The organism is Lentzea sp. NPDC054927, assembly GCF_053610285.1.
In genome coordinates this window covers 57,672-115,342 of record NZ_JBSGXZ010000031.1, presented here as the reverse complement: position 1 = coordinate 115,342, position 57,671 = coordinate 57,672, and the positions used below count along the sequence as shown (strand labels likewise).

The window sequence follows — 57,671 nt, the reverse complement described above, 5'->3', positions numbered from 1 at the left end:
CCATGGCGCGCTGGGCCACGGTCTCGTAGATCTGCGAGTACGGCGTGCCGGCGGGGACGTCGGCGCCCAGGGACATCGAGATGATCGCGCAGCCGTTGGCGACGGCCCAGTCGATGCCCGCGAGGATGCCGCCGTCGGAGCCGGAGCCCGCGTTCGACAGGACCTTGCCGGCGAAGATCTCGGCCTCGTAGGCGACGCCGTAGCCGGGCAGGGTGGCGGGCTTGCGCGGGCCCGCCGACGTGCCGATGCAGTGCGTGCCGTGGCCGTGGCCGTCCTGCACGTCCTCGCCGGTGATGAACGACTTCACGGTGATGGTGCGGCCCGCGAAGTCCGGGTGGTTCTGCTCGAAACCGGTGTCCAGCACGGCGATCTTGACGCCCTTGCCGGTGGCGGTGCTGACGTCCGCGCCGACGGCCTGCAGGCCCCAGGTCGTCACGGACTCGTCGGCCGCGGCTTCTGGTTCGTCCTCGGCTGGTGCGGCATACGCGTGCACGACGCGTTCCGGTTCGACGATCTGCACCGGGCCGGGGCGCTCAGCGGCGCCGTTCAGCTCGCCCAGCAGGTTCGGGTCTCCGGACACCACCGCGACGCCGAGCTCCGGGAACACCTGCAGGGTGTCCGAGCCGATGTCGCCGGTGTTCGGGTTGAACCCGGCGATCGCGCCGAGCTCGGCCAGCCCCTCATCGATGGCGTCTTCCTGCAACAGCACCAGGAACCGGCCGGTGGTCTCCACTTCCGCGGGTTCGGTCATGACGATTCGTCCCTACTCTCCGTCTAGCCCTACTAGAGAGTCGTCATCCGGCGGCACTTGTTTCAGGCCATTTGCCGTCTGCGCTGAAAGAATTCACCGATTGGCTCAACGTACTTGGCCGCGATGGGCCCGAGGATCGCCATCAGCAGCACGTACGCGGTGGCCAGCGCGGCGAGCCTGTCGTCCACCTGGCCAGACGCGACGGCCAGGCCGGCGATGACGATGGAGAACTCGCCGCGCGCCACGAGTGCCACGCCCGCACGCATGCGGCCCATCTTGCCGATGCCCTGCCTGCGCGCCGCCCACCAGCCGGTGATGATCTTCGTGAGGGTGGTGACGGCGGCCAGCGCCACGGCGATTCCAAGAACGGGTGGAATCGATTTCGGGTCGGTGTTCAGTCCGAACACGACGAAGAACATCGCGGCGAACAGATCGCGCAGCGGCTCCAGCAGACGCGTCGCGTTCTCGGCGGTCGACCCGGAGATCGCGATGCCGAGCAGGAACGCCCCGACCGCGGCGGACACCTGCAGCTGCGAGGCGATGCCGGCGACGAGCAACGCCGAGCCGAGCAGCTTGAGCAGGAACACCTCGTGGTCCGGACTGTCAACAATGGCCGAGATGAACCGGCCGTACTTCAGCGCCACCACCAGAACCACGGTGATCGCGAACAACGAGATGCCGACCGACGTGAGCCCGCCGACGAAGCTCACCCCCGCCAGCACCGCCGTGAGCACCGGCAGGTAGACGGCCATCGCCAGGTCCTCGAACACCAGCACCGACAGCACGACCGGCGTCTCGCGGTTGCCCAGCCGGCCGAGGTCGCCGAGCACCTTCGCGACGATGCCGGACGACGAGATGTAGGTGACGCCCGCCATCGCCAGCGCGCCGACGGTGCCCCAGCCCAGCAGCAACGCCGCGATCGCGCCCGGCGCGGCATTCAGGACGAGGTCCAGCACGCCCGCCATCCAGGACTTCTTCAGGCCGGTCGTGAGCTCGGACGCCGAGTACTCGAGGCCCAGCAGCAACAGCAGCAGCACCACGCCGATCTCGCTGGCGATGTGCGTGAACTCCTCGATCCCGTGTAACGGCACAAAACCGCCGGAACCGAACGCGAGACCACCGATCAGGTACAGCGGGATGGGCGAGATGCCGATCCGGCGGGCGACGCGGCCGAGCAGTCCGAGGCCGAAGAACACCGCACCGAGTTGGATCATGGCCATAGTTGTATCGGGCACTGTGCTTAACCGCCGTGGAGGATCTCAGCGGCGGCGTCGAGGCCCTCCGCGGTGCCGACGACGACAGCGAGGTCACCGTTCTCGAAGATGAAGTCGGGGCCGGGCGACGGATGCGCGTTGCCCGAGCGCACGACGGCCACGATGGACGCACCGGTCCTCGTTCGCAGAGCGGTCTCACCGAGCGTGTGGCTGGAGAACGCGGTGACCGGCAGCTGACGGGTCGTGATGCCCGTGATGTCGCGGTGCTCCTCGCGCAGGTGGGCGACGAGCTGCGGCGCGCCGAGCAGGCCCGCGAGCGTGTTCGCCTCTTCCGGGGAGAGGGGTATCGAGGCGGCGCAGGAGTCGGGATCGCTCGCTTTGGAGAGGATCAGCTCGAACCGGCCGTCCCGGTAGGTGATCACACCGACGCGGCGTCCCGCGCGGATCATGAAGTCCTGGCGCGTCCCGATACCCGGCAAGGGCGTGATCTCTACGTTCACAGGGATCATGATACTGGGATGTCTCTGCCAGTACGCCCAGTGCGACGCGGGTGGGTGGTGCGCGATCGCGTGCCCGGCCCGGACGTCGACGAGTTCGCCGAACCCGGCCAGGTGATCGGAGCGCTCGCCAGAGCCCCGCACGGCACGTTGCTGGCCGTCCAGCACCCCCATCGCACGCCTGCCGCGCTGGCTGCGGGCACGGGCCTGCTCGACGCGCTGCCGCACGCCCGCGCCGAGCTCGCGGCGTTGATCCGGCGGGCGTACCGCGAGGTGACCGACGTCGTCGCGCCGTACCGGGTGGACGGACCGGACGGGACGGCGTGCGGGCTGCTGTGCCTGGTCGACCCCGACGCGATCGCGCACACCGAGGACGTCTACCCGGACGTCGTCGCCGAGCGCGGGCAGGTGCTGGCCTCGCTCGGCATCGCCACGAGCGCCGCGATGCTGATCCCGATCACGCCTCACGACGGGCTGACGTCGTTGGTGCTCGGAATCGACGACGAACCGGCGGTGTCGCTTGTGGACTCCGGCGGGCGCAGGCACTGGGTGTGGCTCGTCGGACCGGGTGCGCAGCAGGACGCGTTCCTCGAAGCGGCGGGCGCGCATCCGTTGCTCGTGGCGGACGGCAACCACCGGGTCGCCGCGGCGCGGGAGGCGGGTCTGTCCGGGTTGCTGGCGCTGATCACGTCGGGGCCGGGGTTGCGGGTCGGGCCGATCCATCGCGCGATCGTCGGTACCGGGTTGGGCGCGTCCGATCTGGTGACGGCGTGGGAACGGGTCGGGCTGACGGTGTCGTCGTTGCCGTACGTCGTCGATCCGGAACCGGGCGTGGTCGTGGTGCGCTGCGCCGACGAGGTGCTGCGGGTCGAACTTCCTGCGGGGCAACGGATCGATCACGCCGTCGTGGAGTCGTTGCTGCTGGACCAGGCGCTCGGGCTGGACCCGGAGAGCCCGTGCGTGCGGCCGGTCACCGATCCGTCCGCCGAGGCAGAAGCAGTGCTGCTCATCGCACCGGTACCGCTGAAAGAGGTGCTCGAGGGATCGAAAATGCCGCGCAAGAGCACTTATTTCACGCCGAAACCGCGCAGTGGGCTCCTGCTGGCGGACCTGACACCGTAGGTCCCTGTCCGGCGGATTCGTTCGGCCCTGTCGAACGAACAAACCCCGGAACAGACTTCGGGCACACGGTCACCCCGAGGCCCCTGGAGAACTGCGAATGCGCTACGAGCCGTCACCCTCGTTGCCGCCCCCTCATTCCAAGATCGGACTAGTGCACGTCAAGCACCTGAGGGCGATGACTGCTGCGTTGCGCGCTGTGGATTACCGCTACGGAGGCGGGGCTTGCCGCACCCAGGCGCAGGCCCTGTTGTCGTGGTGTGACAAGGCGTTCGCGCACTCGGCCAGTGCCGTGGTGCGCAGCGAGTTCCGTTGCGCCATCGCGGAACTGCACGCGCTCGCTGGCTGGACCGCCTTCGACGCCGGGCTCGGCGGGTCCGCGCATCGCCACTTCCATCTCGCCCTGAACTTCGCCCAGGACGGTGATCTGGTGGCGAACATCCGCTATCGGATGGGGCGGGTCCACCTGCACCACGGTGGACCCGCCGAAGCGCTCGGCATGTTCCGGCTGGCCGGGCTCGTCGCGAACAGTCATCACACGAACGCGATCCTGGCCGCGAACCAGGCTTGGTGCTACGCCGAACTGGGACAGCGGGTGCCCGCGCTGGCGTTGCTGGGACGTGCGCACGACGAGTTCGGGCGCGCGGATGTGGTCGATGCCGCGCCCTGGGCCGCTTTCTTCGACGTGCACGACCTCGCGGCCATCACCGGCACGGTCTACACGGCTCTCGCGCGCACGGTCGACGAGAGCTTCGCGCGGCCGGCGATCACGTCGTTGCGTCAGGCCGTGACGGGGTATGGCGACGACATGGCGCGCAGCCGGACGTTCGCCCTCATCGCGTTGTCGCTCAACCATCTCGTGGAGGGCGATGCGGACGAAGCGGCGGCGGTCGCGGGTCTGGCCGTTGCGCAGACCGGCGACATGATGTCCGCACGCACGCGCAAGAAGCTCGAACCGTTGCACGCGGAAGCGGACAGACGCAGAGCGACCACGCTGAGAGAACTCATCACGCCGTTGCTGGCAGCTCCGGAGTACGCGGCGTGATGAGCGCACAGACCCGGTGGTTTCCGGCGATCCCGGGGTCGTTGCCCGAGATCCGGGCCTTCGTGCGCACTCTCGCCGGTGAGTCCGGGCTGAACGGTGACGACGCGCGTGACGTGCTGCTGGCGGTGTCCGAGGCGGCGGACAACGCGGTGCAGCGCGCGGGTGCGTCCATCGTCGGCGTGACCTGGGAGCCGCGTGATCACGCGGTGTTGCTGACCATCGAGGACGACGGCGTGTTCGACCACGGCGGCGGTACCTCCGCCCGCCCGCTGGGGCTGCGGCTGCTGTTCGGCATCGCCGACGAGGTGCAGGTGCGGCCCGGCAAACCGACCTGGCCCGGCACGGTCGTGCGAGCGCTCGTGCGGGTCTGGTCGCGTGCGGGCGTCCCGGACCTGCCCGCGCCTCCGGGACGCCCGCGCGTGCTGCTCGTGGACGGCGACCGGTTCTCCGGCCAGTCGCTGGCCGCGTTCCTGCACGCCGAGGGCTACGACGTGACGCTCGTGACGACGGTCGGGGCCGCCGAGTCGGCGTTGGAGAGCCCGCCCGCACTGGCGATCGTGGACCTGCTGACGTCTCATGGTGAGGGGACCAGGTTCGCGGCCGTCGCGCGGACGTTCGGGGTGCCGGTCGTAGCCGTTTCGGCGATCGAGCCGGCCACGCATCTTGCCGATGCTTACTTGCCGAAACCGGCGCACCCGCTCCGCGTGCTCGCGGCGGTGCGGGACCTGTTGTCTCCAGATCCGTGAGGCACCCACGATGGATCCCGAATCAGACTTGCTGGAGGTGCGGCGCCGGGGCGCGGTGGTGACGCTCACCGGTGAGGTCGATCTGACCACCAGCGACCTGCTGCGGTCGGAATTGGCCCTGGCCTGCGCATTCGGGGACGCCGCCGGGGACGTGGTGATCGACTTCAGCGACCTGACGTTCATCGGGTCGAGCGGCCTGCACGTGCTGATCGAGACGGCGACGTCGCTGGGGCAGCGGCGGCTCGTGCTGCTCGGCGGCGGGTGGGCGGCCTACGTCGTGAACCTGCTCGGCCTCACCCTGCGGTACCCCAACATCGTGGTCGACGATTGAGACTTCCTCAAAAACGGACTGACGCGTCGGGTTTCCGTCTCAGCGGGGCGCGGAATGCGGCTGAATTGGCTTGCCACCCGTCGAGGTGGGAACGCGCTCTCACAATCGGCGGGCACGCAACGCTGTTGCGCGTCCGGGCGTACGAGGCCGTGCCGCGCTAGTGTCGGAAGTATGGCGGTACGAGCGATCAGGGGAGCCACGCAGATCGACGCGGACTCGCGCGACCTGGTGCTGGAGGCCACGGCCGAGCTGGTGCGCGAGGTCCTGGACCGCAACGCGCTGTCTCCCGACGATCTGATCAGCGTCGTTCTCACCGCCACCCCCGACCTGACGTCCGAGTTCCCCGCCTACGCCGCGCGCCAGGCTGGGCTCTCGGACGTGCCGCTGCTGTGCGCGACCGAGATCGCGGTGCCGGGATCCATGCCGCGGGTGATCCGGCTGCTGGCCCACGTCGAGACGGACCTGCCGCGCTCTTCGGTCAAGCACGTGTATCTGCGCGGTGCCGCCGCTCTCCGCACCGATCTGAATCACTGATCGTTTTCGGGAATCCCTTTTTCTGTGCGAGGCGGAATTTCTCTCAACTCGCCCGAATGGGCGTTTTGCTCCTGTCTGGTAACCGATAGGAAGGATGCGAAACCACCCGCCTGATTCGTCTCACGCATTGTTCTGGGTCACCTTGGGGAAGTCGTGACCGGCGTTGACGCGAACGGGCGGAAACCTTGGGGGCAGGGGGAACCGTGGGGGTTCGAAAGGCGCGCCGGGCGCGCCTCATTGCGCTGAGCTGTGTCGTGGTGGTGGGCGCGAGCCTGCTCCAGGCGGTGACGTTCGGGCCTGCGGCAGGAGCCGCGCCCGGAGTCACCTCGGGTGCGGGGCCGGTGGATCGGCCGGCGCCCGCGTCCGCACGGCCGGATGAGGCCGTACCGCCGGACAAGTGGCCACCGGTCGTGCCGGTTGGTCTGAAGGCCGGTGGCGCACCGGCCAAGGTGGACAAAGCCAGAATCGCGCAGGTCAGGGCGGAAGCCGACGAGGTCTTCGCCAACGTCGAGCTGCGCTCGGGTTTCGTGCTCGGCGACACCTCGCTGGTGGCCTACTTCGACGTCAAGGACGATCCACGGCCGTGGCAGTCCTGGCGCGTGAGGGTTTTCGAGGCCGGGAGCGAGACCGAGCAGGCATCGACCACGCTGCCGCGGTCCGATCTGGACGTCCGATGTGGAGCTGTTCGGCAGTTCTGCCGGTCGTTCGGCGCGGCCGACGGCTGGGTGCTGGACCGCGAGAAGGACTACTTCGTCACGATCGCCGCGGTACTGGACGAGGGCGGCGAACTCGTGTCCTCGCCCAGCTCGACCAGCAAGCCGCGCACGACGGAGCTGCCGGATCCGCTGCCGGTCGAGCAGGTGTCCGGGTGCGGCTGCGGCTCGGCGTTGAGCAGCACCGGCGCGCGCCCGGCGTTCCGCGGCGACGGCGTCAACACAGCGACCGGCGCGTACAGCCGTCTCGAACCAGACCTGGCGATGTCGTCGTTCGGCGTGCCGTTCTCGTCGAACCGCGTGTACTCGTCGAGCCTCACGATTCCGGGGCCGTTCGGACCGGGCTGGGCCTGGTCGTACAACATGCGCGTCACGCCGACCGGCCAGGGCGCGATGGTGCTCGCGGACGACGGCGCGCAGGTGCTCTTCAAGAACGCCGACGGCGGTGGTTTCCAGCGGCCGCCGGGCGTGCGGTCGACGTTGCGCAAGACCGCCGCGGGCTGGGAGCTCGTCACCCTCGCGCAGATCACCTACGAGTTCGACGGCCAGGGCAGGCTGATCTCGGTCCGCACACCGCGTGGCGTCGCGACGAAGCTCGCGTACACCGGCGAAGGCGTCGAAATCACCGACCCGTCCGGTCGCGTGGTGAAGGTGCGGGTCGAGAAGGAGCGCATCCGCTGGATCGAGCTGCCCGATCACCGCAAGACGTTCTACGACTACGACGACGCCGGGCGGCTGAAGCTCTTCAAGGACGCCCGAGGCAACAAGTGGAAGTACGGCTACGGCGCCGACGACCGGCTGACCGAGGTGCACAGCCCGCAGGACCACAAGCGGATCATCTTGGTGCGCAACGAGTACGGCGCTGACGGCCGGGTCGCGAAGCAGCTCGACGCGTTGGGCAACGCCACGTCGTTCGCCTGGAACGGTGAGTCACAGGAAGCCACCACCACTGACGCGGACGGCGTGATCGTCCGTGATGGCTACCGCGGCAACGTGCTGCTGTACACCCGTCGTGGCGCCGGTGACACAGACAACCACCGCTACGACAAGTCCTTGAACCGCGCGTTGGTCGTCAACGGCAACCACAACCAGCACGAGTCGCTGTACGACCTCAACGGCAACCCGGTCACCCGCCGTGCACCGCAGCCGATGGTGTTCGACGAGAAGACGAAGTACGACGCCCGCAACAACCCGATCGAGTTCACCGACGCGAACGGCAACGTCTGGAAGAACACCTACAACGAGTTCGACGAGCTGATCCGCAGCACGGACGCGGAGAACCACTCGATCACCTACGCCTACGACGACCGCGGCCTGCGCACCAGCCAGACCGACCAGCGCGGCAAAGTGACGAAGTACGAGTACTTCGCCGCGGGGCAGCCGAACGCGGGCCTGCTCTTCGCCGTCGTCTCGCCCGAGGGCAGGCGTTCCGAGCTCGGTTACGACAGGACCGGCCGCCGCACGACGGAAACCGACCCGCGCGGCACGGTCGCCGGCGTGAACCGCTGGCAGTTCACCACGAAGTTCACCTACGACGAGCAGGACAGAGTCGTCGAGGTCCAGGAGCCGGGCAAGGACCACTCGTGGCGCACGTTCTACGACGAGGTCGGCCGGACCCGCGCGACGATCAACCCGGAGGGCGTCGAGGTCAAGCACCGCTACCTCGACAACGGCCGCCTCGACGCGGTCGTCGACCCGCGCAAGACCAGCAGGATCACTTACACCAACGCGGGACGGCGTGCGGCGACGCGGACGGAGATGGGCGGCGAGGGCCCCGACCTGATCACGTCGTACCAGTACAACGCCAAGGGGCTGATGCAGTCGACCACGTCGCCGCGAGGCAACGTGCCGGGAGCCAACCCGGCTGACTTCACCACCACCTACCGCTACGACGCCAACGACAACCTGGTGCGCATGTCCCGGCCGTATCCGGGCGGCCAGGTCGTGCATCGCGACGTCAAGGTGGACCCGCTCGACCGCACGACGTCCACTGTGGACGAGTTCAACAAGACGTCGTCGTTCCAGCGCTCCGACACCGGACAACTCACCGCGACCAAGGACACGCTCGGCCGTGAGCTGAAGATGGGCTACGACCGCAACGGGCGGCAGACCACGCAGTCCGACGCGGGCGGCAACGCCACGAAGTACACCTACGACGAGGCCGGCAACAAGACCAGCCGCACCGACGCGTCCGGTGGCAGGACCACGTGGGAGTACAGCGACGACGGCCTGCTCGTCGCCACGACCGAGCCGCGCGGCAACGTCGCGGGCGCGGACAAGGAGAGGTTCACCACCCACCTCGAGTACGACCTGGCGGGCAACCGGACCAAGGTCGTCGACGCGCTCGACCAGGCCACCACGTCCGCGTTCGACGCGAACGACCGGCTCACCTCGGTCACCGACGCGAACAACCACACCACCCGGTACCGCTACCGGGAGGACAACCAGATCCACAGCATCCACACGGCGGACGCGAGGTACTTCCAGCACGCGCCGGACACCAACGCGACCGTCTACGACTACTACGACGACGGTCTCCTGAAGTCGGTGCGCGACCCGTACTTCCGCACGACGCGGCTCGACTACGACCGGGCCGGGCGCCCGCTGAGCACGGTGGACCCGTTGGGGCGCAAGACCGAGGCGGGCTACGACGCCGAGGACAACATCGTCACGACGCTCACCAAGTACCAGCACGAGCGCCTCACCGACGAGGAACGGGCGAAGCGCACGGTCGTCAGCACGTTCGACATCGTGAACCGGCGAGAACGCCGTGCGCTGGGCAACGCCGGCCCCGTCTACACGTGGGGATACGACGCCAAGGATCGCGTCACGTCGTATGGCGACCCGCTCGGCGTGCGTGAGGTCACCTACGACGACGAAGACCAGATCAAGCGGATCACCCGTCGTGAGGCGAACAACCGCACGGAGACGTTCAACTACGAATACGACGTCCGGGGCGAGATCACCCTTCGCGAGTACCCGGACGGCACGCGGGTCACGACGGACCACGACAAGGACGGCCGGGTCACCGAGCTGACCGCGGCGGGCGCCACGTGGAAGTTCGGCTACGACGTGGCCGGGCGGCGCACCAGCACGACGTTGCCCAGCGCCACCGGCCTGGCGGAGAACCGCGTCTACGACGACGCGGGCCGGCTGACCGGCATCGGCACCGAGCGCGTGGGCCCGGCGCGACCCGACGTCCAGGACCCGGTGTCGAACCACCAGCTCACCCTCGACCCCGTCGGCAACCCGACGAAGGTCGTCACGACGCGCGGTGGCGTGTCCGAGTCGGTGGCCTACGCCTACGACGACGTCGATCGCCTGACCTCGGCGTGCTACGCGGCGGCCGACTGCGGCAAGCACTCCGCCGCGGCGGGCCGGATCGACTACGAGTACGACCTGGTCGGCAACCGCACCAAGCAGAAGCGGTCCGGCACGGCGGGCGACGATCTGACGCTCTACCACTACGACTCGGCGAACCAGCTGACCAAGAAGATCTTCGATCCGCGTGGTGGCGGCGCGACGATCACCGACTACGACTACGACATCAACGGCAACCAGACCAAGGCGGGCAAGGAGAAGTTCAGCTACCACCTCGACAACACGCTCGCCACGGCCACGAACGCCGGCGGTGCCACGACGTCGTTCACCTACGACGCCACAGGGCTGCGGATCGCCGGTACCTCGGGCGAGACGACCAAGCGCTGGGCGTGGGACGTCAACGGCACCCTGCCGCAGCTCGCGGTGGACACCACCACCAACGCCGCCGGTGCTGTGCTGGAGAAGCGCGGCTTCGCCCACGGCCCGGACGACGAGCCGCTGGCGTTGCTCGACCCGGCCGCCGGCGTGCACCCCTACACGCACGACTGGCTCGGCGGCACGGCGAACATGCTGTCGCCGGACGGAAAACCACTGGCGGGTTACGACTACGACCCGTTCGGCAACGCGCGCCAGGGCCCGACCCTGACGCCGGGCGAGCCGCAGGGACCGGCCAACCCGTTGCGCTTCACCGGTCAGTACCAGGACTCCAGCGCCGGCGAGGGCAACTACTACCTGCGGGCCCGCACCTACAACCCCGACACCGGGCGGTTCACCTCGACCGACCCGATGCCGCAGCCAGGTCCCGCGATCTCCTCCTACGCCTACGCGGAGAACAACCCGGTGGCGTTCAGCGACCCGACCGGCGCCGTGGTCGACGCGGGCGGCGGCGGTGGCGGCACGACGCTGGAGAACGGCGCCACCGAACCGACCGGGCCGAGCCCCGAGGACGTCGCCAAGGCGCAGCAGCTGCAGAGCAAGAGCCTGCTCGACGTGATCCTGGAGGCGGGCGGCCAGATCCTGATGGAGTTCCTGGGGATCAACGACCTCATGAACTGCCTCAAGGGCGACCTGGGCGCCTGCGTCTCACTGGTCGTGGGCGCGCTGCCGTGGGGCAAGATCTTCAAGGCCCCGAAGATCGTCGGGGCGATCTTCAAGGCGGGCAAGGCCGTCGTGTCCTTCTTCCAGGAGCTGAAGTGGGCGCGCGCCATCATCCAGGGCGCGGAGAAGGCGGCCGAGGCGGCGAAGGCCGCGGCGGCGGCAGCGGCGAAGGCCGCGGCGGAGAAGGCGGCCAAACTCCGTGCGGCCGCTGAGGAAGCAGCGCGCAAGGCCGCCGCTCAGGCAGCCGAACGTGCCAAAGCCGCCGCGGCCAAGGCGAAAGCGGCGACCAAGAAGAAACCCGAGACCTGTCCGGTCGGCGCCAAGCACAGCTTCCCCGCCGGCACACGGGTGCTGCTCGCCGACGGCACGTCGAAGCCGATCGAGGAGGTCCAGTCCGGCGACACCGTGGTGGCGGGCGAGCCCGTCTCCGGCAAGTCCGTGGACCAGCAGGTGTACTTCACCATCCGCACGGACCACGACAAGTCCTATGTGGATGTGACGGTGCGCGGCACCGACGGTGGGACGTCCACGATCACGGCCACGGACAACCACCCGTTCTGGTCGGTGACCGCCGGGCGCTGGGTGGACGCGGGCGAGCTTCGTCCGGACGACCTCCTGCAGACAGCCGCCGGAACGTTCGTGCAGATCTCCGCCGTGCGCGCCTACACAGGCTCGCAACGCACGTTCGACCTGACCATCAACGGCACCAACACCTACTACGCGCTGGCCGGCTCGACCCCGCTGCTGGTCCACAACTGCGGCACCGGCGGTAGCGGAGGCAGCGGTACCAGCACGACACCGCAGGTCGGTTCCGGCAAGGCCTACTCGGTGGCCTACGAGATGGACCTGCCGAAGTCCGCCTACCCCGGCAAGTCGCGCGGGCACCACTTCAAGGAGGCGAACCGCGACCTGCTCGCGGCGATGGACGGGGACGCGGACTTCTCGCAGATGATGGAAGACATGATTCCGGGCATCCGAGGAGCGATCGTCGGTCCGCGGGGCGGCATCAAGCGCAGGTCGCCCACGTCGCTGGGGTGGACGTGGCACCACCACGCCGATGTGGGCAAGATGCAGCTGGTGCCCGTCGCGCAGCACGAGGCGGGTGGACTGTTCCACGGTCTCTTCCACCCTGGAGGCAAAGGTGGCTTCAAGATCTGGGGCTGACCCGGCCACGCTGGGCGAGCTCGTCGCGGCCATCGACGACGTGCCCAGGGACCAGACGATCTACGTGCCCGCCGAGGTACCCGAGGAGGACGTCGGCCCGGCCACACCGGTGACGCTGGTGCCCGACCCCGAGGAAGCGGGGGAGGACGAGGACGAACCGGACCCTCCACCGGGCACGCGATACCTGCTGGAAGTGTGGCTGGCGAAGGAGGTTCTGGAGGTGTGGTCGTCCTGGCGGGGCGGTAGGCGGCCCAGCCTGGACGAGGCGTGCGGGGCGGTCGCCCACTACGCGGGCCACGACGCCTATCAGCCGGTCGACTGAGGGAGGGGCGCCGGCTTCGGCGCCCCTTCTTCCCGTTGGCTGAAGTACTGCTGCAGGCGTTGGTGACGGAACTCGTACGCAGCTCCCACCTGGCGCAGGACGCCGCGCTGGTGTGCGTCGTCGAGGAAGTGCATGAGGCGCCAGGGAAGTTTGCGGAACACGGCGAACCAGAAGCGCGCGATGCCGAACTTGACCCAGGCGCCTGTGAACTGCCACCAACACACGAGCACGGCCGCCAACCAGATCATGAAGCCGGCGATCTCGAGGGTCAGAGGTTCCTCCGTACTCACGAGCGTCAAGCCCACGGCGCAGTACACAGCGATCGTGGAGAGCACATAGGTCAAGGTGGCTTTGCGGTCACCGGCCAATGCAGTGGGAGTGTCCACCGGAGCGTCGACAGCGATCGTCGTCGCGAGTGAGTAAACGGATACGCCGATACCGCCCAGCAGGCCAACGACCAATAGACTGGTCAACGGCATTTCGGGCAACACGAACGTACCTACCAGGAACATCAGCAGGAGACCGATGGTCATCTGGGTGGCGAACAGGCGGGTGACGCGCTGCCACGTGAGCACCAAGTTCTTGGGCGGCGGAACGAACACCTTTTCGGTGTGTGGTATCGCCATCACCAGCACAGTCGACGCCCAGCCTGCCAGCGCTCCCAGCAAAGACATGACGACCGCGGCTGCCAGGAGCATCACCAGTGCTGGCATGCCCCAGATCGCAGTGGAACGGATGTCCGCCGTCTCCGACCGCGCGTTGAGGACGGCGAGGCCGAAAACGGATGCTGCGCTGATCAATGCGAAACGGGTCGCAGATGTGATCACGTGGGCCGCGGGCAGCAACAGGAACAGCCTCCACCACGCGAGGTTCCCCGCGACCGGATTCACGGCCAGCCTGCGGGCCAGGAAGGCGAACCGCCGCCGCGCTTTCGCCGCGTCCGGCACCGGATAGAGCGCCGGAAGGTATGAGTCGAGCAGTTGGTGTTCGACGGCGGTGGACGTCGTGTGCGCGAGAAGGTCCGCAGGATCGGTCAACGGTGACCTGTATGCGGTCCTGGCCAGGTAGATGGCCAGTGGAGTGGACAGTGCTCGTGCCAGCACGCCTGCCGGTTCCCGAAGCAGGGCAGTCACGACCGGTTGCCAACGTTGTTCGTTCTCCTGTGTACCGGCTTCGAGGTACCGTGCCGCTTCGGCCGCGTCGACCGGCTTCAGCTCGACCACCGCCGCACGGCCGACGGGGACCCCGGTCTCCCGGATGATCTCCTCGTAGTCGTCGGCCCGGCACGTCAGGACCATCGGCTTGTTGCGGCCGACCACGTTCGCGATCTCCCGCACCGCCTCGACCTTCGAGGCGACCTCGTCCAACGCGTCCAGCACGGGCAGGACCATCCCGCGCTCGATCAGGTCCCGCGCGACTTCCGGCCCGTGCGCGCCGCGCTTGCGGAACGCCGGGTGGTCGACCGAGATCCGTTGTGTCATCCAGGTTTCCAGGTCCTGGGCTTTCGGATCCCACGAGGCGAGGGACAGCAGCACCGGCGCGGCATCGCCGGTCTGTCGTCGATCGAGCAGCCGGAGCGTCAGGAGGGCGGCCGCGCTCGTCTTGCCGGAGCCGGGTTCACCCAGCAGCACGAGTTGATGGCCGGGCAGCTTCCACAGGGCGTCCGCCAGTTCGTCGACGCCTCCGCGCAGCTTGAGCCGCTTGGGTCTGGCCGCCATCGCGTCCGCCCCGACTACCTCCGCCGCACTCGGTGCGACCGGACGTTCGGTGGAGGCCCAGCGGACGTCCAGCGGTTCCTGGCGGGTGAGGCCGCGTGCGCCGGCTTCGCGTTCCCACTGCCTGGTGACGAGCCGGGCCAGATCTTCCAAGGCCTGGCCGGGATCGCCGGTGGTCGTCGTGGTGGCGTTGTTGCGGAGGCCGAGCAAACCGACGAACAAGCCTGCGAGCCCGATCAGCGCACCGAAGACACTGCCGAGCTTGTCGCCCATCTCCAGCGCGTCGTCGGAGTTGGCCAGCCAGATCAAGAAGCCGATCACCGCCATGCCGAATCCGGCGATGACGAGCCTCCACCTGCCTAAGTGCACCGGCACATGATTCCCGATGGCTGGTGCTGTCGAGCGCAGGCGGCGCTGATAGCCGCGATGTGTCGGCGAACATCAGCGCTGAGCTGGGGCGAGGTCATCCCCGCCGCCGGTGCGGGCGTTCGCACCAGGCACAATGTGGGCCGTGGGCGTCTCGGAGGGAGCTGCGGTGGGCCAGGGTCAGTTGCGCGGTGTGGTGGCACTCGACGGTCCGTCGGGCACCGGCAAGTCCACCGTCGCCAAGCGTCTCGCGATGGCGCTGGACGCGCGCTACCTCGACACCGGCTCGATGTACCGGGCGATCACCGTCGCGGTGCTGCGGGCGGGCGTCGACCCTGCCGACGAGGTCAAGGTCGCCGAGGTCGCGGACAACGCGGTGCTGCTGGTCGGCACCGATCCCGGCAGGCCGGGCATCACGCTGGACGGTGACGACGTGTCGGCGGAGATCCGCGGGCCCGAGGTGACGCTGGCGGTGTCGCCCGTGTCGGCGGCCAGGCACGTGCGCGAGCTGCTCGTCGCGCAGCAGCGGGCGATCATCGCGGACGCGGTCGACAACGTGGGCGGCATCGTGGTCGAGGGGCGTGACATCGGCACCGTCGTGTCGCCGGACGCTCCGTTGAAGGTCTACCTGACGGCGTCTGCGGACGCACGGGCCGCACGCAGGACCAAACAGGACAACGCCGCCGGACGTGTGTCCACTGTGGACGCTGTGCTCAAGGACGTGCAGCGGCGCGACAACTACGACTCCAGCCGCGCGGTCTCGCCGCTCAAGGCGGCGGACGACGCGGTCGAGCTGGACAACACCGACCTCGATCTCGCGGGCACCATCGACGCGTTGCTGGACCTGGTGCAACGGCGAGGGCTGAGGGTGACCGGGTGACAGTTCCTCCTGCGAGCCTGCCGTGGCTGACCGACATCGGCAGGTGGATCGCTCGCGGGCCGTACGCGTGGCAGTTCCGGATTCGGGTCCACGGCCGTGACCGCGTACCCTTGAGCGGCGGCGTGGTCGTCGTCGCCAACCACAGCTCGATGGCGGATGGGCCGATCCTGTTCGGCGCACTGCCTCGGCGCGTGACGTTCCTGATCAAGCAGGAGATGTTCAAGGGCGTCGTGGGCACCCTGCTTCTCAAGATCGGGCAGATCCCCGTCAAACGGGGAGAAGCCGATCGCACCGCGTTGACCAGCGCGTTGTCCGTGCTGAAGGCGGGTGGCGTGATCGGGGTCTTTCCCGAGGGCACTCGTGGCGAGGGCGACGTGGCGAGCGCGCAGAACGGTGCGGCGTGGCTGGCCAAGACGTCCGGCGCGATGGTGCTGCCGGTCGCCTGCCGCGGGACTTTTCAGGCCAAGGGCTGGCGGCCCGAGGTCGACGTGCTGATCGGTGAGCCGTTCCACCTCCCGGAAGGGAAGGGGCGAGCGGCCCTGGGCGTTGCCACCGAGCAGGTGCGTGATCGCCTGGCGACACTGGTCGCCGAACTTGATGGACTTCGCAAGAGCAAGAGTGAGGGAAGACGATGACGGACCTGGACGGCACCTGGGAGGACGAGGCCGACTGGTCAGCCTTCGGCGACCTCGACGGCTCTGACGGCGAGGACGCGCCGCCGCCGCAGCCGGTGCTCGCGGTGGTGGGACGGCCGAACGTCGGCAAGTCCACGCTGGTCAACCGCATCATCGGCCGGCGAGAGGCCGTGGTGCAGGACGTGCCGGGCGTGACGCGTGACCGAGTGGCGTACGACGCGCTGTGGAACGGCCGCAAGTTCACCGTGGTCGACACGGGCGGCTGGGAGCCGGACGCGCAGGGCCTGCAGGCCTCCGTGGCCGCGCAGGCGGAGCTCGCGATGGCGACCGCGGACGTGATCCTGGTGGTCGTGGACGGGTCGGTGGGCGCGACGACGACCGAGGAGGCCGTCGCGAAGATCCTGCGCCGCTCCAAGAAGCCGGTGATCCTGTGCGCGTCCAAGGTGGACGACGAGCGCCTGATGGCCGACATCGCGTCGCTGTGGTCGCTGGGCCTGGGCGAGCCGTACCCGGTGTCCGGTCTGCACGGCCGCGGCTCCGGTGACCTGCTCGACGTCATCCTGCAGAAGCTGCCCGAGACCCCGCGCGACGACTTCCGGGGAGGTGCCGGTGGCCCGCGTCGCGTGGCGCTCGTCGGCAAGCCGAACGTGGGCAAGTCGTCGCTGCTCAACCGCCTGACCGGCGAGAACCGCTCGGTCGTCGACTCGGTCGCCGGCACCACCGTCGACCCGGTCGACTCGCTGGTTGAGCTGGACGGCGAGATCTGGCGCTTCGTCGACACGGCCGGCCTGCGCAAGCGGGTGAAGTTCGAAAGCGGCGCCGAGTACTACGCCTCGCTGCGCACGAAGTCGGCGATCGAGACCGCCGAGGTCGCGATCGTGCTGCTGGACGCGCACGAGCCGTTGTCCGAACAGGACCTCCGCGTGCTCACGATGGTGGTCGAGTCGGGCCGCGCGTGCGTGCTGGCGTTCAACAAGTGGGACCTCGTCGACGAGGACCGCCGCAACGAGATGGTCCGCGAGCTCGAACGCGGCCTCGTGCGCGTGCCCTGGGCCGACAAGGTCAACATCTCCGCCCTGACCGGCCGCTCCGTGCACAAGCTCGCGCCGTCGCTGCGGACCGCGCTGAACTCGTGGGACACGCGCGTCCCGACTGGCCGCCTGAACCAGTGGCTGTCGGACCTGATCTCCGCGACCCCGCCGCCGGTGCGTGGTGGCAAGCAGCCCAAGGTGCTGTTCGCGACCCAGGCCTCGACCCGCCCGCCGACGTTCGTGCTGTTCACGACCGGCTTCCTCGAGGCGAGCTACCGCCGGTTCATCGAGCGCAAGCTGCGTGAGGAGTTCGGCTTCGAGGGCAGCCCGGTCCGCATCTCCGTGCGCGTGCGCGAGAAGAAGAAGGCCGGCGTCGGCAAGAAGTAGTTTCTCCGGGTGACGGCCCGGCCGATCTGGTTGCCCTTTGGCATGGGGTGCGGTTGGTTGGGTCAGTGGCCGTACGAGTGGTGCTAGCCGACGACGAGGCCCTGCTGCGGCGGGGCCTGAAAGTCCTCCTGGAGGCCGACGGACGAGTCGAGGTGGTCGGCGAGGCCGCCGACGGCGCCGAACTCGTCGAGATGGTCCTGGCCCACCTGCCCGACGTGGTCCTGGTCGACGTGCAGATGCCCGGCGTGGACGGCCTGGAGGCGGTGCGCAGGCTGAGAACCTGGGCCACGCCACCGGCCATCGCCGTGCTGACCACGTTCGACCTGGACGACTACGTGGCGACAGCCCTGGACCTGGGCGCCCAGGGCTTCCTGCTGAAGGACGCCGAACCCGAGACCCTGGTCAGAGCCGTGGTGGACCTGGCAGCCGGCGGCGCCGTCCTGGACCCGCGCATCACCGCCCGCCTGCTGCCGCGGCTGCGAGGCTTCCGCGCGAACCGCCAACTCGACTCCCTCTCGGCCCGCGAACGCCAGGTGCTGGAACTGGTCGCCGGCGGCCGTTCGAACCACTCGATCGCCGACGAACTCTGCCTGTCCGAGGCGACGGTGAAGAGCTACGTCTCCACCGTCCTGACCAAGCTGGGCGTGGAAAACCGGGTGCAGGCGGCTCTGGTCGCCCACCAGGTCGGTGTGTGGTGAAACCGCTCATCCGCGAAATCCTCACCGTGGGCATCACCACGGGCGTAGTCCTGCTGACTCAAGACCGCCCGTTCCCCTGGTCCCTGTGGACCGCGATAGGCGCGTCCCTGCTGTTGCCCTTACGCCTGCGCTGGCCGTGGCTCGCCACGTTGTTATGCGTCCCGGCAGTAGCCGGCGGCCTGGGCTGGGCCCCGGCCCTGGTAGCCCAATACCGCCTGGGCCGCAAGGAAAAGTCCATCCCGGTCCAGCTCTTCTGGGTAGTGCTCATGACCGTGGCCGCGATCGCCCCGGTGCTGTTGACCGAGGACATCCCCCTGGGCCCCCTGCTCCTGGCCACCGCCTTCGCCTTCGGCCTGGCCGCCGCCCCCACAGCCCTCGGCGCACTGGTCACCACCCGCAAAGACCTCACCCAGTCGCTGTACGAAACCCGCCGCGCCCGAGCCGCCGAACTGGAAGCCCAGGAAACCTCGGCCCGAGCCGCCGAACGAGCCCGAATAGCCCGCGAAATCCACGACGCCGTAGGCCACCACGCCACCCTGATAGCCGTGGAATCCGCAGCCCTGGCCGCCACCGCCTCAGACCCCGCCGTACGCGAGTCGGCCCAACGCCTACGCGCCCTGGCAAAGGAATCCCTGTCAGAAATGCGGGCGGCCCTGGGCCTCCTGAACTCCGACACCTCCTACCCGTCGCTGCAGGAACTGGTGGACCGAGCCCGAGTGGCCGGCGTGTCCGCAACCCTCTCCGAAACAGGCGACGCGGCCCTCTCACCCGCCGTCTCCAGAGCACTGTTCCGAGTGGTCCAAGAAGCCCTGACCAACGTGACAAAACACGCCCCAGGCGCCTCCGTCGTGGTCACCGTGGACCGAGGCACACCAGTGCGCGTCTCAGTGGTGAACGGCCCAGGCGAACTGCCGTCCCTGGGCGACCGAGGCGGCGCGGGCCTGCACGGCCTGTCCGAACGCGTCCGCCTGGCAGGCGGCACCCTGACCACCTCCTACCGAGCGGACGGCGGCTTCAGCGTGTCCGCCGTCCTACCGCCCGGTAAGTCGAAGGTTGACGGACAAGACTCGACTTTCGGCGGTGGCGCCCGCGACCCGGCCAACGCATAGTTCTTGCTGTCGGTCGAGGATCGGGGGATCGGTCGGACCGAGGGACGCGGGGACCCGCACGTCGGGTCCCCGCCGTATTTCCGGGGGCCTCCGCGGGTTTCCGCAGCTAGGGCCCTGTCCGAGGGGCCGTTTTTGATCTCTGTTCAGGGTGTTGTAGGATTCTCCCTGCACGCCGGGAAACCGGGAGTGTGGCCGGGACGTGGCGCAGTTTGGTAGCGCACTTGACTGGGGGTCAAGGGGTCGCAGGTTCAAATCCTGTCGTCCCGACGGTCGGAGAAGCCGCTCTGCTTGGGTATTTGCCCAGGTAGAGCGGCTTCTTTCGTTCCCAGTCCCCCCTGTGGCTGCCTGCGAACCCGCACTGCCTGGGGACCACCTGGGGACCAGCTGCACGCGGTAGGACATGTGGCAGGGCTGTCTTGATGTGCTAACGCAGTACGCCGGGACAGCGAAGGGGTTCTAAGGGGTGCGGCTTGTAGACCAACTGGCCGCACCAGGCCGGCAGCCAGGCACACTTTCGGGGCTGCTTCCGCAACTTCTTGGCGGAAGTTGCGCTGAGAGGCTACGCTTGCCTCACTCTATGCACTAGGGGACATTATGCTGTTGACATTTCGAGTGAGCAACTTCCGCTCAATTAGGGATGAGCAGGAAGTGTCGCTAATGCGAAGTCGTCGGATAGCTGCCCACAGTAAGAATGATGCTAAATCTGGCGATCCCGTTAGCACTGTAGTTGGACTTTATGGGGGCAATGCTTCCGGTAAATCCAATATTCTTAATGCACTGATCTTCATGAAGCGCATGGTATTGGATTCCCATTCCCAATTGAAGCCCGATGGGGGTACATACCACGACCCATTTATCCTGGATCAGGAGCATGGAAGCATGTCATCCCGATTCGAAGTGGAGCTGATGCTGAATGGCACTCGGTTTCAGTATGGCTTCGAGCTGGATGGAAAGATTATTAACAGTGAGTGGCTATATGCGTTCCCTCATGTTCGTCGCCAGACCTGGTTTGAACGTGACGCGAGCCTGGCGGAAGGCGGTTGGTATTTCGGACGAGAGTTCAAAGGGCGAAACCGAGTAATTGCTGAGCTTACGCGACCAAACTCTCTTTTCCTGTCCACGGCAGTCGCGTCAAAGCACGAGACTCTTGCTCCGGTGTACTCCTGGTTCAGTCATCAGCTTGGGTTGGCTGATCCCCACAACCTCAGCAGGCGCATGCGCTTCACTTTCGATCAGATTGAGCAGCATCCAGAATCCGTACCTCAGATTAAGCGGCTTTTGAAATCCGCTGATCTAGGAATTTGTGATGTGGAAGTTCAGCGGCGAGAAGTTTCGCCTGAATACCGTGATACTTTCGTTCGTCTCACGGACGCAGTCCGGAAAGAAGTCGGCCAGGATCACGCGCCGCCCGTGCTGTCCGATGAAGAGATCGACCACGTGCTTCGCGACATGACTTCTACAATCGAGCTTAAGCATGCATGCGCCGGTGACTCGCCACCCATTGGGCTTCCTATGGAAGAAGAATCGCTTGGGACTCAGTCGCTGCTAGGCCTAAGCGGACCAATCATGCACGCCTTGCGGCGGGGTGTGACGCTGCTTGTAGATGAGATAGACACTAGCCTTCATCCGCATTTGGTTGCGGAGATTGTGAAGCTTTTTAAATCTCCTGAGCATAATCACAACCATGCTCAGCTGATCTTCACAAGCCATGACACCTCATTGCTTGGCAACCTCGTTAATGATGAGCCAATCCTAGAGCGAGACCAAGTATGGTTGGTGCAAAAGGACAGGTCAGGCGCATCTGAGGTGTACCCGTTGACCGACTTCACTCCTCGGCGGATGGAAAACCTGGAACGGGGCTATCTCCAGGGTAGGTACGGAGCTGTTCCATTCATCAAGTCCAATGACCTGGTTGATGCCTTCATGAAAGCTGCGGAGAATCTGACCCGGAAGAAAGAAGACGCCGGTATATGACGCGAAGGAAGCCGCTTTCGGAGGAGCGTTCACTTTCTCGTAAGCGTCCACAATTTGAGCCTCGTACACGGTTTCTTGTCCTATGTGAGGGGCGGGTCACTGAACCTGAATACTTCGAGTTTGTTCGAAATGAGCTGCGCGAACGAACAATAGTCATCAAGATCACCAAGAACAAGGGTGATCCCTTGGAGATAATTAGTGTTGCGGCGGACATGAGAAAGGATGCACTTGTAAGGGCGAAACGCGCGAAGGACTATAACCTAAAGTATGATCAGGTATGGGCTGTACTGGATGTTGATGACCATCATAGGCTGCCTGCTGCGATAGACTTGGCCAAGAAAGAGCATATTAATCTAGCGATCAGCAACCCTTCTTTTGAGCTGTGGGCACTATTGCATCATCAGGACCAAAGCGCCCACATCGAGAATGACAGCCTGCGAGCGAAGCTGCGTCGCCACATGCCAGAGTACGATAAATCGCTCGACTGCGAGTCGCTTAAAGGTAAGTATTCTCTTGCCAAAAATCGTGCCGAGGCTCTTGAGCGGCAGCATGAACGTAACGATAAGTCGGCTGGATGCAACCCAAGCACAGCAGTATGGAGATTGGTGGACGAAATACTTACTGCTGCCTCCAAGGGTGGTCCCTCCGTTCGGATCTCCCCCATCGACCTGTAGTCGAGATCTGCTTGACCATGTTGGCGCGGACAACCACGCTTAGTTTCTTGCGACTTGCGGGTCGCGATCGACTGAGGGCCAGGTGCCAGCAAGATAGCGATTGAGCAACCCGCCAGCGTCCGCTATCAGCCTCAGATCCGTGTGAATATAGCGTTGTGTGGTTGCTAGGTTCGCGTGGCCGGCGATAATTCGCAGGATGTGCACTGGTACACCGGCGTCTGCCATCCATGTGATGCCAGTATGCCGGAGGTCGTGCCGAACAAGGTGTGCCAATCCGCATGCGACCACGACCTCATCCCAATGAGTGGCATCCCGTAGCACCGCCGTGGTGACGCGACCGGCACGAGGACCAGTGAACAACCGTGCCATCGGGTCGTCAGGCGTCAGCTCGAACCGGCGATCGACCACTGGGCGGATCTCCTCAATCAGCGGGACCCAACGCGCCCGGTTGCCTTTCGTGCCCTTGTCGATCAGCCCACCGGGTCCTGGAGTGGTCTGTCGGCACACTCGCCACATCCACGTCTTGCGGTTGATGTCGCACCGGCGGACGCCGGAGACCTCTCCGATTCGCGCGGCCGTGGACGCCATGAACTTTACGAGGTCACCCCAGCCCTTGTACTTGTCGGCCGAGCGCTCTACCAATGCGTCGGAGAGACGTTCGAGCGCCGCCCAGTCGGGCAGTGCCAGCGAGCGCGGATCGTCCAGTTCGTCCTGTGCTTGGGTGTACTCGGCTTGCCAGCCCGTGACGCGTGCTGGGTTCGTGTCGAGGATGCCGTCTCGGACAGCTTGCTCCGCGATCCTGACGAGGATGCCGATGGTGTTCTTCACCGTCGACATGCCATAGCCGTCAGCGATCCAGCCGTGTACCGCGCGATCTGACACACCAGGCGTCCACATGGACAGTGGAAGGTGACCGAGATCGGGCACGACACGCTTGCGCCATCCCGCCAGGTATGGGTCGAGCGTCTTCTTCTCCAGGCCACGCAACGCGAGCGACATCACGGACTCGCCATACGCCTCGATCGGCAGGGTGGCGGTCAGTGGTGTCACGCCCCGGTCGGCGAGTCGGCGCAGGGAAGTGAGCCATGCATTGGCTTCATCCTCTGTCCCGAAAGACTCCGATTTGGACGGACGCGTCTTCGTGGCTGGATCCGACCAGCGAACCCTTGCACGGTAAGGACTTGCTCGATTCGGACGATGCTCGATGTCGGTTGACAGCTTGATTCCGATTGGCGCAGCGAGGCGAGCCATCAGGCAACCTTTCCTGGGTCGACGCGCTTGCTGGCCAGCCAGCTCTCAACGTCACGCGAGTGGTACTTGGTGTTGCGGTCGGACAGGGGCACGAAGGCCGGACCTTTCGGAGGCCGTGCAGTCCGCCAGCGGCGCAGGGTCGAGGCGTCCACACCGATGATCTCGGCAACCTCATCAGTCGTGTACCACCTGCCGTCCAACAGGCTTTCGCTCATCACGCTGCTACCTCCTGTTCGTACTTGCGTTGGCGTTGCTCCTTGCGCCCCTCAGCGATCGCGAGGGCAAGCGTGCGTTCCGCGTCGGTGCTGTAGCCGGAGCCGGTGTAGGCCCAGTCGTTGATCACCGTGACCGTGTCGGGGTCGTAGCCGAGTCGGTCGAGGACTTCGAGCGTTCGGAAGGCGTGCCGTTCTTCGCGGATGGCTTTGAAGGTGGTGCTGTAGCGCTGGGACTTGCTGAGGAAGTGGCCGCGGAATCCGAGCATGTGTGCCCAGCGGCGGAGGTTGAGCGCCTCGTAGGCGTCCAGGCCTCCGAGGTCCCAGGCGGTTTGGATCATGCGGCGGTGGTGCTCGGACACCTTCAGGTGACGGATGTGCAGCTCGGAGAGGATGCGGCGGTCAGCTGCTTCGCTCTTGCCGGTGCCCTTGGTGGCGTACTTGGCGACGTAGCCGGCCAACCGGGCTTCGCTGATCTCGCCGTCTTCCTCGACCTCTGCCGCGTTGCTGGGGCGGATGGTGCGGCAGTCGACCTGATCGCCCCAGCGCAGGACGAGGACTTCGCCGTCCGGGCGGGCGACTTCCAGGCTGACCGAGCGTGCGGCGGCTTGGATTGCCACCTCGAGGAGCTCTGGCGTTGACCAGCGCGGACTCGGATCACTTGGTCCGTCGGGGCCGTCGACGCGGATGACGCCGTGGAAGTGCACGAGGCCACGCCGCTGGTATTCGGCGACTTTGGCGTAGGACAGGCGGGCGTGGTTCTTGAAGTCGTTGGCGCGCAGGCCGACTGCCTTCATCAGTGCGCGCTTGAGGTTGCGGATGAACCTGCTCCACAGCTCGCCGGCGTTGGCCTGCCACAGGATCGAGCCGACGTAGTCGTAGGTGTCGGTGTCGACCGGGGTGCCGATGCGCGGGTCGTCGGGGTGGTGCCAGGACCCACACGCGCACGGGATGGTCTTCCCGCGGCTGCTCTGCCGGGCGCTGTGCACCTTGCCGAATGACGGGGCGGTGAGGGTGGCGAAGCTGCGCGGCTTCTCCGTGACCGTGGTCGGGATGCCTTTGCTGCCACCGGCGAGGCCTGCGTGCATGAGGTGGTAGGCGTCGGCGGCGTAGCGGTCGGAGCAGGCCGGGCAGACGCTCTGACGGCGGTTGCCGCACGGGACCATGATGTCCCCGCCCTTGTGTTCCAGGACCTTGCCGGCGTGGTCGTGGAGCTGCCAGGCGCCGAACATGCGGATCGGTTGGGCGCACCCTCCGATCGCGGTGACCTTGTCGCGCCAGTCGCGGTAGTCGACCGAGCGCAGCTTGCGGACGATGCGGTCTTCCAGGCTGATGGTCGGGTCAGCAGGCAGCACGAGGACGTCTCCTCTCGTCAGGCAGCGGCGGTGAGGGCGGGGAGCTGGGTGCGCAGGGTGGCGCCGATGTGGTGGGTGTAGGCGGGCGGGACGGCTTCACGCAGGCCATCGCGGTTGGCCCAGCTCATGCCCATGTCTTCGCGCACGTAAGGGACGTTCGAGAAGTTGCCGACCGCGTGGTAGTAGTCGCCGGTCCGGAGTGGACGGCCCATCTTGACCACGGGGCGATCGTGCGGGGTGTGCGCGAGGTGCGGCAGCGTGAAGCCGTTGCCGGTCTCGAAGAGGCGGTGCCGGTAGGTGCGCAGCCCGAACGTGGTGCCGCACAGCGTGACCGGGTTGTGCAGGGGTGCGCCTTCGACGTTCTCGATCACGTAGGGCAAGCCCAGCTCGATCAGCAGATCGCGGGTGGGCTCGATCAGGTCGGGGTGCACGCGGCCCTGGATGCGCTGCGCGTTGGTGAACTTCTGGCAGGGCGGGGACGCGCTGACGGCGGCGAACTCGCGGCGGATCCAGTCCATGTTGGCGCGCAGGAACGTCAGCGCGTCGGCTTGGTGGAAGGCGTTGCCGCAGTAGCGGGGTTGCGGGTCGAGGTCGACACCGGTCACGTCGAACCCGGCGAGCTGGTAGCCACGGGTCGCGCCGCCCTGGCAGCAGTACAGGTCGAGCAGCTTCGGTGCCGGGCGGCCGGGCAGGTGGACCAGGTCGTCGTGGTGGACGTGCACCACGCGGGCGGGATTGTTGACCGGGTCGAACAGCGTGAGCTGCTGGGCCGGGTTCTTGATCAGGTGCACGTTCACGGGCGGGGCTCCTTTCTTGTGGTGCGACGAGAAGCGGGGCACGACCGGGAGGTGGCCGTGCCCCGCTCATGCGGGCAGCAGAGAGGTTGTGCTGCCGGGGTCAGGTGAAGGCGTATCCGTTGCGCTGCTGGACTTCAGCGGCGATCTGAGCGGCCATCTCGGGTGCAACCCGGACAACCTCACGAACGTCGTCGCCGGTCAGCTCGCGTCCCTCGCGGGCGAGTTCGGCGGCTTTGGCCTTGACCTGGTTGAGGATCGGTTCGGGCAGCCGCACGCGGATTCCCATGGCCGGCGCCACTGTTGTGCCTGGTGGCGTGCGCGGCGCGGGATCCTCGACAGCCGCCGGGGCCGGGGCAGAGGCAGGCCGCGGGGACGTGCGGTGAGCCGCGTCGCGGTAGGCGCGGGTGATCGCTTCGTTGAACTTGTGCTGGATCACCGGCATGACCTCAGCGACGCCGAACACCACGACCGGCACGATGACGTGGATGGCGAGGTTGCCGGCGTCGAACGGCTCGTTCCCGGTGAGCCACGGGGCTAGTGCCGGCCAGACGTTCATCACGAGCGTGGAGGACAGCAACACCTTCTTGAGGCGTCCGACCCACGCGTCGGTGATCGTGAGGCCGCGCGAGAGGATCTCCGCCTCGAACATCAACAGCATGATCAGGATTCCGGCGAGCATCGGCTCGGCCAGCCAGGCCGCCCACCACAGTGGATCGGTGCGTTCGCGGTGTCCGGCAAGGAAGTCCTGGACACCGGCAGCGGTGAACGCGAGGCCGAGTGTGAGGAAGAACCACATGCCGCGCGTGATCACCCGCCGTTGGGACTCGACGCGGACCGCGACCATGTCGGGGTCGTCCACCAAGCCCCGCAGGTGGGTGGATTCGGCCTTGCGGCGGCGCAGGTCGACGACTCGTTTCGTGACCCCGGCCGCCTCGTTGATCTCGTCAGAGTCGTTGGCCTGCAACACTGTCACCTCCCTGAGTTGATGTACTCGTGTAGTAGACGGCCAGTTGATTGGAAGATCAGCAGTCCGGTGTCAATCTGCTCGCCGGACTCTTTGCGCAGACGAACTCCGTCGCCGAAACCGAGGAACTGCCGCTCGATCAGCGTCAGCGTGGCCAGCGCGCGGTCAACGCCGACTGGGCGCGCGGGCGTGAACTCGTCATCCCGGACCCAGGCGAAGTCAAACGCGTCGTTCAGATCGACGAACAACGCTCGCTTCGCCACGAGGTCCAGCAGGTACTCCAGATCGGGCAGTACCCAGGCGGGCGGGAAGATGACCTCCGGCATCACGGTCACTTCCCCTGGTTCAGCTTGTAGTGCAGCTCGCGGCCGGAGGGCGTGAGGTCGAGGCATTCGGCACTGAATATCTGGCCGTCCTCGTTCGTCAGCGACGCCACAGCACCCCACACGAGGTAGCCCCGTTCCTGCATAATCCAGGTCGCCTCGGACAGGTCGCCGCCGATCGGGCGAGCGGGCTCGCTGTCCTCAAGCACCCACCCGTACTCCATCTCGTTGGCGCGGTCGGTGTAGAGCCGCCCCTCCACGACCTTGCGCAGGACGTACTCCACGTCGTCGCGCATCCAGGCCGGCGGGAACTCTTTGAACCAGGGCGGGGGCCATTCGACTTCAGGCATCACTTGGTCCTTCCTTCTCGGTGTTCGCAGGACAGGCGCCGCCAGTGCTCGGACTGGTCGGCGTGGACGAGGAACAGCTGGTGCGCGATCTCGGCCGCGTCGACCGCGTGTGCGTCGGGCAGTTCGCCGTTGTCGTCGGCGAAGCGGCGGATGATGGCGTCGTAGTCGTCGACCAGCCGCAGGAGTTCGGACTGGGTGGCGAGGTCGTAGGCGGCGGTCATCGTGGTGTCCTGGTCCGCAGAACCGATGACCGCCTCAGCAGGCCGAGTCCGCCAGGGGTGAGCACCAGGAGCGCGACAGCCTTGTTGATCACACCGTGTCGCATGTGTTCGACGTAGGCGGGCTTCGCGTACCGTTGTGCTACAAGGCTTTCCACGACTGTCGCGTCTGCTTCCGAGGCGTGGCGGCAGCGGCCTTCACCGTCGAGGTAGACGACGCGGTCAGTAGCCGACATGAGGCCGAAGCGTCCGTTGTGGACCTGGTCAAGGACTTCGACCACCGCGTCAGCCTTGCCGCCGAAACCTACCTTCGGAGCCGTCCGGGGTGCCGGGACGATGTCCGCGGCTTGCGGTGTTTCGCCGAACAGGTCGAGCTGATCGGGGTTACTGCGTCGGGCCATCACCACTCACCTCCCGCAGTTCCGTGTAGAAGGCGCGGCCGGTGGTGGAGCTGATGAACAGCGTCAGCACCATGTCGCGGGGCGGCCAGCCGTCCACGTTCAGCCAGCGGCCCCGGCCCGGCAGCAGCACCCGAGCACCGAGCAGGGCGGTCACGGCGTCCTGGTCGGTGGTGTCGACCGTGATGCCGTTGCGGGCGCCGGTGAGCCGGTACGCGCGGTCGAGGGTGAGCGAGAACCCGAGCGTGTTGTCGTCGACCTCGGCCAGCAGCCGCAGCAGCGTGGCGGGGTCGAGGTCGCGGCAGCGGGTCAGCCAGGAGGCCGGCGAGCCGAGACCGGCGGGGCGAGGCAACGTCGTCATTGTCATCACTCCCGCGCGTCGATCCACGTCTTGCGGCCCTCGATCCAGGGATGCCGCTCTTGTGCCTCACGGCGGTACAAGTTGCCCAGGGTCCGCTTCAGCCCCCACAGGCCCAGCAGGGCGCCAAGCGCGGCGAGGATGAACCCGCCGTTGAACCCGCCCCACAGATAGAGCACGAACAGCACGGCCGCGCCGGCGACGGCCCATTTCACGATCTGCCAGGACGCCCACAGGGCGAATCCGATCCTCCACATGTCAGGCCACCGCCTTCAGGCCGCCGGTGCGGCCGGTCGTCACGAACTTGGTCAACTCGTCGATCTCCGCGTCGTCCACGTAGGCGGCGCGCACACGCATGGGCAGCCGCGACTTGGGGCGCAGCACGTACCCGATTCCCGCCGTGGCGGGGTCGTTCGGGATCTCGTCAGCGAGCGCACCGCGCAGCCGGGCACCGTCACCCAGGACCATGTCCGCGTGCCCTGCCGTGGTGACCCGCAGGCAGATCCGCACGGTGAACAGGTCACGGATCGGCACGGTGTCCTTGGTGGGCTCCTGGACGTAGCCGAGCATCGTGTGCCCGGTCGCGCGGCCCTGAGTGCCCACAATGGACAGCAGCTTCCGCAGCTCCTTCGCGACCGCGTAGTCACCGAACGAGAGCAGCGCGCCCAACTCGTCCATCATCAGAAGGTTGAGCGGCGTCTCCACGCTGGGCGTGAACTTCCGCTTTCCCTGCGCCGCCAAGGACTCTTCAGTCTCTTGCAGGTCTTCCACGAACGCTCGGACGACCTCCACACAGTCGTCGAGGTCTGCGGCGTAGGCGTGTGAGATGCCCTCGGCCTTGGTCAGCTCCATCCGCTTGGGATCGAGCGTGTGCAGCCGCACCAGGCCGTCCCGGATCATCGGCGCCAGCGACCGCAGCGGACCCCACGCGAGCGAGCCCTTGCCCGAACCGGTCGCGCCGGCCACCAGCCAGTGATTACCGATCAGCGGCTCGCACCAGTCCCCGCCGAACTCGGTCTCCCCGAGGAACAGCGACGACAGGTCCACGGAGTCGCTGTCCCACAACATCGCCGGGGCCTCGATCACCTCGGTGAAGGACTCACGACGCTGCACGATCAACGCGAGGATCTGCGGCTTGATCCGCTCGACCCCGACCCGTTCAGCGTTGAGCGCCACCGCGAGCGCGTCGGTCTTGTCCTCCCACTGCGCCAGGGTCTGACCGGGCACCATGCGCACGTAGACCGTGTCCACAGTGGGCGACGACGACCACACCCTGGTCACCCGCGGGACCTGCTGCTCACCGGTCTTGCGTTGCGCCGGAGCCAGATCACACGAGGTGGTCACGTCCTTCCAGCGGCCACCGGAGTAGCGGGAGAACCAGCGGCGCCGCAACGACCGCAGGTACGGGGCGGCGAACCGGTCGAAACTGTCCGGGTGCGCCCGGTACCAGGCCAGCAGAGCCGCCGTGGTGCCGCCCACCGCGATACCGGTCGGGGCCGGTCCGAACTGGAGCGCCGAACCCGCCAGCGCCAGCGGCACGTTCGCCTCGACCGGGTTGCGTACGGCCCACTTGATCGCCCGTGTCTCGAAGCCTGCCTTGCGATTGGAGTAGCTCTGCATGATCAACCCCTTTGTGCGTGATCGGGAGTGGCGAACCAGCCCCGACAAATCACGCGGATTCATCGGGGCCGATCACGCCGTGGGAATGCCGCCACTACGGACGGACTTTCGGGGCCACATCGGTTACCGCCACCAACAGATTTCCGGTGGCCAACCGCGCCCTCTCGTACAACCTCTTAAACTTGCCGGAGTTCGTCGGAATACCGTTGAGCGCCTCTCGCAACTGCGTCATCGCGGCACTCAGTTCTTCGGTCGTGTTGTCCACCTGAATGCTCATGTCAGACCATCCAGTCCCGCGACACCAGGTCGCCCTCGTGCTTCTTGGCCTCCTGACGGACCGAGTCCAGCGCGCCGAACGCCTTGCCGTGCATGGCCTTCAGCTCGTCCTGCGTCGGCAGCGTGAACCCGGTGTGCGCGATCGTGTCGTCGACCTTGTCGATCACCTTCATGATCGAGTCGAAGGCCACCTCGACCTGGTCCATCGCACCGACGAACTCGCCGTACTTGCGAATCGCCCGCGTGTTGCGGATGTTGGCGATAATTCCGGCCATTCGTTCACCCCTCCTTTTGTCGAACCACGAAGACCCCCGGAAAATCGGCTTGCCGGGCCGGGGGTCAACGTCATCCCCGGTGCACATGGCACCGGAAAAAGGCATGGGTGTATCCACTATGGAATTCTCAAAGACCAAAAGGATTCCCCCGCTGTACGACAACATCGCCTGCCGACGCGGAGTCACGAAGGAGGTTCGACGGTCACAGGGGCCAAGCCGAGCGCGACGCGCTGAGCGCCACCGATGGCGCAGATCAGGCGATCTTGGTCAAACCCATTGCGCGGTAAGCGATGCCGGACACGGTCTCGTTCCGGCCGTTCTTGAACGAGTAGAACGAGGCGCGCGGGTCGACCAGGTCCACGATGTCGCCCTCGTCAAACCCATCGCCGGGGTCGGTCGCGAGGGTCACCTTGATCTCCTCGCCCTTCTCGCCCTTGGCCTTCATGAACACGGTCGCGGTGAACTGCTGCGCACCGGTGTCCCGGTCCGTAACGATCTCGGTGTGACCGTCGACCTCACGCGTCTTGACGGTCGGCAGCTCGGTCAGCATCAGGCGCCGGTCGCTGAGGATGATCGGCATGTTCTTCACGGTTCCTCCATGTGTAGGGGGTCTAAACTCTCTGGCCGTAAAACCTCTTCGGAGTTGAGGGGGCCTAAACACAAGTTACGCCTGTCGGCAATAGCTGTCAAGGGGGTCTAAACTATGTACATGACGACGCCGGGACCGGACGAGTTCGACGCCGTGCGCACGGACCCTGACCCGATCAGGCGAGGCCAGCGGGCGGGCGAGCTGATCACGCTCTACCAGCAGCGCGCCACGGAGCTTGCACGACTGCGCCGGGCGGCGATCGAAGAAGCGCGGGATCGCTTCGACATGAGCTACACGGACATCGCGGCGAAACTCGGCATCACCAAGGGGCGAGTTACCCAGATCCGCAACACCGCACCTGGACCGGAGCGCGCGTTCTTCGGAGTAGGCCCGATCTCCATCGCTCTACCTGGTCGGATCATCCGTGAGCGAGACGACCTCGTCATTGCAGGCCCCGATGACGCGACAGGAGCTCATCTCACAGCCGAGCTGGAGAAGCTCGCCTTTGTGATCAACGAACGCGTCGTGCTGGACCCTCGCGAAGAGTGGGAACCGGCCGGCGACTCCGTAGTCATCTGTGGCCCCTCATCCGCACACGTCGGCCACCAGCTCATGTCCGCCGACCCCGTCTTGCGGATGGCGATTGGCGACAACGTGCAGTGGTACATCACTGATGAACTCACGGGCGAACGGTTCCTGTCTCCCATGGACGAGCCGGAGCCTCGCAGGGCCGATCACGCCTACATAGCGCGGCGGAAGCTGGGTAACCACGTTGTCGTGCACATCGCCGGTCTTCACGCAGCAGGTTCCGTAGGCGCCGCTCACTACATCACGCGCAACCTGCCAGAGCTGTTCGCCAAGTTCGGCGACAGCGAGTTCAGCATGGCCGTCACAACTGAGTTCGACGGACTCGTACCGACCCACATCGAGGTTCTTGTGCCTCCGAGGAAGTGGGCGTGATGCCGTTCCGCGGAGCGTCGCTGCCGGCGGGCCGTGGTCGAGGACAAGACCGTTGGCATGTCTCAGGCAACGCAGCGATCGTGCTGGACGGGGCGTCAAGCTTCACGTCGACTACGGCGGACGCCTCCGAGTACGTCGATCACCTGCTCCACGACATCTCGACCCGTGTCAGCTCGCCGGCGGATCTTTCCACCGTGTTGAGCGAGGCCATTCGATCGACATCCGAGCGACTTGACGTCCAACCTGGCAACGGCCCGTCCTCCACCGTCCTGCTCGTTCGCGAGCGCGATGCGCGCCTGGAGTTCCTTGCGCTTGGCGACAGCACGGCCATCGTGAAGACCAACGACGGCGTTGTTCACCGCATTAGCGACGATCGGCTCTCCCGTACAGCGGTCGACCTTCGGCGCCAGTACCGAGCGCGACTCGAAGCCGGTTCCGGATACGACCATGCGCATCGCGCGTTGCTTGGGGAACTCCAGCGCTACGAGCGCCAGTTCAGGAACACGGCCGAGGGCTACTGGATCGCAGAGGCTCAGCCCGAAGCCTCGCATGAGGCGGTTCGGCGCACGTTCGAAGTCGGTGACGTGGATTGGGCCGTTCTCGCGACCGACGGCGCGCAACGCCTGATTGACCACTTGGGACTGTCATGGGGGGACGTCGCTCAAATGGACAGTTCCGAGCTTTCCGCGTTGCTCCAACGACTTCACGACTGGGAACAGTTCGAGGACCCCACGGCCAAGTTCCTTCCGCGTGCCAAGCAGCACGACGACAAGGTGGTAGTCACCTGGCGCTCCAAGCCCTAGGTGTCACTTGCGCCCGTGTCCAAAGTTTCTTCTCTTCATCAAGGCGGCCCCTGCGGGGCCGCTTAGGTCGCCGCTCTATCCCCGTTCGGCAGGGGCTTCACGGCCTCATTCCTTTGTCGCTCGGGTAAGCGGGCGGGGCCCGGCCTCCGGCCACCCACCCGCACCCGGCGACGGAGGCAGGCCTACCCGACCGAACGGGACAGCGACCTAAGCGGCCCCGCAGCCACCGCAGAGCAGAGGAGAGAGCGCCGGCTGAGGAAGCGCAAGCAGCCGTCGGAAGGCTCTCCCGACACCCCTGGTCCCGGCCATCGTTTAACACCCAGAGAGCTGTGTCGAGAGCGCTTCGCGTCCCTACGGGATGGCCTAAAGGCCACTCTCGACACAGCTCTCTGGGAGCTAAGCGCAGCAGGGACGAGGGGGACGGGGGAGGAGTGGGCGGCTTCGAAGGTTTCCTTCGTCGGTACAGAGTGACGTTCGGTCCCTGATTGGCGATGTAACGCTACGACCAGGCGCTGAGGCACCAACGCGGGAGGGGAAGCACGCGCACGAAGGGCTAGCTGCCATGACAGCGAACTGCCAGTTACTTCAATTTGCCGCGAAGGACATCGCGTGAGGTTTAAGTCTATCCCGCCATGGGCTTGGTTCGTCTTTTCATTGGGCAGCATTCTGATTGGTGTAGGAGGTTTTCTTCCATCCGACTCTTACGGCCAAGCAGTAGCACTGCAAATCGGAAGTGTCGCAATGCTGCTGGTTCCGGTCGTTGTGGCAGAAAGAGGAATTCTTTCCGCGTTCGCCGAACGTGTTGAAGATTCGTTGGCGATCCAAGAGTCGATCATTGAAGAGTCTGCCTCGCAGGCCGTTGACGGCAGTCCCGAACCTGTCGAAGAGACAGAGCCTGCGCCAGAGAAAAAGCCGACCGGGAGCCGTCATCCAATTAAGGTCATTGCGGCAATTGAAAAGCGAATGCTGGACGACGGCTGGGAACAGCGAAAACGCGGTAGTCATTCGGTTTGGGAAAAGGATGGTCAGCGCATCGTTGTTCCTCTCACTCCAATGGATCCCGTCCGGGTCGCCAGAAATATTGAACGAATGCTACGCATGGCCAAGAATTCTTAAACCCATCCTAATGTCCCCGGTGGCGCTGCCACTCCTGAGCGCCATGGTCGGCGGTGCCTGAGCTGGGCGAACGGGCGGTAGGAGACCTGCTCGTTGCTGGCAGTGTGGGGACCAGCTGGGGACCACGCGCTCTGCGGCCGCTGTCACGACCTGCACGAACTTGAACAGCCCGCATCGTGTCAGACCACGCATGACGTGCAGAAACTCTTAACCACATGATCTGGGGGTCAAGGGGTCGCAGGTTCAAATCCTGTCGTCCCGACGGTCTGAAATTGCCCGCCGGATCTGGGAAGAAAACCCAGGTCAGGCGGGCTTTTTCATGCGACCAAGATGATCACTGCATGATCGTTGGCGGCATGATCAACAGGCCCCGAGAAGGAGCCAATCAGGAGCCAGTGGCTCCTTCTTTTTGACCAACGGCAAGTGGGGTCGTCCACGAACGGGTGAACTTGCCGAACGGTGCAGAACATGCGTCAACGGGTGCAAACCTGACGTCGTCGCCATCGAACTGGCCTGTCGACGTGCTGCCGCTGACAGGCAGCGGCTATGGGTGCCTCGAAGCTCCAAACTGCGCTGGTCTGACCGGAACCGCAGCAACCGTCTCGCAAGGCAACCTATCCAGGCTGAGGTGTCTGATCGGTGGCCGCGCTTCACCTGCAAGCGCTGCACGCCGTCGCCTACATCGGCCTATTCGTCAGCGGGCCGGCTACTAAGTCGTCGAGTGATCAAGCGCAGTGGTCGCTTTGTCCCTGCGTGCGCAGGTGGAATCCCCGGACCACGTCCAGCCGATCTCGCGCGGTGGCTACCACACCGCCGCCAACCTCCAGACCGTGCACTGGGAGTGCAACATGGTCGAAGGGGCGTATTGAGGTGGTTGAATCGGACTGCTGGTCGGTGGCACCGGTTCACGCGTCCAGCACGCGTTTTGTCGGCCCCTCGGCGTAGTGTCGCCGCATCGCCAGATCGAGTGGCGGATCAGGCCGTACGCAGGAGGTCGGGTTGCGGTCGTTGACCGATCAGTTGCTGCACGGCGATCAGGACATCCCGTGCCCGGAGTGCGGTTTCGAGGTCTGGATTCGCCTCTCCGAGGTTGTTGCGGAGTGCGCCGTTCTGTGTCCGCTGTGCCGCACGCGCTTGTGGCTGCGTGACAGCCGCGGCCAGATGTCGAACCTGGGCGCGGAAGTCGAGTCACAGCTCGATCAGGTGCTGAAGGAGTTGTTCTGATGAGGGCGCAAGAGGATCTTCGGATAGCCGTTCGGGAACGGTTTCGGCGACTGATGACCGCGCACCACCAGGACTTCGGTCACCAGATCGAACTCACTGCGGGCTGGATCGGCAAGCAGCCTGCGCTGGTCGCGATTCTCGCTGCTGCGGAACGGATCGAACCTGAGTTGGACTACGACGGCTGGCTCAACGAGCTGACGAACCGCCGCATGAGTTGGCCCGCTCGCACAGAGGAAGGAAAAGCCACCCTCGTCTGGAGACTGATGAAGTACCTGGCCACAGACGAGATCAGCGTCCAGGACTGGCGGACGATCTTGATCACCTTCGCCGATCGGCTGGGTGAAGCGCCGCGTGAGATGACCGAGCGACTGCTGGCCCCGGTCTTCGACTTCCTCACCGAGCGACTCGGCACGGACAGCAACATCCTGCACGTTCTCAACCGCTACGTTCGCAAGGTTGAATGGTTCGACCGGGACACGCTTCACGCGAAGTACCTCGACCAGACGCGGCGCGGCGAGGAGATCTACGACCGGCACCTGCGGGAGTTCCTGTTCTCCGAAGGCATCAACATGCCGTTTGCTCAAGCCAAGTCTGCTTCGGGACTCTCGGATGTCCTGACAGGTCTGGACACGGAAGACCCACTCGTCTGCGAGCTCAAACTGTTCGACGCGGACAGCCACGGCAAGCGCGTCATCGCGGCAGGCCTCAACCAGGTGACCCACTACGCGGACGACTACAACAAGACCGTCGCCTACCTCGTGATCGTCAACCTGTCCGGTCGTGCGCTGGAGCTGCCCACGGACGGCGACGCGCAGGTCTGGCCTCGCCATGTCGAACTGGGCGGTGTGCGGACCTACCTCATCCCGGTTCGGGCGCTGCCGCCGGACGCATCGGCCAGCAAGCTGGGCAAAGCAACTCCGGTGAGCGTGAGCCGAGACGAACTCGTCAACCCCGACGCGGCGTAGAGAACGAACTCGCGGCGGCCTGAAGGGCAGGTCACACTTCCGGGCCGTGCTTTGCGCGCCCTTTGAAATGCTCGCCACCGTGTACACGGCCAACTGTTATTCCATGCGATTTGTCAGCATTCGCGTCGACGTACTTCTCAGACCCTCGTCTCGACCGTTAGCCCAGGGCTTACGATCATCGGCATGATCCGAGCGCTGGTCGTGGGAACTGCGGAGTTCGTGGCGCGTGAAACGACGAGGGAATGGGATTCCGGGTCGCTCGTCGGCTTCTCGCCGTTGCCTTCCGTGCTTCCGGCTGTCCGGTCGCTCGCGCGGTCGCTGGCGCGATTCGCCGACGTGGAGCTCGTTGGTGGTTCACCTGTCGAGAATCCTGACCTGAACACGTTGAACGAGCATTGGCGGGCTTTGCGGACAAGCGGTGCTGAGGCGGCGATCGTCTTCTTCACCGGTCACGGTGTCGCGCGAGGCACGTCGCTGTACCTCCCCGTGCCGGAAACCGACCCGGCCAGACTTCCGGACACGGCGATATCGGTGGTGCGCTGGCTTGAAGAGGTCGAGAACACGGACAACGCGGTTCCGACCCTCTTCGTGTTCGACGTCTGCGAGTCAGGCACGGCGGCCCTCCACCAGGGCATCCAGGCGATCTTCAGCCGCGACCGGAAGGCGTGGGTCATCGCATCCTGTGCACCAGACGAAAAGGCGTTCGGCGCAAGGTTCACCACGGCGTTCGCCGTGGTGCTCGATCAGCTCCGCGCGGGCAGGCTGAACGGCTGGCCCCGCTCGAGCCACGTGCCGTTGTCGGTGATGGCGCGGAAGGTCAGCGAGGAGATGGAACGCCACCTCGGCGAGAACATCTTGCCGCAGACCGTTTTCCGCACGCCCGAATACGTGGCGGAACAGCAACATCCGTTCTTCTCCGACCCCAACTTCACCGAGGACGGTCGTGCGCGGATGTTCCAGGGCATGGACGCCGGGCTTCGCGAAATGACCGACGCGGTGCTCGCGCGAGCACCAGGACTGGACCCGGTCCACTTCTTCACAAGGGTCACCGGCACTCCACCAGGAAAGCCGTACACCGGTGCATGCTTCTTCACCGGGCGGGTCGCGGAGTTGCGGAGCATCGCGGAATGGATGCGCGACGGACCTTCGCTGCTGACCGTCACAGGGAGCCCCGGCACCGGGAAGTCCGCACTCCTCGGAGTGGTGACATGCCTTTGTCATCCGCAGATGCGCGATCTCAGTGCTGTCGTGCGGTCTCGCGTTCCACGTGAAGTCCGGCCGACAACGGGATCCGCTGCCTTCGCGGCGGTCCACGCGCGGTTCCGCGATCCGATCGAGGTGCTCGAGCTGCTGGCCGCCCAACTGGGGCTGGAGCCGGACAAGGACGGGTGGACCGCGGAAAGGTTCGCTGAGCGGCTCGCCGGACTCGACGAACCTGCTGTGCTCGTCATCGACGCGATCGACGAGTCGTTGGACAGTCGCGGGCTCGTCGACGACGTGATCCTCCCGCTGCTCGCCGCGAGGTCCGATTCAGACCAGCCTGTGTGCTGGCTCGCAGTGGGCGTCAGGCCGTGGTGGGATCAGCTGCCAGGACTGCGCTTCGCGGCGTCGCGCGGGCGGTTGATCGACCTCGACACGTCCACGTCCGCACCGCTGCTCGCGGAGGAACTCGCCACCTATCTCGACGACCTCCTGGGAGGAACACCCGGTTTCGACGTGGCCACCGCCGAAGCCATCGGCACACGGCTGGCAAAGGCTGAGGGGCGTTTCCTCCTGGCCTCGCTGTTCGCCGACCACCTCGCCCGGAATCCAACCCTGACCTCGGCCGAGGCCGTCGGCCTGCTGCCCGTCGATCTTCCCGGGATGTTCCGTCTGCAGCTCGATTCCACCTCGAATCCCTTGCTGCCGGCGATCCTGGCTGTTGTGGCGCAGGCCAAAGGACAAGGCATGCCACTGGACCTGATCCAGCGGTGCCTTCCTGCTCAAGAGCCCGCGGCCACGCTCGACGAAGTGCGAGCGGCGCTCGGCGAAGCCGGTTTCTACCTTCGCATGGACAACGATCTCGAGGACGGACTGCTCTTCCGCTTCTACCACCAGAGCCTCGTCGATCACTTCCTCGCTGAGATGGACGGCCAATCGCTGCTGGCCGGCCTTCTCGCGGCGGTTCCGGCGGTCGGCGAGCTCCGGGCCTGGGGTGAGGCTCACGCCTACCTTCGTCGTCATGTGCTGGATCACGCGCTCGACACCGGCGGTCCTTCGGTGGACGCGCTGATCCTGGACGCGGGTCTTCTCGTCCACGCCGAACCGCGCAGCGTCATCAGGACCCTGAACGCCGCGGTGTCGACCTACGGTCAGCGGCAGGCTTTGATCTACGCGTCCTCCTACAGCACGACCATCAGGCTTCCGCCAGCACAGCGCAAGCAGGTGCTTGCCCTAGACGCCGTTCGTCAAGGGCGTCGAGATCTCGCGCAAGCTTTCTGGAACGTGCGCACCGATGGTGAGAACCCACCACTCCGATTCGTCTGGGCCACGGGCCCTGGGCGCGTCCCCAACCTGCTCATCACCATCGGTCCCGCAACCGTCGAACACGCGTCGGCTCTGGCGGTCGGTCACAGCAACGACACGCCAGTCGTGCTCATCGGTGGTTCTTGCGGTGTCGTGGACGTCCACGACACCGTGCACGGCACCGTGCTGTTCAGTCTCGATGGTCACGGCGAGCCGATCGTGGCGATCGAGACTGTCGATCTCGACGACATCACGCTCGCGGTGACCGGCAGCGCGAGCAAAGTGTGCGCGTGGAACCTGGCCGACGGCTCGCGGTACAGCGAGCACGTTGACGCCGGCCTCGGTCTGACGGCGTTGCAGATCGAGCGCAACGACGAAGACGGCGTCCTCATGGCGTACCTCGCCACGGATTCAGGGGAGCTGCGGTACGTCGACCTCGACACAGGCGAGAAATTGCACACCCAGTCCGGCCTAGGGCCTGATGTCCGCGCGATGCGCCTCCGCGTCGAGGAGGGCGAGCTGCACGTGCAGTTCACCTACGCCTCCGCGTTCACCGAGGAGGCTGCGGTGACCGCCGTGGGGCTTGGCGTCCTGAATGGGAACAACGTCGAGATCGTGGGAGACCAACGGGGCTGCGTCAGGGTGTGGGAAAGCGACGGGCAAGAGAGGCTGTTGCACGAACTTTCGGGCTACGATCGAGGGTACGTGATGAAGTTCGATCGCTGGCCTTCGGAACACGGGCGCGATGAAACCGTCAGAGTGATAAGTGAAGAGAAAGGTGCGATCTCCGCAGTTGCGCTTGGTCACTTGCGGGGCCTTCCCGTCGCTGTCACATTTCAGGAAGAAGATGGTGTCCGCATCTGGGACATCGGCTACAGATCGATTATCAACCCCGCAGGCGTGGGGACGGAAGAGGCCTTGCGTTTGACGCGTCTGGGTGAGCGAGCAGTTGTCGCCGTAGAGATCGGCGCTTACGACCGCCCGAAACTCGACCCGAAGAGTCATAGTTTCGAGATGGTCCGCATCGAACCATATTCAATGTTGTGGGCGCGAGTGGACGGCGAGCAAATCGGGGCGATCGAGGCGCACATGACGGAATTGGTGGCTAACACCACGAGCGTCACAACTCCTGTAAGGCTCAAGGGTGACGACACGAGCGACGACGGCCTGGATTGGACGGCCCCAGTGGTGATGTCCAACGGCAAGTCGATCCAAGTAGCCTCTGAGCAGTCCGGGCTCATCCGTGTTCGGGATGCGGCGTCGGGGGAGTACATCGGCGGCCCGCTGTTCCTGCCAAGTGCCTACCCGCGGCCGACGCAGTTGGCTGCGGACGTGGAGGGTTTGGCGGTCTACTGGGCGCACGAGATTGCCGCGCTCGAATGGGAGTGGGATGTCGTCGCCGAAAAATCCATCCCATCACCCGAAGTGACGCATGTAGTCGCTTGGTTCCCCGGTGTGCTTTTCGCCAATGCTCCAGAGCTGGAAGCGTGGGACATTCATTCCATGGCCGACTGGGCGGACGGCAGGCCTGATCCGAGCTATTCGATCGGAGCTCCGATCGATGTGGAACCTGAAGTCCTCAAGCGCCTGGTTACTAGATTCCTTGATGGTCACAATTTGGATTTTCTGTCCCTGGAAAGAAGTGAGTATGGAGTCTCGTTGATTGAGGAAAACGCTACCGAGCACGAATTCCCGATCTTCTTCGTGACCACGATCGAGAAACCGGAGGTGGTGTGATGAAACCCGTGCTGGCCGTGCACGGTATCGGCAACCTAAAGGACGGCAAAGAGCCTGAAACGGCTGCCGTCGAGCTCGCCGCGCCCTGGCAGGCACGTCTTGAGGAGGGGGTACTTTCCGCAGGCCTCAAGATCGATCCGCCGCCCGTTGTGGTCGCGTACTATGCACACCTGTTGACGGACTCCGAGAGCCAAGGATCTCCGCAAGGAAACCTGGACCGCCTGACGGCGTCCGAGGAAGCGGTTGTCCGAGAGTGGTTGCTGTCGGCCGGAGTTCCGGCTCCCGATGACCAACAGGGGTGGATCACCGCACCGTTGCGCCAGTGGATCCACTGGCTGGCACAACGGCGGGGCACCACGTTCGACGTGCTGGCCAGGATCGCGGTGGCGATGGCTCGCGAAGTGACCTGCTACCTGACCAGGCCGGAACGGCGCCGCCTTGCACGGGAGGCGGTCGCCTCCGCGATCGAGCGACACCAACCCGCGGTGGTCGTTGCCCACTCGCTGGGCTCGGTCGTCACGTTCGAGGCGCTGCACGCCTATCCGGAGACACAGGTCGACCTGCTCGTGACCGTCGGGTCGCCCCTCGGTCTGCCAGTGGCGATATTCGACGCGTTGGAGCCGGAGCCGAAGAATGGTAAAGGGGCTCGCCCTCCCGGCGTCAGGAGGTGGGTCAACCTGGCCGACCCCGGCGATGTCGTCGCCGTTCCTCAACGACTCGGTGACCGCTTCCCAGTTGACCTTCATGACACGTGCGTCATCGGCAAAATCGACTTCCATACCCTGGGTGCGTACCTCGCTCACCCGCTGACTGCGGCCACCATTGCGCAAGATCGCTGTGCCTCCTGAGTAGAACAAGAAGCCAGCTCCGCCGTCACGGACTGGAGTAGATGCTGGCAGTTCCGAGCGTGTCCGGCTGCGGAGTCGGACCGCCCTGCCCGCGTGGCGGGTGGGTCCCGTGCTAAGGAGAACCCAGGCGGTAGACCGAGTGGCGCGGGCGACGTGTTCTAGGCCCTCGCAACTGCTGGGAATCAGCGTTCATGGGGCGTTGCAGCTGCGCCGGCTCCGGCCGTCCGGCGCCGGACGGCCAGTTTGTCAGACCCCCCGAGTAGCGTGCTGGGCGTCGGGACCTCAGGGCTGACGTGGGAGCTGAATGACGAAGAAGATCGATGCCAGCCAGCAGATCGGTGATGGAGGCATCGCGCTCATCCACGTGCTGGTGAACGCGATGGGGTTCGTGTGGCACGAGCGCAAGACTGACGCCGGTATCGACGGGGAGATCGAGTTGCGTGATCCCTCGACCGGTGAGGTGGCGAACAAGGTTCTCCTTGTCCAGAGCAAGGCCACCAATCGCAAGTTTCCCGGCGAGAACGACCGCAAGTTCCACTTCGTGTGCACGCAGTCTGATGTGGACTACTGGATGGCTGCCGAGGAGCCTGTGCTACTGGTGTGCTCGCATCCGGGTACCGGGGAGGCGTGGTGGGCACACGTTCAGGCTAGCTTTAAAGATCCTGCTCGCCGCGCCGCGCGCAGGGTGGAGTTCGACAAGCGTACTCAGCGGTTCGACGAGAGCGCTGGACACCGCCTTCTTCACGTCGCAGATCCGCACGGCCGTGTGCACGTGCCGGTGGCTGTCCGTCGTCAGGAGCTTCTCACGTCGAACCTGCTTGCGGTCGACATCCCGAAACTGCTCTACAGCGCACCGACGAAGCTTCGTGACGTCCGAGAGGTAGTTGCGCGGCAGATCGAGTCGGGCTCCCCGGACGTGCGGCGTGATTTCGTCCTGCGGGAGAAGCGGATCTTCACCTGGTCGCCCTTGGAGGAGACGGCGCTCCAGTCAGCGGTGAGTGGTCCGACCGACGTCCACAGCACCACTGAGTGGGAAAGCGACCGACAGCGGCAGCGGTGGCTCGTGCAACTGCTGAACGAGGCGCTTCGGCGTGACGTGGCCGTGGACTGCGCCTGGCACCGCAGCCGCAAGATCGTCTACTTCAAGGCGAACCCCGACCTGTCGCCGCGGGTCATGCGCAGCACGACGGGTCGCGTCCGCGCGTTGGTTACGCCGACCGCAAGGAGGGATTCGCCGACGGAGATCGGCTTTCTCAAGCACGCCGCGCTCGACTGGAGGTTCCTTCTCGTCGGGCAGCAGTGGTTCTGCGCGTTGAATCCCACCTTTCACTACACGCGTGACGGCCAGCATGAGTCCGCATACATGTCTGATCTCCTTGCGGGGATCAAGAGGCTTGACCGCAATCTCGCCGTGCTTGGACATACCGTGATGTGGGCGAGTTACCTCAAGGGGGATGAGGGTGTCTTCGAACCCAGGGAAACGATCATCACCTACGGGGACCTCGCCACGTTGACCACGGACAGCGGCATCGATGACGACCTCTGGCTTGAGGGCTTGGGCGAGCGGGGGGAAGGCGTCGAGTCCGGTGGCGATACTGCCGAGTTTGCTGTGGAGGACGTTGACGAGCTGACGCTGTTCGAGGTGGAGCCGTGAAGGTAGTCGTTCTGAAGGAACCCATGCTGGAGTTCGGGGGCAAGTCCCGGCACGTCAATCCGCGACACGGCATCGCCGATTACGGCCCGGCAGACGTCCAGAATCCGGCGGTGCGGGTGATCCGCGTCGGGATCGTCGGCACATCGTCCGCGATCGACGGGTTGCGCCGTTGCATCGACCGGTACCGCGAGCCCATCGAGGCAAAGCCGGGCAAGTTGGGGCACCTGCACGTTCCATTCCCCGGTTTCGATCCTGACGTCGGGTTCCGTGCTGAGCTGGCGTGGGACGCCAGGTTGGAGCGACCGATCCGTGAACGCGACCTGAAGGCGCTCGCGGGGCTCCACCCGCAGGCCGCGGTGAAAGCTGCCGTGGACCTCTATGCGGCCGAATTGGACGTGCTCAACGAAGAAGCCGGCTGTGATGTCGTGTTGATCGCCCGTCCTGACGACCTCGCTGAACGGGTCGAACCAAAATCTGACGCAGTAGGCACAGAAAGCAGCAAAGGACAGCCTGCACGCGCTGACGACTTCAGGGCTCTGCTCAAGGCCGTTGCGATGCGCTACAACTGGCCGATCCAGATCATCCGGCGCAGCACCTGGGACGCGAACTTTAAACCTCCGCCCGGCGAACGCCTGAGCCTCCAGGACGAGGCGACACGTGCATGGAACCTCTTCACTGCCATCTACTACAAGGCGGGTGGCGTTCCGTGGAGACTCGCCCGCGAGTCGAGCGATCTTGACAGCTGCTATGTCGGCGTGACCTTCTATCGCAGCACTGATCAGTCCTCACTGGAAACCAGCGTGGCGCAGGTGTTCAACCAGCGCGGCGACGGCGTGATCGTCCGCGGCGCTCAGGCAGCAATTTCCCAGCACGACAAGCAGCCACACCTCATGCAGTACGACGCCGAACGGCTGCTTCGGGAAGCACTCAAGCGGTACCGCGCTGAGCACAAGCGTCCACCAGCACGCGTGGTGTTGCACAAGACCTCATCGTTTACCGCAGACGAGGTGGAAGGTTTTAGGGCGGCGGCTGATGAGGCTCAGCTTGAGGTGTTGGAGCTGCTTTGGCTGCCTGCCAAGGAGTCCGTCAAGCTCTTCCGCTCCGCCTACTACCCTCCGCTGCGCGGCACGCTGTTCAGCTTGGACCAAGACCACCACGTGCTCTACACAGGTGGGAGCGTGCCGTTCTACCGCACGTATCCCGGCATGTACGTGCCCTCACCTATCTCGTTCCGCATGGTCGACACCGAGTCCAGCCCCGAACAACTCGCTGAAGAACTCCTCGCGCTGACCAAGATGAACTGGAACCAGACGCAGCTGGACGGCCGGATGCCCATCACCCTCAGGACCGCAGACCGCGTTGGGCAGATTCTGCGGCATCTAGGTCCTAAGGACCGCCCTCAGGGCAGATACGCGTACTACATGTGAGCTCGTGTGGACACGTTTCACCACCGTGCGGGTGTCTCCGACGGACGTTACGCGGCTAGGGCGAACAGGCGGTTCTCGTCGGTGAAGACGAGGCCGTTCGGGAACTGCGCGGCCAGCGAGTCTTCCCAGCGTTTCTGGAGGCACCGCAGGATCTTGGCTTCGATCTCGGGTGCGACGTGGTCGTAGACCTCGCGGATCTTGTCGGAGACCTTGTGACCGAGGCGGAGCGCACGGGCAACTTCGGGGATCCCGTCTCCGATGAGCCAGGTGTTCTGGCTGTGGCGTAGTCCGTGGAACACCAAGCCGGGTTTGACGGGCTGGACGCGGATGAGCGGGGTGGTGATGTGCAGGTTGCCGTCGGCGGCCGGGCGCATGGCGCGGCGGGCGAAGTTGGAGCGGCGTAGTAGCTGGTGTTGCGCCGTAACGAAGATGTGCGGGTGGTCGTGCAGTCCGAGCAGGTACCGCCACATGTCGATGAGGAATGGTGGCAACGGGACAATGCGCGCGGAAGCGGCGGTCTTGGGCGGGCCGAGGGAGAGCTTGCCGCCGACTTCGTGCAGGGCGCCGAAGTCCGGGTCGATGACGAAGAAGCCGTCGTCGAGATGGATGTTGGTGCGCTGGAGTCCGGTGAGCTCACCCCAGCGTGCTCCGGTGTAGGCGGCGGTGATGATGAGGATTGCCGCCCACTCGCCGACCAGCGTGGCTGCCTGGAGCGCAATGCGTAGAACTTCCAGTGGCGATGCCCAGATCGCTTCTGGTTTGCGGTGATGGCGTCGGCGGCCTCGGCGTCGTACCCGGATGGGGCTGACCGGGATGATGCCTTCGTCGGCGGCGTCGGCGAGCATCATGGTCAGGATCTTCATGATGGTCTTGATCGTGTTGTGCGCCAGGCCTTTCTCGCGGAGCTTGACGGCCCAGGTGTGCACGGCGATGTTGCTGATGCTCTCGAACGGCACGGTGCCCCAGCGCGGCGTGATGTGGTTGCGAGTGAGGCTTTCATACTGGGCCATGGTTGAGTCGGCCACGTCGATCGATCCGAACCACGGTTCGATCCAGCCGCCGAACGGCTCCTGGGCGGCCGCAGGGTTGGTGCGACGGTTGTCGAGAAGGGCCTCGCGGTTCATACGCGCGGCTTCCGCGTTCGCTGCTTCCTCCGTCGTGAAGCCTGACAGCGAACCAAGCGTTCCGTCGTCGCGCTCGTAGCGCACGCGCCACAAGTTGGCGCCTGAACGTTCTGCGTACGCCATGAAGGAAACCCTTTGCTGTGCATGGTGTTGCTGACAGTCCTATGGAGGCATTGCTTGCACGAGGGGATCAAGCTGGTGGTGAAGTCTTGCCGGATTGGGTAGTTCGCGGACCGGTGCGCACGTCTTGCTTGCTTTCCTCGGCGATCTGATCGATGTCCTCGCGGGAGAAGCGGAGGTGCTTTCCCAGGAATCTGCAGGGGATTGCGCGAGCGGTGGCGCGTCGGCGCAACCACGACGCGCGAACCTGAAGTAACTGCGCGGCTTGGTCGGCGGTGAAGAGCAACTGCTCTTGTGCGCTTGCCTCGTCGCCTGGCGATGACGGCGCCTCTTCTGGCAGCGCAGACACCACAGCTAGGTCGCGCGGTTCGGGCAGTTGAACCGCGGGTGCCCGTGAGAGTTGGAGACGGCCGGGGGTGCGTGGACGCCGTGCGTTGTTACTCATGGTGTGGTCCTCGGTTGTCCGTGAGGCTGCGACAACGTCAAGCAGCTGGCCGGCATCGGTGGCGCGTTACCACGACGTGTTCGGCTCGCGCTCACGCGGCCGGCTTTCCGAGACACGCGTGCTCGGTGAGAAGCGCGGTGAAGTCGTTGAGCAGTAGCGAGATCGCGAGGGTGGCTTGCTGAGGGATCACACCGTTTCCCAGAGCGCGCAGTTGAGCTGTGCGGGGGAGTTGGACCTCGGTGACCCATCCCGGCGGTAGGCCCATGAGGTGTTCGACGAAGGCTGGAGCGAGCACGGGGCGGCCGTGCTGCCCTGCTTGCATGGGGTAGGGCGTCGGTCTGCCGAGCAGCTGTTCCCATCGACGCACGGCCGGGGCGTAGTCACCCCAATCAACGCTCGCACCTACGCGGCGTTCTCCGTCTCGCCCTGTGACAGCAACCGGATGATCGCCGAGGGCAACATGAGGTCGCCCTTGGATCCCCGCTGTGCTGGACAGCCTTTCGTCCCGTCGGTCGCACGAGGCGTCGGCAGGAACACCAACTGGTTCGTAGAAGTGTTGTGGGACGACGCGTTCTGGACCGTTCGGCACTCGTCGCCCAGCGACGGGCCGCCCTTCTGGTTCTTGTGAGCACAGGCCTTCGCATCCGACGCCGTCGGTGTAGGCAGCACCTTGATGACGCTGTTCACCGCGTCGTGCAGGCTGACCTGGTGACCCAGTTGCCGACGGCGCACCGGGTCGGCCGCCCCGCGGTTGTCGCCGTCGCGCGCTTGCGGCGTCGGCAGCATGCGCGGCGGCGCCAGTGCGAGGCCAGGCGAGCAGGAACACGCGTTCGCGTCGGTGCGGGGCGCCGATGTCGCAGGCGCGGACGCTACGCCAGAGCGCGTCATACCCCGCTTCGGCCAGGTCGCCGAGTACACGGTGGAGTCCTCCGTTGCGCCAGCGAAGCGCGGCGACGTTCTCCACGATGAGCAGCGCGGGTCGTAGTACGCGAAGGCCCGCCACGATGTCTGTCCACAAGCCACTGCGTTCGCCCTTCTCAATGCCGACGCGCTTTCCGGCGGCGGAGATGTCCTGGCACGGGAACCCGGCGACGAGCACATTGATCGGGTCGACTTGCGTCCACTCGATGGCGCGCAGGTCGCCGAGGTTCGGCACCTCTGGCATGCGCGCCGCGAGGATCCGCGCGACGTGTGGATCCGGATCCGCGCACCACGCGATTCGGCCGCCACCGAGCGCGGCGAGCACGCCGAGGTCGAGTCCGCCGTAGCCCGTGCAGAGCGATCCGAGCACGGGGCCGGCGTTCATGCCGCCCGGCTCCGCGGTTGTTTGCCGCCGAGAAGTTCGTCGGCGGCGCGGCGCCTTGCTCCGCGCGTGAGTGCGGTGCGGAACACGAGGACGTCTTCGTGCGCGATCAGGTGCAGCGGCAGTCCGGCCTCGCGCTGTTTGCGGATGAAGTCGCGCTGGAAGAAGCTGCCGCGCGCCACGAGCTCGTTCTCGGCGGCGCGGGCGAGGAGTGCGACGTTGCGTTCGACGGGGATCAGGCCGGCGGTGCGGGCGCAGGTGAGGATCTGCGAGGGCAGGTCGATGAGTTCGGAGTGTTCGCGCCAGGGGCGGATGGTGATGGCGATGTGTCCGCCGGGGCGCAGGAAGGTGCGTAGCGCGGCGAGGATGCGGGTGAAGCCGGTGAGCAGGCGGTGGTGGCCGATGTTGGCGAGGTTGCCGCGGTCGAGCGTGTTGCCGTAGAGGTGGTGGTACTTCTGCACACCCTCTCCCGGCGCGACCGCGACCTGCCCGTGTGTCGACGGGCCGTAGGGCGGGGACGTGACGACGAGCGCGGCCTGTCCCACGTACTTCTCCGGCAGCAGCGTGATGAGCTGGCGCGCGTCGCCGTGGACTACCTCGGCGTCGGAGTCGTGGCCGTGTTCGCGCGCGAGGTTGAGGTTCGCTCGAGCGACGTCGACCCAGTGAGGTTCGTACTCGACGCCGACGGCGCGGCGGCCCAGGCGCACGGCTTCGACGAGAGTGGTGCCGATGCCGCACATCGGGTCCAGGATCAGGTCGCCCGGCTCCGTGTAGTGGGTGACCGCGTGCCGCACCACCTCGGGCAGCATCTTCGCGGGATGCGCGGTCGACTCGGGGACGTACTTGTTCTTGCGCTGCGAAGCCGGTGAGGCCTGCGCGGTCGTCCACACGGACACAGAGACTTCCTGCGGCGAGACGCTGGAGGTACCAGGCGGCCGAGTGTCGGTCGTCGTGTCGTCCACAGCTTTGTCCACAAGGGTGACGGTGGAGGCGCTCTTCGTGGGCTTGCTCATCGGAGGTCTCCGCTCTTGTCGGTGGTGTCCAGCTGGGCGCGCTGGCGGTTGTGCGGCTGGGCGAAGACCAGGACGTCGGAGTGGATGCGCAGGTGTGGTTCAGGCAGGCCGCGCACCTGGGCACGGTGTCGTCCTCGGGCCGCCTCGTCACTGGACGAACCGTTTGTGAGGTGCTCGTCGGTGAGCCGGAAGCACCCGTCGTGCACCGGCACGTGCACGGCGACTACGTGCTGGAGGTAGAGCAGGTCCGCGTTCTGCGCGGACGCCACGGCTTGGCCTGTTGGGTCGTGCAGTTCGCCGGTCGTCCAGTCGCAGTGCGTGAGAACGACGAGGATGCCGCCGGAGCGCAGCAACTGCGCCGCGGTCAGCGCGACGAGGTCGCTGGCGCCGCCGCCGAAGTGGCTCGGGTGCACGCTGGCGATGACCAGGTCTGCCTGTTCGAGCGGGTCCACGACATGCGACGCGGCTTCGTTCGCTTCCGCGTCGGCACGGACACGGCCGAGACGCGCCTCGCGACCAAGGCGCTCGACAGCGTGCCGGGCGTCGTCCAACTCAGGATCTGCATCGGCGTCGGGTGAGCGTCGAACGACGCCGTCGTGGTCGACTACGCCCAGGCTTGTGCGCGTTGGCCACGGCAACAGCACGACCCGATCGCCCGCAGAGCTGAACGACGACACGATCTTCTCGACGAGTTCGGCTGGCCAGGTGGCGTCGACGTCGATCCCGGTCGGCCCAGCGGTCCACACGGTTGCCGGCGTCGGAGTCGAGGCGGAGCCGCGTGCCTGCGTGCGACTGGTCCCAGGAGCAGGTTTCGCCGGGCTGACGTGGCTGATGTTCGGGGCGGTCGGCCACGGTCGACGGTCCTCGTTCCGGCGGCCTCGAGGTCCTGCTGAGCTTGGGCGAGTGCGATCGGCATGAGCGCGGCGAGCGCGGTTGCCGGGAGTGTCGGAGTCGGTCACGGGTTGTCCCTCCGCAGACTGGGGGCGCCGCGATTGCGAGGCGCTGATGACACCCCTGAACTCCGAAATAAAGTGGCCGCGGGGACAGGGCACTACGAAGTGCTGATGCGGCATTCGCAAATTTCCTGGAGTAATTCCGGCGATCGTGCGACGACGTCTTACCAAGGTGTCACCGGGCTATTACCGCGCAGGTGGTCGGCGGTCGCAGTCGATGATCTGCGCTGGCAGGAGGCCCGGTCTGAGGGCCTGATTGATCGCTGGTAAGCGAGCGGTAGTAGTTCGGTGCCTTCGCGGTAAGAGGCTGGTGCCACCCGTTGTGGCGTCCTGAGCGAGTCAATCTTCCGACTCGTTTCAGGGGTAATCCCATGACTTCGCATCGCAGGACTGCGCGCTCTGGTTTCGGGCGCGATGGCATGCCTTTGGACGCCGCGCGATCGGCGTTCGAGTGGTTGGTCACCGGCCCGCATCCGGTGTCACTCGACGGCCGCGTGTTCCCCGGTCTCCCGCCTCAGCAGGTTCCTCTCGACGAGGTGCGCAACCGGCTGCTGCGCCGCGGCTGTTCGCAGAAACTGCGGGACGCGGTGTGGGCTCATTTGGTCCTGCGTGCTCGCACCGACGGTGCCACCTGGACTGTCGGCTGCGTCGGGGTGGCACTGCCGGCGCTGATCGCCACCGCGTCGACGTTGTCCGCGAAGTTCGCCGACGACCCCAGCGACATCCACGCCGCAGTGCTCGCCGGATTCGTCGCCGAGCTCGCCGTGGTGGATCTGCGCAAGCCCCGCATCATGCTGCGGCTGCGCTGGGCGGCGTACCGCGCCGGGCACGCCGCGGTACGCGAAGCTCTCGACGCGCCGGTGCCGTCCGGACACGGGTTCCGCTCAACCCTTCCGCCGCCTCCGTGGGGTCATCCCGACTTCGTCCTCGCCCGCGCTGTCGCAGAGGGCGCGATCACCTCCGCCGAGGCAGAACTGATCGGCTCGACGCGTTTGGAAGGCATCGCTCTCGCGGACGCCGCGACTGAACGCGGCTTGTCCTACGAGGCGGCGAAGAAGGCGCGGCAACGCGCCGAACTACGACTCGTCGCTTACCTGCGCGACGGCGCGAGCACGGCTGCGGACAACGGCAGCGAAGCGGACGTGGCCGACTACGTCGCCGACTCGGTCGTCATCACCGACGCTGCCGCAAGGTCGGTCAGGGCGGGGGCATCGGACGCGAAAGTCCACAGCGGAGTGTCCCCGCGACGGCGAATTCGCGGAGTTCAGGGGTGCGGGAGGAAAGCAGCTCCCGCGCACACCTCGTCCGAGCTGTCTGAGTGCACTTCGGACTCAACTCCGGGAGTGTCGCGATGCGCCTGACACGAATCCCCGTTCGCTCTCGTTCCAACGAAAACGACACCACACGTCGGAGCGCTGTCGTTCGGCGGCGGGGTCCGCTGATCGCCGGGCTGCTCCTGGTGGCGTTGCTGGCCTCGGCAACAACGGCGGCCGCCGACACCTCGGTGCTGGCGATCGCCGAGAGCGTCGACCAAGTTCTGAACAACATCCGCAACTGGTTGATGGGCATCCTCGCCGGGCTCGCGACGGTGGCGGCGACCATCGGCGGAGTCCGGCGCGTCTTCGGTGGCGGCGATCCCAGCGAGCAGGAGAAGTCCAAGGAGGCCTTCAAAGCCGCCGGTTGGGGCTACGCATTGGCTGCGCTCGCGCCGCTGCTCGTCGCCGTGCTCAAGGGCATCGTGGGGGCGTAGGCCATGTCCACGACGAGTCTCTTGCGCGGTCCGACGTGGCGTCGAACCGTCGTAGTTCTGCTGGCCACATTCCTCACTCTGGTTGGTCGCGGCGTTGCAGCAGCCGAGCCACCGACACCGCCTCCTCCGCCTAGCCCATCGGGTGGCGAGTGCGGCATCACCGATATCGGCGCATGTGTGGCCGACGGCATCAACAGCTTTTTCTGGGCGTTGGTGGTCGGTGCGCTCAACTCGTTGCTGAAGCTGGTGGGCGAGACGCTGCTGGCCACGCCGACGCTGGAGCAGCTGCCGCGAGTGGGCGAGCTGTGGGAGTCCTCGCGCGGCATCGCCGTCGCGTCGTACGCCCTGCTGGTCATGGTGGCCGGGATCGTGCTGATGGCCTACGAGACGCTGCAGACGCGCACGACGATCCGGCAGGTCGCGCCGCGCATCGCGGTGGGATTCCTCGCGGCGAACCTGTCGCTGTTGCTGGCGGGCAAGGCCATCGAGTTCGCCAACGCGCTGTCCACCGGCCTGCTCGGCATGGGACTAGATCCCAGCAGCACGGCGAAAACCCTCAGCATCTTGCTGACGCAGACGGTGATGAGCTCGATCACCAGCGCCGGTCTCTTCGGGACGCTGATCTCGCTCGGCCTCGTCGTGCTGCTCATCTCGTTGGTGGGTACCTACGTGATGCGGGTGGCGGTGACGGTCATCCTGTTGGCCGGGGCTCCGCTGTTCCTCATCTGCCACGGGCTTGAGCAGACTGACGGCATCGCGCGCTGGTGGTGGCGGGCCTTCTTCGGGGTGCTGGGAATCCAAGTCGGACAGTCGCTGGCCCTCATCGCGGCGTTGCGTGTGTTCTTCGCCGAAGGCGGCTTCACGATCTTCGGCCCCACACCGAGCGGTCTCATCAACCTGATCGTCACCGGCGCACTGCTGTGGGTGCTGGTCAAGATTCCGGGTTGGGTCATGCACCACATCCAGATCGGTGGTGGCGGGCGTACGTTCCTCGGCTCGCTGATCCGCGGCTTCCTGATGTACAAGACCTTCGGCCTCCTGAAGGGCGCGACCGCAACCGCCGCGACCGCCGCCCACAGCGGACACGGCCGCCGTGGCGGCGGGCAGAGCGGTCCCACCGACCCGTACGCGAACACGCGCACCACGGGCGACGGCCAGTACATGCTGCCCTTGGGCGGGCTGCGCAAGGTGAAGGCAAAGCCCAAACACGATGCCGCCGAACCGACAACCGCGGTGCGGCCCAAGGGACAGCTGACGTTGCCGTTCGAGCACGGATGGCCGGAGAACCGGCCCGTCCTCGGCCGCGACGGGCAGTACCGCCTCCCGCTGAATGTCAAGCGAGCACCGCGACCGACCGGTGCCACGGCAAGTTCCACGCCAAGGACGGCACCCCGGTCCGGTCGGCAGCTCGAGCTGCCGTTCGACCCCTACAAGGGCAACCGGCCGTCGCGCGACGGCCAGTACTCACTGCCCTTGGACGACGTCGCCAGGACAACGCCGCCCAAGCCCGCGTCACCCGCGCCGACACCAGACGACCGCCTCGCGTGGCGCAGCAAACGACAGCTCCGGCTACCGCTGGACCTGCCGAAACCGCCCCGCCCGAAACCTGGAGGTGCTCGGCCATGACCGCACCTGTTCGCATCCCGGCCGATGTCGACATGCACGACCGTGTGCTCGGCCCGCTGACCGCGCGCCAGCTGGCTGTCCTCGCCGGTGCAGCAGCAGTGCTCTACCTGATCTGGATGGGCACGAGCGCGTTCCTGCCGTTGCCGCTCTTCCTCACCTTCGCGGTTCCGTTCGCCGTCGCCTCGGCGACCATCGCCTTGGGCAAGCGCGACGGCGTGCCGATGGACAAGCTGCTGCTCGCCGCGCTCCGCCAACGCCTCGCGCCACGGCATCGCGTCACCGCGCCCGACGGCGTGCTGCCGGCACCGGCCTGGCTCGGCGACGGGGACGAGGCCGTGTCTCCGTCGTCGCTTCAGTTGCCCGCGGAAGGTGTCACCGAGGCCGGCGTGGTTGATCTCGGCGTCGACGGCCTCGCCGTTGTCGCGGTGGCCTCCACCGTGAACTTCGCGCTGCGAACACCGAACGAACAGGACGCACTGGTCGCGTCGTTCGGCCGGTACCTGCACTCGCTGACCGCCCCGGTTCAGGTGCTGGTGCGCACCGACCGCCTCGATCTCTCCGCTCAAATCGCCGAGCTGCGCGACCGCGCTGGAGGTCTCCCTCATCCCGCGCTGGAAGCCGCAGCGTTCGAGCACGCCAACTACCTCGCGCAGCTCGGCGCGCAAACCGAGCTGCTGCGCCGGCAGGTGTTGCTCGTGGTCCGCGAGCCGATCGCGACCGCCGCACCGCCGGATGGACTCGGCGGACCGAGCGTGCTCAGCACGCTCGCGGGCAAGCGCCGCAAACGGGGAGCGCGACGAACGACAACCGGGGAGCGACGAGCAGCCGAAGCACGCTTGGTGCGTCGCCTCGGCGAAGCGATCGAACTCCTCGCTCCAGCCGGGATCGCGGTGACACCACTGGACGCCAGCCAGGCCACCGCGGTACTCGCCTCGGCCTGCAATCCCGACAGCTTGCTGCCGCCGTCCGCAGGGCTCGCCGCAGCAGACGAAGTCATCACCACCTCCAATTCGGACATTGACTACGGCTTGCTCGACAGCAGCAGGGACAGCGACTGGGACTACGACGACGAGTTCGACGACGTGCGGGGACAGTCGTGATGGGCGCCCGCGCGGTACGTCACCAGCCGTCAGCTACGGCGTTCACCCCGGACGCCCTGTCGGTCGCGCCGAGGCATCTCGAAGTCGGCGGGGAGTGGGTCGCCAGCTTCGCCGTGGTCGGGTTCCCACGCGAGGTGCACGCGGGGTGGCTCACGCCGTTGCTCACCTATCCCGGCCGACTGGACGTGTCGCTGCACGTCGAACCGATCGACGCCGCCACCGCCGCGTCCCGGTTGAAGAAGCAGCTGGCGCGGTTGGAGTCCGGACGTAGGCACACCGCCGAGCACGGCCGGTTGTCCGACCCGCACGTCGAAGCCGCGACGGAAGACGCTTACGACTTGTCGTCGCGGGTGGCGCGGGGTGAGGGGAAGTTGTTCCGGGTCGGGCTGTACCTGACGATCCATGCCGCGTCGGAGAAGTCCTTGGCCGACGAGGTCGCGGCGGTGCGGTCGTTGTGCGCGAGTTTGTTGCTGGACGCGAAGCACACGACGTACCGGAGCCTGCAGGGCTGGGTCTCCACGCTGCCGTTGGGCCTGGACCTGATCGGTCTGCGTCGCACCTTCGACACGACGGCGTTGGCCGCGGCGTTCCCGTTCACCAGTCCGGACCTGCCGGCGCCTGATCCCGCGAGCGCTGCGGCACCGGCGGGAGTGCTGTACGGCTACAACATCGGCTCGCAAGGGCTTGTGCACTGGGACCAGTTCGGCGCTGGGATGCATAACCACAACTCGGTCGTGCTCGGCCGCAGCGGCGCCGGCAAGTCCTACTTGGTCAAGCTCGAGCTGTTGCGCAGCCTGTATCGCGGCGTCGAGATCGCCGTCATCGACCCGGAGGACGAGTACGCACGGCTCGCAGCGGCGGTCGGTGGAACCTACGTCCACCTCGGTGCCGCCGGTGTGCGGCTGAACCCGTTCGACCTTCCCATCCAGACCCGCGCGGACGGCCGCCGCACCGCACCGAAGGACGCCCTCGTCCGCCGATCGCTGTTCCTGCACACCGTCATATCCGTGCTCTTCGGCGCAGAGCTGAAGGCCACCGAGCGCGCTGCGCTGGACCAGGCGATCGCGGCGACCTACGAGAACGCGGGCATCACGGCCGACACCCGAACCTGGACCCGGCCGTCACCAAGGCTCGTCTCGTTGCGCGACGAGCTCGCGCATGCTGGTGAGACCGGGGACAAGGCTGCGGCGGAGCTCGCGGCGAGGTTGCACCCATTCGTCGACGGTTCGTTCAAGCAGCTGTTCGACGGGCCCAGCAGCGTCAGTCCCGAAGGCCACCTCACCGTGTTCAGCCTCCGGGACCTTCCCGAAGAGCTGAAGGCGATCGGCACGCTGCTGGTCCTCGACGCCCTGTGGCGGCGGGTGTCCAATCCCGCGATCCGCAGGCAGCGCCTCGTCGTCGTGGACGAGGCATGGCTGCTGATGCGCGAGCGTTCCGGCGCGGAGTTCCTGCTCCGCATGGCCAAGGCGTCGCGCCGACACTGGGCCGGGCTCAAGATCATCACTCAGGACGAGGGCGATCTGCTCAGCACCCAGCTCGGACTGGCGGTGGTCGCCAACGCCGCCACACAGATCCTGCTGCGGCAAGCACCGCAAGCAATCAACGAAGTCACGCGCGCCTTCAACCTGTCCGCCGGCGAACGCGCCTTTCTCCTGTCGGCTGATCGCGGCCAAGGTCTGCTGTCCGCTGGAACGCAACGGGTCGCGTTCCAGAGCATCGCCTCCCCGACCGAGCACTACCTCGTCACCAGCAGCCCCGCCGAACTGGCCGCCTACGCCGACACGACCGACGCGGACGACTCAACCGGGTTCGTCGATCTCGGATTCGGTGACGAGTCATGATCGGGGACTACCTGGTCGATCCCGCCGGCACGGTGCGCGCGATCTTCAACCGGGTGCTCGGCCTCGCGCTGGAGTGGGGACCACTTGCTGCCCCGCTGCTCCTTGCCGCCGTCCTCGCGTTCATCGCCGGGCGCAAGTGGTGGGCTCGTCGCCGTCACGACCTGCTGGTCGCCGACGCGCGCGAAATCACCGTGGTCGTGCCGCCAGTCGTTGATCCCGCAGGCGGAACAGCGCTGTGGTCGAACCTCGTCGGCCTGCTGCGTCCGGGCTGGCGCCGGATGTTCAGCGGACAGCCGCACCTGGCGTTCGAGTACCTGTTCTCGGAAACCGGTGTTGCGATCCGGCTATGGGTGCCGGGCGTCATCCCGCCCGGCTTGGTGGAGCGCGCGGTCGAAGCCGCGTGGCCGGGCGCGCACACCCGCGTGACCCCGGCAAGTCCGCCGCTTCCCACTCCCGGTGACGGCCAGCGTCGGCTGGTGGTTGGTGGTGAACTTCGGCTCGCCCGGCCCGAAGCGCTGCCGATCCGCGACGCCTTCGACGCCGATCCACTTCGAGCGCTCCTCGGCGCACCGGTCGGGCTAGGGCGGTACGAGTACGCGTGCGTGCAGATCCTGGCTCGCCCTGTCACTGGACGCCGGGTTCAGCGGGCTCGCCGTGCGGCAGGCCGAGTCCACAGCGGAGGGTCGACCCGTCTCGTCGGTCGGCTGCTGGACTTCATCACTCCTGGTGCCACAACGAAGTCACGTCGTACGACCGGCCGCATAGCCGCGGGAGCGTTGCACAGCAACCCGCAGACTTCGCTGGAGTTCAGCGCCCAGAACCGCGCCATCGTCACCAAGCAGCGAGGTTCGCAGTTCGAGACCGCCGTCCGGTACGCCGTGGCCACCTTGCTGCCCGTCGACACCGGCGACGCTCAGCTCCGCGAGGCTCGTGACATCGCACGTGGCCGGGCACACGCACTCGCGGCCTCGTTCGCTTCCTACACCGAGCACAACCACTACACCCGCCGCCGCCTCCGGCGCCCCGGCGACGTGGTCAACTCTCGTCGCCTCGGCACGGGAGACCTGTTGTCGGTGCCGGAGCTTGCTGCGATCGGACACTTGCCGACCGACGCGAGCATCGCCGGCATCCAGCGCGCCGGAGCTCGCGCGGTCGCACCACCGCCGGGCGTAGCCGTGCCAGGTCCCGATGCTGTGCCTCTCGGCGTCACCGACGCGGGCCACGAACGTGCTGTCGCGCTTCGGGTCCCGGACGGCCGCCACCACGTGCACGTCATGGGCGCCACGGGCTCCGGCAAGTCCACCCTGCTGGGCAACATGATCCTCGCTGACGCCGAAGCCGGTCGGGGAATCGTGCTGATCGACCCCAAGGGCGACCTCGTCACCGACGTCCTGTCCCGCTTGCCCCGCGCGGTCGCCGACCGCGTGGTGATCTTCGACGCGGACAGCAAGACCCGGCCGCCGTGCCTGAACCCGCTCGACGGTGGCGAAACCGACCTTGCCGTCGACAACCTCGTGTCGATCTTCCGCCGGGTCTACTCGGCGTTCTGGGGGCCGCGTACCGACGACGTCATGCGCGCGGCCTGCCTGACGCTGCGCACCCAGGAAGGCGTCGCCACGCTGGCTGACTTGCCGAAGCTGCTCGCAGACGAAGCGTTCCGCAGCCGCGTGACGGCAGGCGTCACCGATCCCGTGCTGCGAGGTTTCTGGTCCTGGTACGAGGAACTCACCGATTCGCAGCGCAGCCAGGTGATCAGCCCGCTGATGAACAAGCTGCGCGCCTTCCTGCTGCGGCCGTTCGTGCGCGACGCCATCGCGGGCGGCCAGTCCACCGTGGACATGGGCGAG

General features: G+C 66.4%; 55 protein-coding genes, 1 tRNA gene and 1 pseudogene (2 of these 57 cut by a window edge). 31 read left to right on the top strand and 26 right to left on the bottom strand.

Translation table 11 applies throughout. The features are described from left to right. The 3 genes from ACWGE0_RS31870 to ACWGE0_RS31860 form a co-directional block, all read right to left on the bottom strand. A protein-coding gene (locus ACWGE0_RS31870) for a S8 family serine peptidase (RefSeq protein WP_452264612.1) crosses the window boundary here: on the bottom strand, positions 1-751 show its 5' portion. 404 nt of this gene lie to the left of the window's left edge; 751 of the gene's 1,155 nt are visible here — the first part of the coding sequence; the start codon lies at positions 749-751; its stop codon lies off the left edge, out of view. A 62-nt stretch (positions 752-813) separates the two neighbouring features. Further along, positions 814-1,971, bottom strand: coding sequence for a cation:proton antiporter (locus ACWGE0_RS31865; protein ID WP_452264611.1), 1,158 nt, complete (start codon positions 1,969-1,971; stop codon positions 814-816). Positions 1,972-1,991: 20 nt separating this feature from the next. Beyond that, positions 1,992-2,465, bottom strand: coding sequence for a cation:proton antiporter regulatory subunit (locus ACWGE0_RS31860; protein WP_452264610.1), 474 nt, complete (start codon positions 2,463-2,465; stop codon positions 1,992-1,994). Between the two features lie 18 nt (positions 2,466-2,483). Here ACWGE0_RS31860 and ACWGE0_RS31855 point away from each other — a divergent pair, with 18 nt between their 5' ends. The 7 genes from ACWGE0_RS31855 to ACWGE0_RS31825 all read left to right on the top strand — a co-directional run bounded on the left by ACWGE0_RS31855 (position 2,484) and on the right by ACWGE0_RS31825 (position 12,855). Then, positions 2,484-3,584 carry a DUF1015 family protein gene (locus ACWGE0_RS31855; protein WP_452264609.1) on the top strand — a complete coding sequence of 367 codons (1,101 nt, stop codon included), beginning with the start codon at positions 2,484-2,486 and terminating at the stop codon, positions 3,582-3,584. A 175-nt stretch (positions 3,585-3,759) separates the two neighbouring features. Beyond that, positions 3,760-4,626 carry a hypothetical protein gene (locus ACWGE0_RS31850; protein ID WP_452264608.1) on the top strand — a complete coding sequence of 289 codons (867 nt, stop codon included), beginning with the start codon at positions 3,760-3,762 and terminating at the stop codon, positions 4,624-4,626. Next, positions 4,626-5,372 (top strand): ATP-binding protein, encoded by a 747-nt coding sequence (locus ACWGE0_RS31845; RefSeq protein WP_452264607.1) that lies wholly within the window; start codon positions 4,626-4,628, stop codon positions 5,370-5,372. Before ACWGE0_RS31850 ends, ACWGE0_RS31845 begins: the two co-directional genes overlap by 1 nt. A 10-nt stretch (positions 5,373-5,382) precedes the next feature. Continuing rightward, a complete protein-coding gene (locus ACWGE0_RS31840) occupies positions 5,383-5,703 on the top strand; it encodes an STAS domain-containing protein (RefSeq protein WP_452264606.1) in 321 nt (106 codons plus the stop codon). Positions 5,704-5,874: 171 nt separating this feature from the next. Then, positions 5,875-6,237 (top strand): chorismate mutase, encoded by a 363-nt coding sequence (gene aroH, locus ACWGE0_RS31835; protein ID WP_452264605.1) that lies wholly within the window; start codon positions 5,875-5,877, stop codon positions 6,235-6,237. Between the two features lie 203 nt (positions 6,238-6,440). Continuing rightward, positions 6,441-12,533, top strand: coding sequence for an RHS repeat-associated core domain-containing protein (locus ACWGE0_RS31830; RefSeq protein WP_452264604.1), 6,093 nt, complete (start codon positions 6,441-6,443; stop codon positions 12,531-12,533). Then, on the top strand, positions 12,511-12,855 hold the full coding sequence (locus ACWGE0_RS31825) for a hypothetical protein (protein WP_452264603.1): 345 nt from the start codon (positions 12,511-12,513) through the stop codon (positions 12,853-12,855). The genes ACWGE0_RS31830 and ACWGE0_RS31825 overlap by 23 nt, the downstream gene beginning before the upstream one ends. On the opposite strand, the gene ACWGE0_RS31820 is transcribed toward ACWGE0_RS31825, so the two are convergent. Beyond that, positions 12,840-14,939, bottom strand: a complete 2,100-nt coding sequence (locus ACWGE0_RS31820; protein ID WP_452264602.1) for a hypothetical protein — start codon at positions 14,937-14,939, stop codon at positions 12,840-12,842. The genes ACWGE0_RS31825 and ACWGE0_RS31820 overlap by 16 nt on opposite strands. Positions 14,940-15,129: 190 nt before the next feature. Here ACWGE0_RS31820 and cmk point away from each other — a divergent pair, with 190 nt between their 5' ends. From cmk to ACWGE0_RS31780, 8 genes are all read left to right on the top strand, one after another. Continuing rightward, on the top strand, positions 15,130-15,816 hold the full coding sequence (gene cmk, locus ACWGE0_RS31815) for a (d)CMP kinase (protein ID WP_452264617.1): 687 nt from the start codon (positions 15,130-15,132) through the stop codon (positions 15,814-15,816). Then, positions 15,813-16,451 carry a lysophospholipid acyltransferase family protein gene (locus ACWGE0_RS31810; RefSeq protein ID WP_452264601.1) on the top strand — a complete coding sequence of 213 codons (639 nt, stop codon included), beginning with the start codon at positions 15,813-15,815 and terminating at the stop codon, positions 16,449-16,451. Before cmk ends, ACWGE0_RS31810 begins: the two co-directional genes overlap by 4 nt. Continuing rightward, positions 16,448-17,869, top strand: coding sequence for a ribosome biogenesis GTPase Der (gene der / locus ACWGE0_RS31805; protein WP_452264600.1), 1,422 nt, complete (start codon positions 16,448-16,450; stop codon positions 17,867-17,869). Before ACWGE0_RS31810 ends, der begins: the two co-directional genes overlap by 4 nt. 65 nt (positions 17,870-17,934) lie before the next feature. After that, positions 17,935-18,567, top strand: coding sequence for a response regulator (locus ACWGE0_RS31800; RefSeq protein WP_452264599.1), 633 nt, complete (start codon positions 17,935-17,937; stop codon positions 18,565-18,567). Continuing rightward, complete coding sequence (locus tag ACWGE0_RS31795) at positions 18,561-19,676, top strand: sensor histidine kinase (RefSeq protein ID WP_452264598.1); 1,116 nt, start codon at positions 18,561-18,563, stop codon at positions 19,674-19,676. The genes ACWGE0_RS31800 and ACWGE0_RS31795 overlap by 7 nt, the downstream gene beginning before the upstream one ends. Positions 19,677-19,869: 193 nt before the next feature. After that, positions 19,870-19,943 (top strand) — tRNA-Pro (locus ACWGE0_RS31790). Positions 19,944-20,288: 345 nt separating this feature from the next. Further along, complete coding sequence (locus ACWGE0_RS31785) at positions 20,289-21,650, top strand: AAA family ATPase (RefSeq protein ID WP_452264597.1); 1,362 nt, start codon at positions 20,289-20,291, stop codon at positions 21,648-21,650. Further along, positions 21,647-22,324, top strand: a complete 678-nt coding sequence (locus ACWGE0_RS31780; RefSeq protein ID WP_452264596.1) for an RloB family protein — start codon at positions 21,647-21,649, stop codon at positions 22,322-22,324. The genes ACWGE0_RS31785 and ACWGE0_RS31780 overlap by 4 nt, the downstream gene beginning before the upstream one ends. A 39-nt stretch (positions 22,325-22,363) precedes the next feature. Here the strand turns inward: ACWGE0_RS31780 and ACWGE0_RS31775 are convergent, their stop codons facing one another. From ACWGE0_RS31775 to ACWGE0_RS31705, 15 genes are all read right to left on the bottom strand, one after another. Then, entirely contained in the window at positions 22,364-23,575 is a 1,212-nt protein-coding gene (locus ACWGE0_RS31775; RefSeq protein WP_452264595.1) for a tyrosine-type recombinase/integrase, read from the bottom strand. Beyond that, the gene (locus tag ACWGE0_RS31770) at positions 23,575-23,790 is read right to left on the bottom strand and encodes a helix-turn-helix transcriptional regulator (RefSeq protein ID WP_452264594.1); all 216 of its coding nucleotides are present in this window, start codon (positions 23,788-23,790) and stop codon (positions 23,575-23,577) included. The genes ACWGE0_RS31775 and ACWGE0_RS31770 overlap by 1 nt, the downstream gene beginning before the upstream one ends. After that, positions 23,790-25,142, bottom strand: a complete 1,353-nt coding sequence (locus tag ACWGE0_RS31765) for a replication initiator (protein ID WP_452264593.1) — start codon at positions 25,140-25,142, stop codon at positions 23,790-23,792. Before ACWGE0_RS31765 ends, ACWGE0_RS31770 begins: the two co-directional genes overlap by 1 nt. 17 nt (positions 25,143-25,159) lie before the next feature. After that, the gene (locus tag ACWGE0_RS31760) at positions 25,160-25,939 is read right to left on the bottom strand and encodes a DNA methylase (RefSeq protein ID WP_452264592.1); all 780 of its coding nucleotides are present in this window, start codon (positions 25,937-25,939) and stop codon (positions 25,160-25,162) included. A gap of 100 nt (positions 25,940-26,039) precedes the next feature. Then, positions 26,040-26,912, bottom strand: a complete 873-nt coding sequence (locus ACWGE0_RS31755; protein WP_452264591.1) for a hypothetical protein — start codon at positions 26,910-26,912, stop codon at positions 26,040-26,042. Continuing rightward, positions 26,909-27,238, bottom strand: a complete 330-nt coding sequence (locus tag ACWGE0_RS31750; RefSeq protein ID WP_452264590.1) for a hypothetical protein — start codon at positions 27,236-27,238, stop codon at positions 26,909-26,911. Before ACWGE0_RS31750 ends, ACWGE0_RS31755 begins: the two co-directional genes overlap by 4 nt. Further along, positions 27,235-27,576: a hypothetical protein gene (locus tag ACWGE0_RS31745; protein ID WP_452264589.1), complete on the bottom strand. Its 342-nt coding sequence runs from the start codon at positions 27,574-27,576 to the stop codon at positions 27,235-27,237. The genes ACWGE0_RS31750 and ACWGE0_RS31745 overlap by 4 nt, the downstream gene beginning before the upstream one ends. After that, positions 27,576-27,797 carry a hypothetical protein gene (locus ACWGE0_RS31740; protein ID WP_452264588.1) on the bottom strand — a complete coding sequence of 74 codons (222 nt, stop codon included), beginning with the start codon at positions 27,795-27,797 and terminating at the stop codon, positions 27,576-27,578. The genes ACWGE0_RS31745 and ACWGE0_RS31740 overlap by 1 nt, the downstream gene beginning before the upstream one ends. Further along, the gene (locus tag ACWGE0_RS31735; RefSeq protein WP_452264587.1) at positions 27,794-28,195 is read right to left on the bottom strand and encodes a hypothetical protein; all 402 of its coding nucleotides are present in this window, start codon (positions 28,193-28,195) and stop codon (positions 27,794-27,796) included. The genes ACWGE0_RS31740 and ACWGE0_RS31735 overlap by 4 nt, the downstream gene beginning before the upstream one ends. After that, positions 28,179-28,553 carry a hypothetical protein gene (locus tag ACWGE0_RS31730; protein WP_452264586.1) on the bottom strand — a complete coding sequence of 125 codons (375 nt, stop codon included), beginning with the start codon at positions 28,551-28,553 and terminating at the stop codon, positions 28,179-28,181. The genes ACWGE0_RS31735 and ACWGE0_RS31730 overlap by 17 nt, the downstream gene beginning before the upstream one ends. A 5-nt stretch (positions 28,554-28,558) precedes the next feature. Beyond that, entirely contained in the window at positions 28,559-28,807 is a 249-nt protein-coding gene (locus ACWGE0_RS31725) for a hypothetical protein (RefSeq protein WP_452264585.1), read from the bottom strand. Position 28,808: 1 nt separating this feature from the next. Continuing rightward, positions 28,809-30,170, bottom strand: coding sequence for an FtsK/SpoIIIE domain-containing protein (locus ACWGE0_RS31720; RefSeq protein ID WP_452264584.1), 1,362 nt, complete (start codon positions 30,168-30,170; stop codon positions 28,809-28,811). A 94-nt stretch (positions 30,171-30,264) separates the two neighbouring features. Further along, positions 30,265-30,447, bottom strand: coding sequence for a hypothetical protein (locus ACWGE0_RS31715; protein WP_452264583.1), 183 nt, complete (start codon positions 30,445-30,447; stop codon positions 30,265-30,267). Between the two features lies 1 nt (position 30,448). Continuing rightward, a complete protein-coding gene (locus ACWGE0_RS31710; RefSeq protein WP_452264582.1) occupies positions 30,449-30,721 on the bottom strand; it encodes a hypothetical protein in 273 nt (90 codons plus the stop codon). Between the two features lie 253 nt (positions 30,722-30,974). Beyond that, entirely contained in the window at positions 30,975-31,301 is a 327-nt protein-coding gene (locus ACWGE0_RS31705) for a hypothetical protein (RefSeq protein WP_452264616.1), read from the bottom strand. Positions 31,302-31,430: 129 nt separating this feature from the next. On the opposite strand from ACWGE0_RS31705, the gene ACWGE0_RS31700 reads away from it, so the two are divergent. The 10 genes from ACWGE0_RS31700 to ACWGE0_RS31655 all read left to right on the top strand — a co-directional run bounded on the left by ACWGE0_RS31700 (position 31,431) and on the right by ACWGE0_RS31655 (position 44,549). Beyond that, positions 31,431-32,270 carry a helix-turn-helix domain-containing protein gene (locus ACWGE0_RS31700; RefSeq protein ID WP_452264581.1) on the top strand — a complete coding sequence of 280 codons (840 nt, stop codon included), beginning with the start codon at positions 31,431-31,433 and terminating at the stop codon, positions 32,268-32,270. Continuing rightward, positions 32,270-33,073: a PP2C family serine/threonine-protein phosphatase gene (locus ACWGE0_RS31695; protein ID WP_452264615.1), complete on the top strand. Its 804-nt coding sequence runs from the start codon at positions 32,270-32,272 to the stop codon at positions 33,071-33,073. The genes ACWGE0_RS31700 and ACWGE0_RS31695 overlap by 1 nt, the downstream gene beginning before the upstream one ends. 609 nt (positions 33,074-33,682) lie before the next feature. Further along, a complete protein-coding gene (locus tag ACWGE0_RS31690; protein WP_452264580.1) occupies positions 33,683-34,189 on the top strand; it encodes a hypothetical protein in 507 nt (168 codons plus the stop codon). 734 nt (positions 34,190-34,923) lie between these two features. After that, positions 34,924-35,058 (top strand): HNH endonuclease, encoded by a 135-nt coding sequence (locus ACWGE0_RS31685; protein WP_452264579.1) that lies wholly within the window; start codon positions 34,924-34,926, stop codon positions 35,056-35,058. A gap of 139 nt (positions 35,059-35,197) precedes the next feature. Next, positions 35,198-35,413: a hypothetical protein gene (locus ACWGE0_RS31680; protein WP_452264578.1), complete on the top strand. Its 216-nt coding sequence runs from the start codon at positions 35,198-35,200 to the stop codon at positions 35,411-35,413. Between the two features lie 53 nt (positions 35,414-35,466). Next, complete coding sequence (locus ACWGE0_RS31675) at positions 35,467-36,378, top strand: hypothetical protein (protein WP_452264577.1); 912 nt, start codon at positions 35,467-35,469, stop codon at positions 36,376-36,378. 183 nt (positions 36,379-36,561) lie between these two features. Beyond that, positions 36,562-40,620 (top strand): hypothetical protein, encoded by a 4,059-nt coding sequence (locus ACWGE0_RS31670; protein ID WP_452264576.1) that lies wholly within the window; start codon positions 36,562-36,564, stop codon positions 40,618-40,620. Continuing rightward, on the top strand, positions 40,620-41,468 hold the full coding sequence (locus ACWGE0_RS31665) for a serine peptidase (protein ID WP_452264575.1): 849 nt from the start codon (positions 40,620-40,622) through the stop codon (positions 41,466-41,468). Before ACWGE0_RS31670 ends, ACWGE0_RS31665 begins: the two co-directional genes overlap by 1 nt. Positions 41,469-41,772: 304 nt before the next feature. Then, on the top strand, positions 41,773-43,122 hold the full coding sequence (locus tag ACWGE0_RS31660; protein ID WP_452264574.1) for a DUF4365 domain-containing protein: 1,350 nt from the start codon (positions 41,773-41,775) through the stop codon (positions 43,120-43,122). Continuing rightward, positions 43,119-44,549, top strand: a complete 1,431-nt coding sequence (locus ACWGE0_RS31655; RefSeq protein ID WP_452264573.1) for an argonaute/piwi family protein — start codon at positions 43,119-43,121, stop codon at positions 44,547-44,549. Before ACWGE0_RS31660 ends, ACWGE0_RS31655 begins: the two co-directional genes overlap by 4 nt. 47 nt (positions 44,550-44,596) lie before the next feature. On the opposite strand, the gene ACWGE0_RS31650 is transcribed toward ACWGE0_RS31655, so the two are convergent. The 7 genes and pseudogenes from ACWGE0_RS31650 to ACWGE0_RS31620 all read right to left on the bottom strand — a co-directional run bounded on the left by ACWGE0_RS31650 (position 44,597) and on the right by ACWGE0_RS31620 (position 49,300). After that, the gene (locus tag ACWGE0_RS31650; RefSeq protein WP_452264572.1) at positions 44,597-45,757 is read right to left on the bottom strand and encodes a tyrosine-type recombinase/integrase; all 1,161 of its coding nucleotides are present in this window, start codon (positions 45,755-45,757) and stop codon (positions 44,597-44,599) included. Positions 45,758-45,863: 106 nt separating this feature from the next. Next, entirely contained in the window at positions 45,864-46,238 is a 375-nt protein-coding gene (locus tag ACWGE0_RS31645; RefSeq protein WP_452264571.1) for a helix-turn-helix domain-containing protein, read from the bottom strand. 91 nt (positions 46,239-46,329) lie between these two features. Further along, positions 46,330-46,605: a hypothetical protein gene (locus tag ACWGE0_RS31640; RefSeq protein ID WP_452264619.1), complete on the bottom strand. Its 276-nt coding sequence runs from the start codon at positions 46,603-46,605 to the stop codon at positions 46,330-46,332. Between the two features lie 35 nt (positions 46,606-46,640). Beyond that, entirely contained in the window at positions 46,641-47,126 is a 486-nt protein-coding gene (locus ACWGE0_RS31635; RefSeq protein ID WP_452264618.1) for a hypothetical protein, read from the bottom strand. Further along, positions 47,110-47,544: pseudogene (locus ACWGE0_RS31630) on the bottom strand (DNA cytosine methyltransferase); the annotation flags it as partial. The pseudogene ACWGE0_RS31630 and the gene ACWGE0_RS31635, both read right to left, overlap by 17 nt. After that, on the bottom strand, positions 47,541-48,554 hold the full coding sequence (locus ACWGE0_RS31625; RefSeq protein ID WP_452264570.1) for a DNA methyltransferase: 1,014 nt from the start codon (positions 48,552-48,554) through the stop codon (positions 47,541-47,543). The pseudogene ACWGE0_RS31630 and the gene ACWGE0_RS31625, both read right to left, overlap by 4 nt. Then, positions 48,551-49,300: a hypothetical protein gene (locus ACWGE0_RS31620; RefSeq protein WP_452264569.1), complete on the bottom strand. Its 750-nt coding sequence runs from the start codon at positions 49,298-49,300 to the stop codon at positions 48,551-48,553. The genes ACWGE0_RS31625 and ACWGE0_RS31620 overlap by 4 nt, the downstream gene beginning before the upstream one ends. 578 nt (positions 49,301-49,878) lie before the next feature. Between ACWGE0_RS31620 and ACWGE0_RS31615 the strand changes: the two genes are divergently transcribed. The 6 genes from ACWGE0_RS31615 to ACWGE0_RS31590 form a co-directional block, all read left to right on the top strand. Beyond that, the gene (locus tag ACWGE0_RS31615) at positions 49,879-50,868 is read left to right on the top strand and encodes a hypothetical protein (RefSeq protein ID WP_452264568.1); all 990 of its coding nucleotides are present in this window, start codon (positions 49,879-49,881) and stop codon (positions 50,866-50,868) included. 98 nt (positions 50,869-50,966) lie between these two features. Next, positions 50,967-51,257, top strand: a complete 291-nt coding sequence (locus ACWGE0_RS31610; protein ID WP_452264567.1) for a hypothetical protein — start codon at positions 50,967-50,969, stop codon at positions 51,255-51,257. A gap of 177 nt (positions 51,258-51,434) precedes the next feature. Further along, the gene (locus tag ACWGE0_RS31605) at positions 51,435-52,883 is read left to right on the top strand and encodes a hypothetical protein (protein WP_452264566.1); all 1,449 of its coding nucleotides are present in this window, start codon (positions 51,435-51,437) and stop codon (positions 52,881-52,883) included. Beyond that, a complete protein-coding gene (locus ACWGE0_RS31600) occupies positions 52,880-53,983 on the top strand; it encodes a PrgI family protein (protein WP_452264565.1) in 1,104 nt (367 codons plus the stop codon). Before ACWGE0_RS31605 ends, ACWGE0_RS31600 begins: the two co-directional genes overlap by 4 nt. Next, positions 53,983-55,824 (top strand): VirB4 family type IV secretion system protein, encoded by a 1,842-nt coding sequence (locus tag ACWGE0_RS31595; RefSeq protein ID WP_452264564.1) that lies wholly within the window; start codon positions 53,983-53,985, stop codon positions 55,822-55,824. The genes ACWGE0_RS31600 and ACWGE0_RS31595 overlap by 1 nt, the downstream gene beginning before the upstream one ends. Further along, positions 55,821-57,671, top strand: partial view of a type IV secretory system conjugative DNA transfer family protein gene (locus ACWGE0_RS31590; protein WP_452264563.1) — the 5' portion only. Its footprint extends 651 nt past the window's final position; only the first 1,851 of its 2,502 coding nucleotides appear in the window; it begins with the start codon at positions 55,821-55,823; its stop codon lies off the right edge, out of view. Before ACWGE0_RS31595 ends, ACWGE0_RS31590 begins: the two co-directional genes overlap by 4 nt.

Bases quoted from the DNA above. Each gene is read 5' to 3' on its own strand.
- ACWGE0_RS31865 (WP_452264611.1), bottom strand. From the start codon at position 1,971: ATGGCCATGATCCAACTCGGTGCGGTGTTCTTCGGCCTCGGACTGCTC.
- ACWGE0_RS31855 (WP_452264609.1), top strand. From the start codon at position 2,484: ATGTCTCTGCCAGTACGCCCAGTGCGACGCGGGTGGGTGGTGCGCGAT.
- ACWGE0_RS31850 (WP_452264608.1), top strand. From the start codon at position 3,760: ATGACTGCTGCGTTGCGCGCTGTGGATTACCGCTACGGAGGCGGGGCT.
- ACWGE0_RS31845 (WP_452264607.1), top strand. From the start codon at position 4,626: ATGAGCGCACAGACCCGGTGGTTTCCGGCGATCCCGGGGTCGTTGCCC.
- ACWGE0_RS31840 (WP_452264606.1), top strand. From the start codon at position 5,383: ATGGATCCCGAATCAGACTTGCTGGAGGTGCGGCGCCGGGGCGCGGTG.
- aroH (WP_452264605.1), top strand. From the start codon at position 5,875: ATGGCGGTACGAGCGATCAGGGGAGCCACGCAGATCGACGCGGACTCG.
- der (WP_452264600.1), top strand. From the start codon at position 16,448: ATGACGGACCTGGACGGCACCTGGGAGGACGAGGCCGACTGGTCAGCC.
- ACWGE0_RS31780 (WP_452264596.1), top strand. From the start codon at position 21,647: ATGACGCGAAGGAAGCCGCTTTCGGAGGAGCGTTCACTTTCTCGTAAG.
- ACWGE0_RS31775 (WP_452264595.1), bottom strand. From the start codon at position 23,575: ATGGCTCGCCTCGCTGCGCCAATCGGAATCAAGCTGTCAACCGACATC.
- ACWGE0_RS31770 (WP_452264594.1), bottom strand. From the start codon at position 23,790: ATGAGCGAAAGCCTGTTGGACGGCAGGTGGTACACGACTGATGAGGTT.
- ACWGE0_RS31745 (WP_452264589.1), bottom strand. From the start codon at position 27,576: ATGCCTGAAGTCGAATGGCCCCCGCCCTGGTTCAAAGAGTTCCCGCCG.
- ACWGE0_RS31740 (WP_452264588.1), bottom strand. From the start codon at position 27,797: ATGACCGCCGCCTACGACCTCGCCACCCAGTCCGAACTCCTGCGGCTG.
- ACWGE0_RS31735 (WP_452264587.1), bottom strand. From the start codon at position 28,195: ATGGCCCGACGCAGTAACCCCGATCAGCTCGACCTGTTCGGCGAAACA.
- ACWGE0_RS31730 (WP_452264586.1), bottom strand. From the start codon at position 28,553: ATGACGACGTTGCCTCGCCCCGCCGGTCTCGGCTCGCCGGCCTCCTGG.
- ACWGE0_RS31725 (WP_452264585.1), bottom strand. From the start codon at position 28,807: ATGTGGAGGATCGGATTCGCCCTGTGGGCGTCCTGGCAGATCGTGAAA.
- ACWGE0_RS31720 (WP_452264584.1), bottom strand. From the start codon at position 30,170: ATGCAGAGCTACTCCAATCGCAAGGCAGGCTTCGAGACACGGGCGATC.
- ACWGE0_RS31715 (WP_452264583.1), bottom strand. From the start codon at position 30,447: ATGAGCATTCAGGTGGACAACACGACCGAAGAACTGAGTGCCGCGATG.
- ACWGE0_RS31710 (WP_452264582.1), bottom strand. From the start codon at position 30,721: ATGGCCGGAATTATCGCCAACATCCGCAACACGCGGGCGATTCGCAAG.
- ACWGE0_RS31705 (WP_452264616.1), bottom strand. From the start codon at position 31,301: ATGCCGATCATCCTCAGCGACCGGCGCCTGATGCTGACCGAGCTGCCG.
- ACWGE0_RS31700 (WP_452264581.1), top strand. From the start codon at position 31,431: ATGACGACGCCGGGACCGGACGAGTTCGACGCCGTGCGCACGGACCCT.
- ACWGE0_RS31695 (WP_452264615.1), top strand. From the start codon at position 32,270: ATGCCGTTCCGCGGAGCGTCGCTGCCGGCGGGCCGTGGTCGAGGACAA.
- ACWGE0_RS31675 (WP_452264577.1), top strand. From the start codon at position 35,467: ATGACCGCGCACCACCAGGACTTCGGTCACCAGATCGAACTCACTGCG.
- ACWGE0_RS31670 (WP_452264576.1), top strand. From the start codon at position 36,562: ATGATCCGAGCGCTGGTCGTGGGAACTGCGGAGTTCGTGGCGCGTGAA.
- ACWGE0_RS31665 (WP_452264575.1), top strand. From the start codon at position 40,620: ATGAAACCCGTGCTGGCCGTGCACGGTATCGGCAACCTAAAGGACGGC.
- ACWGE0_RS31660 (WP_452264574.1), top strand. From the start codon at position 41,773: ATGACGAAGAAGATCGATGCCAGCCAGCAGATCGGTGATGGAGGCATC.
- ACWGE0_RS31645 (WP_452264571.1), bottom strand. From the start codon at position 46,238: ATGAGTAACAACGCACGGCGTCCACGCACCCCCGGCCGTCTCCAACTC.
- ACWGE0_RS31635 (WP_452264618.1), bottom strand. From the start codon at position 47,126: ATGACGCGCTCTGGCGTAGCGTCCGCGCCTGCGACATCGGCGCCCCGC.
- ACWGE0_RS31625 (WP_452264570.1), bottom strand. From the start codon at position 48,554: ATGAGCAAGCCCACGAAGAGCGCCTCCACCGTCACCCTTGTGGACAAA.
- ACWGE0_RS31615 (WP_452264568.1), top strand. From the start codon at position 49,879: ATGACTTCGCATCGCAGGACTGCGCGCTCTGGTTTCGGGCGCGATGGC.
- ACWGE0_RS31600 (WP_452264565.1), top strand. From the start codon at position 52,880: ATGACCGCACCTGTTCGCATCCCGGCCGATGTCGACATGCACGACCGT.
- ACWGE0_RS31595 (WP_452264564.1), top strand. From the start codon at position 53,983: ATGGGCGCCCGCGCGGTACGTCACCAGCCGTCAGCTACGGCGTTCACC.